This window comes from Actinoplanes sp. TBRC 11911 (assembly GCF_012933445.1).
Taxonomy (GTDB): domain Bacteria; phylum Actinomycetota; class Actinomycetes; order Mycobacteriales; family Micromonosporaceae; genus Actinoplanes.
The window spans coordinates 1-44411 of the sequence record NZ_JABBNC010000057.1 but is presented as its reverse complement, the minus strand read 5'-3'; the positions used below and the strand labels follow the sequence as shown (position 1 = coordinate 44411).

General features: G+C 65.1%; 35 protein-coding genes and 5 pseudogenes. 18 read left to right on the top strand and 22 right to left on the bottom strand.

What is annotated here, in order from left to right:
• Positions 1 to 126: 126 nt before the first annotated feature.
• The 3 genes and pseudogenes from istA to istB all read left to right on the top strand — a co-directional run.
• Positions 127 to 1659, top strand: a pseudogene (gene istA / locus HH310_RS41940) (IS21 family transposase); the annotation flags it as partial.
• 101 nt (positions 1660 to 1760) lie between these two features.
• Complete coding sequence (locus tag HH310_RS41935) at positions 1761 to 1973, top strand: hypothetical protein (protein ID WP_169181316.1); 213 nt, start codon at positions 1761 to 1763, stop codon at positions 1971 to 1973.
• Entirely contained in the window at positions 1970 to 2746 is a 777-nt protein-coding gene (istB, locus tag HH310_RS41930; protein WP_169181345.1) for an IS21-like element helper ATPase IstB, read from the top strand. The genes HH310_RS41935 and istB overlap by 4 nt, the downstream gene beginning before the upstream one ends.
• A 1084-nt stretch (positions 2747 to 3830) precedes the next feature.
• On the opposite strand, the gene HH310_RS41925 is transcribed toward istB, so the two are convergent.
• Positions 3831 to 4418 carry a hypothetical protein gene (locus tag HH310_RS41925; RefSeq protein WP_169181344.1) on the bottom strand — a complete coding sequence of 196 codons (588 nt, stop codon included), beginning with the start codon at positions 4416 to 4418 and terminating at the stop codon, positions 3831 to 3833.
• Between the two features lie 83 nt (positions 4419 to 4501).
• Here HH310_RS41925 and HH310_RS41920 point away from each other — a divergent pair, with 83 nt between their 5' ends.
• On the top strand, positions 4502 to 4684 hold the full coding sequence (locus tag HH310_RS41920) for a hypothetical protein (RefSeq protein WP_169181343.1): 183 nt from the start codon (positions 4502 to 4504) through the stop codon (positions 4682 to 4684).
• Here HH310_RS41920 and HH310_RS41915 read toward each other — a convergent pair.
• Both HH310_RS41915 and HH310_RS45695 read right to left on the bottom strand, forming a co-directional pair.
• A complete protein-coding gene (locus HH310_RS41915) occupies positions 4666 to 5052 on the bottom strand; it encodes a helix-turn-helix domain-containing protein (RefSeq protein WP_169181342.1) in 387 nt (128 codons plus the stop codon). The two genes, HH310_RS41920 and HH310_RS41915, sit on opposite strands and share 19 nt — an antisense overlap.
• Before the next feature lie 433 nt (positions 5053 to 5485).
• A complete protein-coding gene (locus HH310_RS45695; RefSeq protein ID WP_169181341.1) occupies positions 5486 to 7795 on the bottom strand; it encodes a LuxR C-terminal-related transcriptional regulator in 2310 nt (769 codons plus the stop codon).
• 130 nt (positions 7796 to 7925) lie between these two features.
• Here HH310_RS45695 and HH310_RS41905 point away from each other — a divergent pair, with 130 nt between their 5' ends.
• The 9 genes from HH310_RS41905 (at position 7926) to HH310_RS41865 (ending at position 17811) form a co-directional block, all read left to right on the top strand.
• Positions 7926 to 9173 carry a styrene monooxygenase/indole monooxygenase family protein gene (locus HH310_RS41905; protein ID WP_169181340.1) on the top strand — a complete coding sequence of 416 codons (1248 nt, stop codon included), beginning with the start codon at positions 7926 to 7928 and terminating at the stop codon, positions 9171 to 9173.
• The gene (locus HH310_RS41900; protein WP_169181339.1) at positions 9170 to 9751 is read left to right on the top strand and encodes an NAD(P)H-dependent oxidoreductase; all 582 of its coding nucleotides are present in this window, start codon (positions 9170 to 9172) and stop codon (positions 9749 to 9751) included. The genes HH310_RS41905 and HH310_RS41900 overlap by 4 nt, the downstream gene beginning before the upstream one ends.
• 506 nt (positions 9752 to 10257) lie before the next feature.
• Positions 10258 to 10767: a hypothetical protein gene (locus HH310_RS41895; RefSeq protein WP_169181338.1), complete on the top strand. Its 510-nt coding sequence runs from the start codon at positions 10258 to 10260 to the stop codon at positions 10765 to 10767.
• Between the two features lie 80 nt (positions 10768 to 10847).
• Positions 10848 to 11399: a hypothetical protein gene (locus HH310_RS41890; RefSeq protein WP_169181337.1), complete on the top strand. Its 552-nt coding sequence runs from the start codon at positions 10848 to 10850 to the stop codon at positions 11397 to 11399.
• Positions 11396 to 11782 carry an S-adenosylmethionine decarboxylase gene (locus tag HH310_RS41885; RefSeq protein WP_169181336.1) on the top strand — a complete coding sequence of 129 codons (387 nt, stop codon included), beginning with the start codon at positions 11396 to 11398 and terminating at the stop codon, positions 11780 to 11782. The genes HH310_RS41890 and HH310_RS41885 overlap by 4 nt, the downstream gene beginning before the upstream one ends.
• A gap of 138 nt (positions 11783 to 11920) precedes the next feature.
• Positions 11921 to 12145, top strand: a complete 225-nt coding sequence (locus HH310_RS41880; RefSeq protein WP_169181335.1) for a DUF397 domain-containing protein — start codon at positions 11921 to 11923, stop codon at positions 12143 to 12145.
• 864 nt (positions 12146 to 13009) lie between these two features.
• Positions 13010 to 15238: a BTAD domain-containing putative transcriptional regulator gene (locus HH310_RS41875; protein ID WP_169181334.1), complete on the top strand. Its 2229-nt coding sequence runs from the start codon at positions 13010 to 13012 to the stop codon at positions 15236 to 15238.
• Positions 15239 to 15401: 163 nt separating this feature from the next.
• Complete coding sequence (locus HH310_RS41870; protein WP_169181333.1) at positions 15402 to 16457, top strand: ATP-dependent DNA ligase; 1056 nt, start codon at positions 15402 to 15404, stop codon at positions 16455 to 16457.
• A 193-nt stretch (positions 16458 to 16650) separates the two neighbouring features.
• Positions 16651 to 17811, top strand: coding sequence for a helix-turn-helix transcriptional regulator (locus HH310_RS41865; RefSeq protein ID WP_248294942.1), 1161 nt, complete (start codon positions 16651 to 16653; stop codon positions 17809 to 17811).
• A 279-nt stretch (positions 17812 to 18090) separates the two neighbouring features.
• Here HH310_RS41865 and HH310_RS41860 read toward each other — a convergent pair whose 3' ends face one another.
• The 4 genes and pseudogenes from HH310_RS41860 to HH310_RS41845 all read right to left on the bottom strand — a co-directional run bounded on the left by HH310_RS41860 (position 18091) and on the right by HH310_RS41845 (position 23063).
• Positions 18091 to 20163 carry a P-loop NTPase fold protein gene (locus HH310_RS41860; RefSeq protein ID WP_169181331.1) on the bottom strand — a complete coding sequence of 691 codons (2073 nt, stop codon included), beginning with the start codon at positions 20161 to 20163 and terminating at the stop codon, positions 18091 to 18093.
• Between the two features lie 123 nt (positions 20164 to 20286).
• Positions 20287 to 21537 (bottom strand): annotated as a pseudogene (locus HH310_RS41855) (NAD(P)-binding domain-containing protein).
• 23 nt (positions 21538 to 21560) lie between these two features.
• Positions 21561 to 21999, bottom strand: a pseudogene (locus HH310_RS41850) (GNAT family N-acetyltransferase).
• A 530-nt stretch (positions 22000 to 22529) separates the two neighbouring features.
• Positions 22530 to 23063, bottom strand: a complete 534-nt coding sequence (locus tag HH310_RS41845) for a DUF6518 family protein (protein WP_169181330.1) — start codon at positions 23061 to 23063, stop codon at positions 22530 to 22532.
• Positions 23064 to 23813: 750 nt separating this feature from the next.
• Between HH310_RS41845 and HH310_RS41840 the strand changes: the two genes are divergently transcribed.
• Positions 23814 to 24281 carry a peptidase inhibitor family I36 protein gene (locus HH310_RS41840; protein WP_169181329.1) on the top strand — a complete coding sequence of 156 codons (468 nt, stop codon included), beginning with the start codon at positions 23814 to 23816 and terminating at the stop codon, positions 24279 to 24281.
• A gap of 605 nt (positions 24282 to 24886) precedes the next feature.
• Here the strand turns inward: HH310_RS41840 and HH310_RS41830 are convergent.
• The 7 genes from HH310_RS41830 to HH310_RS41800 form a co-directional block, all read right to left on the bottom strand.
• Entirely contained in the window at positions 24887 to 25813 is a 927-nt protein-coding gene (locus HH310_RS41830) for a TIGR03620 family F420-dependent LLM class oxidoreductase (protein WP_248294941.1), read from the bottom strand.
• Between the two features lie 76 nt (positions 25814 to 25889).
• Positions 25890 to 26360: a nuclear transport factor 2 family protein gene (locus HH310_RS41825; protein ID WP_169181328.1), complete on the bottom strand. Its 471-nt coding sequence runs from the start codon at positions 26358 to 26360 to the stop codon at positions 25890 to 25892.
• Positions 26361 to 26476: 116 nt separating this feature from the next.
• On the bottom strand, positions 26477 to 27082 hold the full coding sequence (locus HH310_RS41820; protein WP_248294940.1) for a TetR/AcrR family transcriptional regulator: 606 nt from the start codon (positions 27080 to 27082) through the stop codon (positions 26477 to 26479).
• A gap of 74 nt (positions 27083 to 27156) precedes the next feature.
• The gene (locus HH310_RS41815) at positions 27157 to 27978 is read right to left on the bottom strand and encodes an SDR family NAD(P)-dependent oxidoreductase (protein WP_211193311.1); all 822 of its coding nucleotides are present in this window, start codon (positions 27976 to 27978) and stop codon (positions 27157 to 27159) included.
• Positions 27979 to 28037: 59 nt separating this feature from the next.
• Positions 28038 to 28874: an alpha/beta fold hydrolase gene (locus HH310_RS41810; RefSeq protein WP_169181327.1), complete on the bottom strand. Its 837-nt coding sequence runs from the start codon at positions 28872 to 28874 to the stop codon at positions 28038 to 28040.
• 641 nt (positions 28875 to 29515) lie between these two features.
• Positions 29516 to 29962: a helix-turn-helix domain-containing protein gene (locus HH310_RS41805; protein ID WP_211193310.1), complete on the bottom strand. Its 447-nt coding sequence runs from the start codon at positions 29960 to 29962 to the stop codon at positions 29516 to 29518.
• Between the two features lie 383 nt (positions 29963 to 30345).
• Positions 30346 to 30537 (bottom strand): hypothetical protein, encoded by a 192-nt coding sequence (locus HH310_RS41800; protein ID WP_169181315.1) that lies wholly within the window; start codon positions 30535 to 30537, stop codon positions 30346 to 30348.
• A 175-nt stretch (positions 30538 to 30712) separates the two neighbouring features.
• Between HH310_RS41800 and HH310_RS41795 the strand changes: the two are divergent.
• A pseudogene (locus tag HH310_RS41795) lies at positions 30713 to 30928 on the top strand (IS256 family transposase); the annotation flags it as partial.
• Between the two features lie 167 nt (positions 30929 to 31095).
• Here HH310_RS41795 and HH310_RS41790 read toward each other — a convergent pair.
• The 4 genes from HH310_RS41790 to HH310_RS41775 are packed head-to-tail and all read right to left on the bottom strand — an operon-like array spanning position 31096 to position 37853.
• Positions 31096 to 32349 (bottom strand): Wadjet anti-phage system protein JetD domain-containing protein, encoded by a 1254-nt coding sequence (locus HH310_RS41790; RefSeq protein WP_169181325.1) that lies wholly within the window; start codon positions 32347 to 32349, stop codon positions 31096 to 31098.
• On the bottom strand, positions 32346 to 35684 hold the full coding sequence (locus HH310_RS41785; RefSeq protein ID WP_211193312.1) for an ATP-binding protein: 3339 nt from the start codon (positions 35682 to 35684) through the stop codon (positions 32346 to 32348). Before HH310_RS41785 ends, HH310_RS41790 begins: the two co-directional genes overlap by 4 nt.
• A gap of 2 nt (positions 35685 to 35686) precedes the next feature.
• The gene (locus HH310_RS41780) at positions 35687 to 36358 is read right to left on the bottom strand and encodes a DUF4194 domain-containing protein (protein WP_169181323.1); all 672 of its coding nucleotides are present in this window, start codon (positions 36356 to 36358) and stop codon (positions 35687 to 35689) included.
• Positions 36351 to 37853, bottom strand: coding sequence for a DUF3375 domain-containing protein (locus tag HH310_RS41775; RefSeq protein WP_169181322.1), 1503 nt, complete (start codon positions 37851 to 37853; stop codon positions 36351 to 36353). The genes HH310_RS41780 and HH310_RS41775 overlap by 8 nt, the downstream gene beginning before the upstream one ends.
• Positions 37854 to 38126: 273 nt before the next feature.
• Between HH310_RS41775 and HH310_RS41770 the strand changes: the two genes are divergently transcribed.
• On the top strand, positions 38127 to 38771 hold the full coding sequence (locus HH310_RS41770) for a hypothetical protein (protein ID WP_169181321.1): 645 nt from the start codon (positions 38127 to 38129) through the stop codon (positions 38769 to 38771).
• A gap of 207 nt (positions 38772 to 38978) precedes the next feature.
• On the opposite strand, the gene HH310_RS41765 is transcribed toward HH310_RS41770, so the two are convergent.
• A complete protein-coding gene (locus tag HH310_RS41765) occupies positions 38979 to 39410 on the bottom strand; it encodes a hypothetical protein (RefSeq protein ID WP_169181320.1) in 432 nt (143 codons plus the stop codon).
• 299 nt (positions 39411 to 39709) lie between these two features.
• Complete coding sequence (locus tag HH310_RS41760; protein WP_169181319.1) at positions 39710 to 40051, bottom strand: Lsr2 family protein; 342 nt, start codon at positions 40049 to 40051, stop codon at positions 39710 to 39712.
• Positions 40052 to 40789: 738 nt separating this feature from the next.
• Between HH310_RS41760 and HH310_RS45690 the strand changes: the two are divergent.
• Positions 40790 to 40920: pseudogene (locus HH310_RS45690) on the top strand (DNA-binding response regulator); the annotation flags it as partial.
• 490 nt (positions 40921 to 41410) lie between these two features.
• Here the strand turns inward: HH310_RS45690 and HH310_RS41750 are convergent.
• The gene (locus HH310_RS41750) at positions 41411 to 42580 is read right to left on the bottom strand and encodes an acetyl-CoA C-acyltransferase (RefSeq protein ID WP_169181318.1); all 1170 of its coding nucleotides are present in this window, start codon (positions 42578 to 42580) and stop codon (positions 41411 to 41413) included.
• Positions 42581 to 42686: 106 nt separating this feature from the next.
• Between HH310_RS41750 and HH310_RS41745 the strand changes: the two genes are divergently transcribed.
• Positions 42687 to 43226 (top strand): TetR/AcrR family transcriptional regulator, encoded by a 540-nt coding sequence (locus HH310_RS41745; RefSeq protein WP_169181317.1) that lies wholly within the window; start codon positions 42687 to 42689, stop codon positions 43224 to 43226.
• Positions 43227 to 43243: 17 nt separating this feature from the next.
• Here the strand turns inward: HH310_RS41745 and HH310_RS41740 are convergent, their stop codons facing one another.
• A complete protein-coding gene (locus HH310_RS41740) occupies positions 43244 to 44281 on the bottom strand; it encodes an IS630 family transposase (RefSeq protein WP_169181347.1) in 1038 nt (345 codons plus the stop codon).
• Between the last annotated feature and the right edge of the window lie 130 nt (positions 44282 to 44411).

Below are 44411 nucleotides of genomic sequence, written 5' to 3'. Positions count from 1 at the left end.
TCGCTCACGTAATTCCCCAGGTCACTTGGGGTGTGCGCGGCGGTGGGTGGTCCTCGCGATCAGGGCAGAGTGCTTCCTCGTCTGTGACGACGGGTGAGGGAGCCGATGGCGAGGAGAACGTTCGACGTGGTCGATGTGACCGAAATCTTCATCCATTGGTATGCGGGACGCTCGATCAGCGAGCTGTCGGTGTCGCTGGGTGTGGATCGTAAGACGATCCGTAAGTATTTGGCCCCGGCGGTCGCGGCCGGGATGGCGCCGGGCGGCGCTGTCATGAGCCAGCAGGACTGGGCGGATTTGGTGACCCGCTGGTTCCCGCAGCTGGCCGATACCCGCTTGCGGCAGGTGACGTGGCCGCAGATCGCGGTGTTCCACGACTACATCGCCGAGCATCTCAAGGCCGGGGTGACGCAGGCAACGATTCATCAGCGGCTGCGCGACGAGCACGGCCTGACCGCGAGTCTGGCGTCGTTGAAACGCTATGTCGCGGCGAACATGGCCGAACAGGTGCGCCGCGACCGGGTAGTCGTGTTGCGTGACGAGGCCGACGTGGTGCCGGGCGAGGAAGCCCAGATCGACTACGGGCACCTGGGTTCCTGGACCGACCCGCAGACCGGCAAACAGCGGCGGGTGTGGGCGTTCGCGATGGTCCTGGCCGCGTCGCGGCACATGTTCGTGCGGCCGGTGCTGATCATGGACCAGCGGGCCTGGACCGAAGCCCACGTCCAAGCGTTCGCGTTCTTCGGCGGGGTCCCGCGCCGGCTGATCCCAGACAATCTGCGCACCGGCGTCGACAAACCCGACCTTTACGACCCGAAGATCAACCGCTCGTATGCGGAGCTGGCCGAGCATTACGGCCTGCTGGTGGATCCGGCCCGCGCCCGCAAGCCGCGCGACAAGGCCCGTGTCGAGCGGCCGATGCCCTACATTCGTGACTCGTTCTGGCGTGGCCGGCAGTTCAGCTCCCTCGCCCAGATGCAGAGAGCCGCGCTCGACTGGTGCGTGCAGGTCGCCGGCGCCCGGGCCAGCCGGCCACTGTCGGGAGCCGCACCCGCCGCGGTGTTCGCCGCCGCCGAGCAGGCAGCGTTGCAGCCGCTACCGGCCCGCCCGTTCACCCTGGCGACGTGGTCGACGGCAACAGTCGGCCCAGACATCCACGCCAAGGTCGGCAAAACGATCTACTCGGTGCCGTGGCGGCTGATCGGCCAGCGCATCGACGCCCGCGAAACCCCGCTGGTGGTGCAGATCTTCCACCACGGGACGCTGGTGGCCACCCACGGACGCAAACCGTCGGGGAAACAGACCGACCTGGGGCACTACCCGCCGGAGAAGATCGCGTTCCGGATGCGCACGCCGACCTGGTGCCGCACCCGCGCCGCCGAGATCGGCCCCGCCTGCGAACAGGTCATCGCCGCTCTGCTCGAGGTCAACGCCCTGTTCCGGCTGCGGGCTGCGCAAGGCGTACTCGGGCTGGCCGGCAAACACAGCCCCGCCCGTCTCGAAGCCGCCTGCGCCAAAGCCCTCACTGCCGGTGACCCGTCCTACCGGACGATCAAAGGGATCCTGGTCATCGGCGCCGAAACCGACCCGGCCCGGCCGCAGCGCGGCGACGGCGGCGCCGCAGCCCACCTGCGCGGCCCCTCGCAGCTGTTCGCGGACGTCATCCCCCTGCCCACCACGAACGACACGCCCGGACCGGACCCGGCCACCACGAGCGAACACCACCACCAACAAGGCGGCGGCGATCAGGAACTACCGGCATGACCGACGTCTCTGAGCAGCACCACAGCCCGCAGCCGTCCTACCCGCTGCCCGCACCCGCCGACGGTGACCCCCGGTTCACCTACGGGCTCCTGCATGACATCGCGGATGTGTTGCAGCGCAACGGTTTCCCCCGCCTCGAAGGCACCGACTGGGCTGACCTGATGACCGCCCTGGGCCGTTTCCTCTACCAAAGCCAGGAGATTTCGTGACCATCATCGATAACGCCCTGCGCGAGAGCCTGCGCACGCTGAAACTGTCCGGCATGCTGCACACCCTCGACGCCCGACTGGCCCAGGCCCAAGCCGGGGAACTCGGCCACCTCGAATTCCTGCAAGTCCTCTGCCACGACGAAATCAGCCGCCGCGACACCATGAGCATCCAACGCCGGCTGCACCGAGCCCGCTTCGAACAAGCCGCCACCCTGGAAGAGTTCGACTTCACCGCCAGCCCGAAACTGCCCGCCGCGCAAATCCGTGACCTCGCCGCACTGCGCTGGCTGCACGCCGGGGAATCGGTCATCCTGCACGGCCCCGTCGGCGTCGGGAAAACCCACATCGCTCAAGCCCTCGGGCACCTCGCCGTCCGCCACGGCGCCGACGTCCGCTACCTCAAAACCAGCCGCGCTCTGGCCGACCTCGCCGGCGGCCACGCCGACCGCACCTGGCCCCGCCGCCTCGCCGAGCTCACCCGGCCCGCCCTGCTCATCCTCGACGACTTCGCCATGCGCGAACTCACCGCCCAACAAGCCGACGACCTCTACGAACTCATCAGCGAACGCGCCCAGAACGGCCGATCACTAATCGCCACCTCCAACCGCTCACCCGCCGACTGGTATCCCCTGTTCCCCAACCCCGTCGTCGCGGAATCCCTGCTCGACCGGCTCATCAACACCAGCCACCAGATCTTCATGAACGGACCCAGCTACCGACCCAACAAACGACCCGGCTCCGCCGGGTCGACAACCACCACAACCACCAAGTAGAACTACAACCCGAGGACCACCACCTGGGCAATTACCTGAGCCAAACCCCGGGGAATTACGCGAGCGCCGACACTTGATTATACGCAGATTCGCCAGGGCCCCTATGCGGATAGGTCGTGTCCGAGGCCCGATTCGAACCCCGCACGGGAGCGCAGGGCAGCGACACGTAACGCTCGTTTGGCCGGCGACGCCGCTTCACGGGTGTAGGTGCCTTGGGGCTACGTGTGGCTCCGTACGACCGGCCGGGGATCGCACGATCCGTGTCACCCCATACTCGGGGCATGACGGATTACTCCGACGGTCGTGCGCTTCGCGGTGACGTTCGCCTCCGGCAATCTTCGGGTAGCCGACTCCCCGGCGAGGAGGGGCCACCGCGCGATCGACGCAAACCACCCTGTGGTAGCGAGAAGCGCCCCGCGAGGTCCGGCGACCTAGGGAGCTTTAGAGGCGCGGGCAACACGGTGATCTACGCGGCAGCGATCCGTGCTTTAGGGTGACCTGGCGCCCGTTCGGCAAGGCGGTCATCGTTACCGTGGTTGGCGAGGTCGACATGGTTAACGCCGATCACTTGACGGAAGTCGAGCTTCCGTTGGTCCCGATCCAAGAGCCGAGGAGTCATAGCAGATAGGGTTGCCGGCCGCTTCCGTGAACGAATTGGCGACCAACGCTCACCGTGCTGAACCACTAGCAATATGATATGCGCCTGAAAACGCAAGCAAGAGTTGGTCAGAGCTGGATCTTCCGCGGGCCTTGTAGCGAGCGAGAAGCCGAAAGCCCGGTTGCTCTGGACATCGGACTTTCGGCTACGGCTTCAGAATAGTACATTCGGAATCTCCGCACCTTCAGAGCCGTACTGAAGGTGCAGCGGACGCGAATGGGCACGCCACCCGTGCGCCGACGTCGCCGCGCTGTGGCTGGAGCCGCTGCGTGTGGACAATCCGGCGGCGTCGATCCGAACGCTGGACGCCCGACTGGTCGGAAGGGCAATCCTGGACCGAACCCCCGAACCCGAGCGATCGGAGTGACTCGGGCTCGGGACTGGTCCAGGCGCAGCGCTGAGATCCGCCGGAGCTGATCGCGGGGGCTAGCAGCCCGAGATGCAGATGATGCGGTAGGTCTCCCACCCTCCGGTCGCACCACTGGTACGAGCGCGAAGCATTCCGTCCCGGTTCCCCGGATAGTTCACTTCGGTGGCGACGTACCTGCTGTTGGCGTTGGAGTAAAGGTTGACATCGGCGGTGGAGACCTCCGGCCAGTCCCCGAAGACGGTGAACGTCTCCCAGCCCCCGATGGTTGTCGACCGCGCCCTCAGCATGCCGTAGTTGGTGTCCGTCTTGGTTATCTCGGCGGTCACGTAAAGGTCGTTCGCCAGTGAACGGAATGCCCCGATGTTGACGACACTTCCGGTGCGGCAGAACCTGAACAACTGGTTCAGGCCTCCGGTCCATGTGTGAGCCGCCCGGAGCATTCCGTTGTCGCTTCCGCCGTACGTGGTCTCGGTCGTCACGTATTTTCCGGTGCCGTTCGAATAGAAGGCGTACACCGGCGACAGGCAGGTGGCGGCGTCGGCTGCGCCAGGCTGTAGAGCCACACCTCCGGTCAGTGACCCGATCAGCAAGGCAAGCGCGAGTGCCAGACGTCTACGCATCGTGTGCTCCATCCCGTTTCGCATGCGAGCAACCGTGTGCGCCAACCGCATCCCATCTCGGAACTGAAGTAGCACATCAGACCCCCGCCGTGACTCAGACCCTCGTAATGTATGCGCATGTATCGATCAACGACAAGATGGGGACGTATCCGCCCAAGCCGAAGTTGGTGCAGATCAACTTCCCCGAGACGAAGTCCGGCTGCGTGTGCGAGTATCACTGCGCGGTCGCCGCCGTCGGCGCTCTGGTCTCGATGGAGCGGCGCTCCGCGGCCTACCTCATGCGCCAGTAGGGCTTCTGCGTCATGCCGAGGTGCTCGACCGTAACGCCGAGTGCTTTGGCGATGAGGCGCCTTGTGTTTTCGTTGGGTACTGCGTGGTTGTGTTCATAGCGACTCAACATCGATGTCAGCGATGAAAGCGCCGCGGTTACGATGAGATCCTCCTTGGCAACTATCTGTATCTGTGCTGCTAGCCGCAGCAAGGTCCACCCATGCATGTCCCGCTCGGCTTGGATCCGCTCGCCAACCGAGAGGTTTTCCCAAAGCGTGTCGTCGGGTTCGGCTCCGCTATCGGGCGTGTGGGCTTGGTTTGCGCTGCCGTTAGTGTTGGATTCCGTCGTAGGCAGTTCCGGTCGATCATCCGTGACGCCAGGCTTCACCGTCGCTCCTCCGTGCATGAATCGCAATTCACCACGGCGGGCCAATCCTGGAACTCGTTGTGGTCTGCCGGTGGGTTGTGGCGTGGTGCCGTCATACGAGGTAGCCGGCCGACGCTCGGGGTCGCCGAGGCATCGTCTGATGTGTGCCTACCGTCCCGCGGGCGTTCGCACCGTCGATGCGGTGGCAACAAGGCGTATCGCGTCCTCGGGCGCCCGCAGTCTTCCCCATCCTCAGCTAAGCCACATCGGGTCATCTACGTAGATCGATTATCGGGGTCTACGTAGTCCCTGAGGCGGTCTACGCAATGGCGATATCGACGGCGACCAACGCACTGGTGCACGCAGGTCGGCGCTGCCATCTCCCACAGCAGGCCATCGGTCGGTGGTACCCAGTGCCAGCAGCTCCGTTCTTAGGCTGAACAGGTCATTACGTTCACATCCGTTTCGCCATCCAAGCCGCGACCTCGGCTCGGTTGCCTAGGTCCAGCTTCTCGAGGATGTGGTTGACGTGGGTGTCGACTGTTCGGTGACTGATCCGAAGCGTACGTGCGATCTCGTGGCTCTTGGTGTTGCCTCTGGCGATTAGCTCGGCGACCTGGCGCTCTCGCGCAGTGAGCCCGTCGAGACCATCGGCAGCGGTCGGTCGGCGGGGTGTCTGCTCGTCAAGAGCGATCTTGATAGCTTCGCCATGGCCGTTGACCCCTGCGGCAAACTCTTCCGCAAGTGTCACCTCGTCCAGGTACTCGGAGATGCGAAGGTTCGCGTTCCTATGGCCCAGGGCCAGCGGGCGGAGGCCGGATAGGACGACTCCGAGTCGCTGCTGGCGCGCATGAGCGGCGCCGAGGAGCCACGCCGCGCGTCTCGCCTGGCCGACCGAGTCTTTGGCGTTGTCGAGACCTGCCGCGATGACCCAAGCGCACAGCTCGATGCTCCAGGTTTGCCCCCACTGGTCGTCCATGTCGCGTTGCAGGGCGAGGCAGCGATGTATGAACGCAGTGGCCCGATCGTGGTCGTTCCGGTGTAGGGCTGCAAGCGCGGAGGCCCACGTTGCCCACGAGATGTCCCATGGTGCTTCGCTGCTCTCGGCTTCGGCCAGGTATTTCTCACACGCCTGAACGGCCAATGCTGGTTCGTTGGCGAAGCCGTTGGCGATAGCCCACATCATGACGGCCATGCGACGGTCGCCGGCGGAGTCGGGCCCGGCGAAAAGGTCGCGCGCTGCCGCGAGCAGGCCGATGGCCTCGCGGCTGCCGGTCAGGAGCGCCTCGCTACCGCCGCGCGCGAAAAGGACGGGCGCGATGGTGCTCAACTGGTGCTGCCGCAGCACCGAATCGGCCCGCCCGAGAAGGGATTGCGCGTCATGCTCGCGGCCTTGGGTTGCCGCGATCCACGCTGCGGCGGCCGCGGTTGCCGCGATGTCGTTGGCTGCTGCGGGCGTATTGGCCACGGAGGCATTGAGTACGCGGTCGAGTTGCTGGGCGCTGACGCCAAGAAAGCCCCAAAAGAACGGAGTTCGTGTCCGTACGAAGTCGCGGGACAAGGCTCGAGCGGTCTCATGGTCATTGACGGCGCAAGCGTGGTCGATGGCGTTGAGAATGTCGGGTAGCTCCCCGCGTACCTGTGCCATCGTCTCCAGCTCCTGCCGACTCGGCCACGCCGCGGCGGCTCGCCTCAGGTAACGCCGGTAGTAGGCGCTGTGGCGGTCCTGGACACGCAACGTGTCGCCGGACTCGTCGAGCTTTGCCTTGCCGTACTCGCGCAGGGTGTTGAGCATCGCGTACCGAGCGAGGCTCGAGTTGGTGTCGACGGTGATCACAGACTTGTCGACAAGCCCAGCAATAATATTGACGACTTGACTCATCTCGATTCCGGCTCCGCTAGTAACCTCCTCGGCTGCGGCGAGGTTCCAAGAGCCGGCGAATACGGATGCCCGGGCCCAGACGAGCTGTTCTTCGGCAGTGCACATGTCGTAGCTCAGGTCGACGACGCGGGCGAGGGCGGAATGGCGTTCATCGACCTGACGGACCGTATCCGTCAACAGGCTGAACCTGTCGGATAGACGTTCCATGAGGTCCTGCGGCGATAGCGTCCGAGCGCGGCCGGCTGCCAGGATGATGGCTGCCGGCAGACCGTCAAGCTGTTTGCCGAGGGCCTCCAAGGTGCTGAGGTGGGCGACAGCCGGGACGTTGGCGCCGTTCGCCTCCGCCGTTTGCAGGAACAGCTGTACCGAGGCGGCGATTGACAACGGGGGAACAACAAGGATCCGCTCACCGTCGACGCCAAGCGGTTGACGCGAGGTCGCAACGATCCGCATCTCTCGGCACGCCCGTAGTAGCTTGGCGACCAGTGTGCGGATCTCTGAGATTTGATACTCGCAGCTGTCGATGATCAACAGCACTCGCCGATTCCGAAGCCGGTTGACTACAGCGTCCCAGTCGGACGTGCCATGGTTGCGGATGCCGAGCGCAAGGGCCACGTGTGCGGAGAGCCGATCGAGTGAGTGATCGACTCGCCCGTCCAGCTTTGCGATCTCGACGATCCATGCCCCGTCGCGGGCGGCAGAGCCGCGCAGCTCGTTAGCGATTCGCAGCGCGAGTCGTGTCTTGCCGACTCCACCGGGACCCGTGAGGGTGATCAACGGCAAGGACTTGAGCACCCCAACCGCAGTCTTCAGCTCGTCGTCACGGCCGATGAACGGCACCATGTCATCCCGCGGCAGATTTCCATGGATGTCGATGATCACGAGCGCAGGCTACAGGGAATCGCGTAGACGGTGGGGGCACCGTACGTGGTTGCGCCGATGCGGACTGTCGCGCAAGTCGGCGAGACTCCTCACAGCCGATCCCGCCGCCCGTAAGGCTTTAGGAGCCACCATGCGCAGCATCCTTATCGTCGGAGCCGGCCAATCCGGACTTCAGCTCGGCCTCGGCCTGCTCGCCGAAGGCTACGACGTCACCATCATGTCGGCCCGAACCGCAGACGAAATCCGACACGGGTGGCCCACCTCGACGCAGGTGATGTTCGAGCCGGCGCTGTCCACCGAGCGCCGATATGGACTTGAGCTCTGGGAGAGTCAGACGCCGGCCATCGCAGGACTCCGAATCGGGCTCCACTCACAGGCCGGGGGGCCGTCGCTGAGCATGACAGGCTCTCTGAGTCATCCGGCGCGCTCCACCGACCAAAGGCTGAAGCTGGCGCGGTGGCTTGAGCTCGCTGAGCAGCGCGGCGCGCATGTCGTTTACAGCCCGGCGACTGCACAAGATCTTGACCAACTGGCTAGTCGTGGAAACTACGACCTGACAGTCGTTGCTGCCGGGAGGGGCGACCTGACCGCGATCTTTGAACGTGATGCCAGCCGGTCGCCGTATCAGGTCCCGCAGCGAGGTCTCGCCGCAGCGTACGTGCACGGTTTGCAACCCAGCTCAGACCGCCCAGAAGTCGAACTGCACGCGATCCCAGGGCTCGGCGAGCTGTTTGTCATCCCGGCACTCGGCATCAATGGCCCGTGCCACATCCTCTTCTGGGAAGCGGTGCCTGACTCCCCGCTCGACAGGTGGCATGCCGGCCCCAGCCGGATTTCCCCTACCGAGCATCTGGGGCTGAGTCTTGATGCGATCAAGGCACACTTGCCTTCGGTCTACGAGCGCTGTCGCTACGTCGAGCTTGCCGATGGCAAAGCCACCCTGCGCGGCCGCTTCGCGCCCACGGTTCGTCGTGCCGTTGCCGCGCTGCCCGGTGGCGGTCATGTGCTCGGTATGGCCGACGTCGTCATCACGAATGATCCGTTGACCGGCCAAGGCGCCAACAACGCGGCCAAGTGCGCTGACCACTATCTGCGAGCCATCGTGGCCCATGGTGACCAGCAATTTGACGAGCCGTGGATGCGACAGACCTCCGACGACTTTTGGACCTCACACGGGCGAACGGTCACCGAATGGACCAACCTGATGCTTCAGCCGCCCCCGCATGTCCAGCAAGTCCTGTACGCGGCTACCCAGTATCCCGCGATCGCAGACCGGCTCGCGAACGGCTTCACCGATCCGAACGACTTCGTCGAGTGGTTCATGACCCCCGAGAAAGCAGCCGCTTACCTCCACAGCATGGAAGTGGTGGCCGGGTGAGTCGCGTCGGCGTGCCCGAAGAGCTTTCGCCAACGGGGTACGCCAGCGTCGTCGAGCTGGTTGGCAGCCCCCATTCGTCCTCCCGAACATGGGCACTCGCCGAAGCCGTTCGTAGTGCTCTGACGACGATGGGGATCGTGTCGGGGCACAACCACGAGGTGCTGGAGCTGAGCCAAATAGTCGGGGTCAGCTTCACCGCGCAACCGATAGCCGCGTCTGTTCCTCACGCTGACCCGTTTACCACTGTGCGCCGGGCACGCCTGCTGATCGTCGCGAGTCCCGCGTACAAGGGAACGTACACCGGGCTGCTCAAGGTCTTTCTCGACCAACTTCCTCGCGACGCCTTGGCTGGCACAGTCGCGATTCCGGTTGTTTTAGCGGCCTCTCGGATCCATGAGCAAACCGCGTCCGAGGCGCTAAGTGCATTGTTACGCGAGTTGGGCGCGTCGGTCCCTGCCGTGGCACTGACGGCGAACGCGGCCAAAACGTCACTGACCGCCGCCGCCATCGCCTGGGCCAGGCATTACGCCACGGCGGTCGCCGAGTCGCTCAATCAACGGTCATCAACTGCAGCATAAGCTCGGGCTAGCGCAAATCGAGCAGGTAGGGCGCCATCTGGTCTCGCCACGATGGCGCCTTCGACTGCGTCTAGATCCATAGCGCTGACCGGTGATCGCGCCGTTGCCCGCCCGGCTAGCGCCAGCCGATTCGTGGCACCTGGGCCAAGCTCCATTAGAACAGCTCGTCAATCAACGTCGGTCAAGGTCGTCATTAAGCGGCAATGCTAGTCAAATGTCGTCATCGCGAGTCATTAGCTCGTATCTAGCGCACGTTCGTCCCAATCCGTAAGGATCTTGCCTAGTGAGCGCATTGCTGGGATGCGCCCGAACAAGAACCGCACCACAGGTCAAATGAACACAGCTGGCTTGCAGCGACCGGTGGCGAGAACGCGGCATCAACTGACCGGGTTCAGTTCGGGCAATTAAGCAGAGGTGGTCACAACAAATCCGGTGGTCCAGGCCGACCGGACGACAGGAGGCCGGCGAAAAGGGCCAGCACGGCCTCGCCTCACGGGGAGGGATGCATGCTGAAAAGGATTCTCCAAGCAGGGACGGCTCTGTTCGTCTTGCTCGGAACCGGTTTGCCGCTTGTAACACCGGCCGAGGCTGCCAGTTACCGGGACCTGAAGTCTGCCGAATACGGCACGTGCGTCTACGCGTACAACGACCCGCTCGAAGACTTATATCTGAAGAGCTGTGCCACCACGCCAACGCAGTACGGCAACTGGACAGTTACCACGGAGGGCTACTACAACGACCACACGCTGTGGGTCCTGAAGAGGCAGAGCGGTACGTGCCTCGGCGTCAGCGGGTCCGCCAGCAACTCGTACCTCTACAGCTCTTGCACCACAACGGGGTCGCGAAACGTGTGGGAGATCTTCCCCACGAGCGGCAGGTACGTGCTGAAGAGTTTCGGCGCGTTCCAAAGCTGGGGTAAGCACGCGTGCCTCACATTCTCGGGTGCGACGGGCCGCGGGCGGCCGCAGCTCGGAACGTGCAGCCTCACGACCGCGGTGAACCAGATCTACAGGTAACGCCAGGCCCGCTTCTGTGCTGGACGGGCGTACAGGAGCCGGGTCGCCCCCATCACCTACACATTCGACGAGGTACTCGAATGACCATCGTTCAGCAAGTGGCACCGAAAATCCCCGACGTGACGGAGGCGTGGGATTTGTATTCCACCCTTTTCGCTGACATCAACGTCATGGCCGCACAGCGTCATTTGATGACGGCCGACGAGTTCGCGGCGGTGTATTACGACCAGCGCGTGCTCAAGTTCTACGTCCACGACAAGAACAACGCTCTCGCCGGGATGTCCGTCCTGACACAGAATCTCGGAGCGTGGCCACTGATCTCGCCGCCCTACTTCGCGCGACGCTGGCCGGAGCATTTCGCTCGGCGAGCGATCTGGTATGTCGGCTTTGTCGGTGTGGCAGGCCGGCATGTGCATGGCTTCCGCGAACTGATTCGGAACATGTATGCGCACGTCATCCCCGACTCCGGGATCGCCGTCATGGACTTCTGCACCTACAACGTGACGCAGCGCAGACTTCCCGACGTCACCCTCAAACTGTTGTCCTGGATGAATCCCGCGGCGGACATGGAGCTGGCCGACGCCCAGACCTTCGTCGTCTATCGCTTCGATCGGTCAGGTGAGGTCACGTGACTCGCCGCGGCCATCAACCTTCCGACGGTGAGTTCATCTTCGGCCTCGAGCTCGTGATGGACATCGACGGATGCGCTCCGGACGTGATCAGTGACCCAGGGGCGCTACGACGTTACATCGCGGGCCTGGTCGAGCACATCAAGATGAAACCCTTCGGCGAGACGTGGCTTCACCACTTCGGCCACGCGAGCGCCGTGGCCGCCGGCTTCACCGCGTTCCAGGCCATCGAGACGAGCTCGATCATCGTGCACGTCAGCGAGGGTCTCGATCGCGTACACATCAACGTCTTCTCATGTATGCCGTTCGACACCGGCCTCGCCATGGACTACAGCGAGACGTTCTTCGGCGGTAGTGACACGACCTTCTCGATCCTTGCCCGCTGAATAGCTACGGGCAGGTGCGAGTACGAGGCGACAACGATCGGTCGGCGCCGGGATCCACGCGGCGCCGGCCGTGAGAGCTAGGAGACATCGGTCCCAACGCACGCCACCTTCAGCCGCAGTAACGAATCGGAGACTCCCATGTTGTACGCCCATCACCTGGTCGATGCAGTTTGGCGGAAGAGCCAGCGCAGTAATGGCAACGGTGGCAACAATTGCGTGGAAGTCGCCTTCCTCGCCGGCGCCGTGGCCGTCCGGGACAGCAAAGAGCCTGACGGGCCGGCGCTGTTGTTCACCGACGCTGAATGGACGAGTTTCGTCGGCGGCGTTCACGACGGCGAGTTCGATCGCGAAGCGCTGCCATGAGTCGGCTGCGGGCGGAGGACATGCCGTGGCTGCCACCGCTAGGCGGCCTGGTCACGTTGCTTCTGCCCGGTCTGACGTCGCTGCTGCTGTACCTGCATTTCCTACTCACGGCGCCTTACCGCAGCGGCAGTCAAGCCCGTCCACACGGGTACGACGACGTCCTGGTCGGCTGGGGCGAACTAGCCACGGCAGGAGTCCTCGCCGTACTTGCGGTCGTGCAGGCCTTCGCCTTGCTGGATCAGCGGCCGTATCAAGAGTCGGAACCGCCTCCGCCTCGCCGTGCCGCAAGCGGGATTGGTCCAGCGTTGGGGGCAGGGTTAGCCGCCGCGAGCGTGTACGCCATCACCACCATGGTCTTCTTTACACAGCCCGTGAACGGCCTACAGCGCTGGGCCGTTTTGCCAATTCTGCCCACGGCCCTCTGGTCATGCGCGGTCGCCGGTTTTGTCTGGCATCACCGCTGGCCACGTACTTTGGAGTGCGGGACCCTTCCTGCCTTCCCGATCGGCTCGATGCTTATCGCTACGGTCGGTGTCATTGCGGCCACGATCGCGTGGCAGAGAGCTCTGTGGTCGTGGCCGACCGGCTTATCCCAATGCGTGACGTCCGGCGGCGGGTTCCTCGTCGGTGTCGGGATAGCCCGGGCACTCGCGGATCGTCCCGGTAGCCGACTCGCGCTCGGCGGCTTCCTAGGGTTCTTAACGTTCCTCATTTCTCGATCTGGGCCGGCCACACTCGCCATCACCTACGCGGCCGCGGCAACTCTTTGGTGGGCCCATCGCGCGTGGAGGTTGATCCGGGCCCCTCGTATGGCAAACCAGGACTCCTGACCGACTCCACGCCGTCGCCGAGGAGGGATCCACGATGCTCAAAAAGCCACGAGTGGTGCTGACGGTCACATCTGTGTTCGTTGGCATTCCGGTCCTGCTCGCGTTAGTTGGCGGCAGCCCGCTCCCGGGGCAGAAACCATCAGTGGCACAGGTGAAGGCGTGGCTGGATGATCCATTGGGCTACCAATACGTGACAGCGATCCTCCGCACCATGGTCTGGCTGCTCTGGCTGTCGGCCGCAGTCATGCTGATGTTCCTGCTGACGTCGCAGGTCGGCAGGCGCGGTTCAGTATGGACAGCCCACCGCGTGCCCCGCCGTCTGCGACGCATCGCGACCAGCGCGCTGGGCCCCAAAGCGGCACACGACCCCCGCCTTGCGAACCTCGCCTCGGTGACTGACCGGCCGACTCATCCGTCGCGCGTGGATGAGGATTACTTACTGCGACGGACCACCGTTCGCCAGACGGTTGGCGATCCGCCCACCTGGCATGCCATTTTGGTGCACAATCAGCGGCGCAATCCGCCCTACCATCGCTCGTTCTCTCATCAAGGCTCCGTCGGTACCGAGCGAGCCGTCGATACTTCCGAAGACGTTGTGCCTGGCACTGCAATAACTAGCCCGGAGAACGACGGAATCTTGGAGCTTCTGCCCGGAGGTTTGCTATCCATCGACGTCGCGTCAGGCTTGCTCGTCACCGAGACCGACTGGCGACTAGGGGACAAGCCAACGCCGTTCGAGGCAATTCCCGTCGATGTCACGCTGGGCGGCATCGGCCACTTCGCATTCTCCTCGGGTGCCGGCCTCACCGGACCTGGCGCCCACGACGCTGTCCGAAGCCTTCTCGTCGCCAGCTTGACTGGCCGAGACGCAGACGATTCTGATGGCATTCAGATACTCGCCACCGTGTCCGCAATGTCGACGCTACTCGGCCTGGGCGTTGCCGACTTACCCTCGCTGAGCCAGCTCACCATTCCTCAAGGCTTGATGAGCGCGATGACGATCCTGGATGAGGAAATCATCCGCCGGGCCCGCCTTCTCGAAGACCAGGACGCCGAAAACCTCCATACACTCGAACGGCCTCACTTGCGTCCTCTGCTACTGATCAGCCACGCCCCAGGCCCTGAGCACGAGCAGCGCCTTGCCAACCTCATTCGACTCGGAGCCGCAACCGTCATCGGCGCGCTCCTAATCGGTAACTGGCCGTACGGCACCACACTGGTTGTCAACTCCGATGGCACTGCAGACGCCGGAGGCAGTACGGGTCGCATCGGCATGCTCGACATCAACTCCGCCATTACCGCACTGGAGACGATGGCCGTTCGCCTTCCGACCACAGGTGAGCATTCAACCGTCGGGGCCATCGCCAGCGCCGACCCGCCGTCGCCGATCGCGTCCGCGGAGCCTCTCGCGCCGGATGGGCCACCGAACGTCCGCGTCGACCAGGATTCCGAGCGAGTCCGCGTACATGTGCTGGGGAGCCCGGCCGTTCTTGACCCTCGTGGAGAACCGATGACGGGATTGCGCGCAAAGGCGCTCGAACTACTCGTCTACCTCGCAGTCCACCGCGGAGGAGCCGCGCTGTCGGACATTATGGAAGCGCTCTGGCCCGACGCCAAGGTCGGGAGGGCCAGTGAACGTCTCTCCACGACCGTGGCGAACCTACGAGGGGTTCTTCGCGCCGCACAACCCACTACTGAGCCGTCCGACCTTGGGGCGAGCGACCACCAGACAACTGGCGGCAAGCCAGGCCGCCGGCGCAAGGAGCCGATCCCGAACACCGGCAGCCGATATCACCTCGATCCGGCGTACGTGCATGTGGATTGGTGGACTGTTCTCGACGCGTACGGGCAGCTGGCCAACGCTTTTGACGACCGCACTCAGCTCGATCACCTGCAAACGGCGATCAGCGCTGCACCAGCTGGCCGAGGCCTCGCCGACGACTGTGACTACGAATGGATCGATATCGATCGCGAGCATGTTCGGCGGCAGCTCGTCAAGATCTACGCTCGTGCCGCTGACCTTCTATCGGAAACTGATCCCGCCGCAGCCCACCGGCTCTACGCCGATGCTTGCCAACTCGACCCGCTATCCGAGAAGCTCGCCCACCGAGCCATGCGTACGGCCGCCCGGCTTAAAAACGCCGCAGGCATCCAAACTCGGCTCGAAACTCTGCGTCGCAGTCTCAACGAGGCAGGTGTCGACATCGATCCCGAAATCGAGCAACTGGCCGAACGCCTCCTTCGCGATCTGACCGATTCGTGACGAGCCTGAGGGCGGCCTTACCGCGCCGTTCGTCCTATGCTGCGCCGTCTGCGTACTCTTGGCTCGACAGGGCGTAGTCGCCCGTCCCGCACAACTACCCATTCGTCCAGGTCAGCGGCCGATTTTGCTGGCTAGCGTCGGAGCCTCGTCGGGAGGAGGCTCCGTGTCGCTGGGCTGGCCGGTCGAGCCGATGAAGGCTGTCAGTGCGCTCGACATACCAGCAGCGTCGCAGGCGCGCGAGGTCGTTTACGAGCCGAAATGGGATGGATTCCGTGCTTTGCTGTGGGTTACTGCGGATGGCGTACGGCTGCAGTCACGGCATGGCAAGGACCTGAGCCGATACTTCCCCGATCTGTGCCAGGCGCTTGCCGGTCATCTAGCAGCCGGCCTGGTCCTGGACGGCGAGATCATTATCTGGGATCAGCAGACCGGCCGGACCTCCTTCACGTCGCTGCAGCGGCGTTTCACCGTCGGCCGCCGCGTCTCTGAGGTGGCCACGGAGAATCCCGCCCACTTCGTCGCCTTCGACGTGCTGCGCGACGCCCGGCGTCGGGACCTGCTCGACCACCCCCTTCACGTACGGCGCAACCGCTTGCGGCGACTGGCTAACTCAGCGCCACCGCAGTTGGTGATCTGTCCGCAGACCAGCAACGAGCGCACCGCGCGGGAATGGATCGCGGACTGGACGACCGCTGGTATCGAGGGGCTTGTCGTCAAGCCCCGCGACGGTATCTACCGGCCGGGAGGCGGTGACTGGATCAAGATCAGGACACGGCAGACCACTGACTATGTCATCGGTGGCCTGACCGGCACCTTCGAACAGCCATACTCGCTGCTACTTGGCCGATACGACGAGCGAGGAATGCTGCGCTTTTCAGGTCAGACCCACCGGATACCCGCCGCGCAGCGAAAGGAGTTGGCCAGGCTACGCACCATGCCGTTTTCCGGGGATGCGAACGGTCATCCGTGGCCGTGTCCCCTGCCGGCGAGCTGGGCCGGCCAGCTCGCCGATCGCCTGGCGCTGCCCTATCTGCAGGTCGAGCCCACCCTGGTCGCCGAGGTAGAGACCGACACCGCCCACGACGGGCCGTATGAACGACTACGTCATCGCGCCAGGCTGGTGCGTATACGCCCCGACCTTCAAACCCGCGACGTACATCTGCTGAGTACCCAGCGTGCTCCCGGCGTGCGAACAGTGGCCATCACAACACAACCGTAGGGCGCGAACAGTCCGCCTGAGCTGGGGGTCAAGCGCCATCGGGTCTAATATGGGGGAAGACCGGGCGTTACAGGCTGCAAAGAGGGCTGATCTTTGCCACCGCGCCCGGCCTTCCCCAGATGGCGCCAGCCAGTCCGGGCTCTGACGCGTTCCGGCTGGGCCTGCATCCAGCATCGACGGTCAAGGGATGGGCATGGAAGACGAAGCGCGTCTGCTGTCGTCTACAACCGGCAGCGACCTGGGCGCACAGCTGCGTTCCGCCCGCCAGAATGCCGGGCACAGCTTGGCAGCCATGGCGTCGATGACGCACTTCAGCAAGTCGTACCTGGGTCACATCGAAACCGGCCTCCGGGTGCCGACCCCCGATGTGATAGAGCGATACGAGCAGGTGCTCGGCGTCGCGATCGGCACGCCGTTCGACCCCGTCCGTCTCACTCACGAATGGCTCTTGGATAGACCACCACTGGCTCCACAGTTGAACCCCGGGCGACGCATCGGCGGGGCGACCCTGCAGAGCCTCGAAGCTCGCGTGATCGAGCTCCGGCATCTCGACGACACGGTCGGCAGTCGAACCCTGCTGCCACTCGTGCGCGACGCACTCGATGATGCCGTCGTGCTGACTCGCGAGGGGGTCTATCCGGACCGGCTCGGCGTCCGGCTGTTCACCGTCGTCGGCGAGTTATCCCAACTCGCAGGGTGGATCGCCAGTGACGCTGGCAAATACCAACGAGCTCAGCAGCTATACCTCACTGGCGTACGCGCGGCGGAAGATGCCGGCGATCGCGTGCTGGGCGCACAATTGCTGTCCAGTCTCGCCTACCAGATGAGCAACGTCGGTAACCGCGACGACGGCTTCTTGATCGCTCGTTCCACGGTCAGCGGTGCGCACGACGCCACTCCTGCCGTGCGGGCTCTGTTGACGGAACGACTCGCCTGGGCCGCTGCCCGCTGCCATGACGTCGAGACGACGCGCCGCGCCCTCGACGCGGTCGATGACGCCTACGAACGGCGGTCGGACGGGGCAGCTGAGCCGGAGTGGGTTTACTGGCTGAATCGCAACGAGATAGACGTTATGGCCGCCCGTTGCCACATCCAACTCGGCATTCCAGGCGAGGCTGAACCGCTGCTGCGGCGCGCGTTGGCCGGCTACGACCACAGCCACATCCGCGAGACCGCTCTCTACCAAACCTGGCTGGCCGAAAGTCACGCCCGGACCGGCGATCTTGATGCCGCCCGTGCCCTCCTGGACCAGATCGATACCGCATCGGTAGATGAGGGATCAGTGCGGCTGAAACGACGGATCCTTGCCGTCAATCAACTCGTCCACCGCCGCCGCGGCAAGGTTGAAAGATGATCAGGCTCGATCCGTACGTGGCCCTCGCTGGCCGAGGCGCGTCGGTCAACGAGTGACGGCGTGATTCGTGAGCCTCTGAGCGGCTGCCGGCCGAGAGACTCATCGGCCAGGCGGCTGGTCCTAGAGTTCCAGCACTGTATCGCTGAGTTTTCGGCGCCAGCGAGGATGACGCGCGTTGTCTTCGGTCGAAAACAGTGCCTAAGCGCCAAGACCCGCGCCGCACCCGACAATACGTCCTCTGTCAAACAGTTTACATTTGCCGACATGACGACGCAGCGACTATCCGAGGCCATCAGCCTCGTTAAACTCCTCCAGCAGAATCGCCGCAGCGTCCGGATGTACGTTTAAGGCCGACCTAATGGAGGCCAGTTGCTCTACGGCATCGCCCAGACGTTCATCCTTCCAATCCTCGGCCGATCTAATCACAGCGAATTTTTCAGTGACGCGCGCAGCGAACTCAAGTAGCTGCGGAAGCGCGTGAACGACCGCCCCCGCCTCGGTGTCCGGCTTGCCGATCTCAACTTGTTTAATAGCTTCGAGGGCTTTAGCGATGCTTTCATCCAGCGGTCCGGTTCCGGCGCGGAACCTGTGATACGCGGAATACAGTCCACGCGACGTGGCCAGATCATTTGCGGCTCGCAGCCTAGCAACAGCCGCGTTCAAAACCTCGATCAAGTCGGCACGCACGACGGTCTCGATGAGCTCGTTTATCGGAATCGCTTTGTCTTTCCGCTTGCGGAGATCGACGCACGCTCGGGCACTACGTATAAGATCACGTGCAACCCCGCCCGACCAGGCATGGCAGAACATTACGGCGGGCATGGAGAAATTGGTCGTACGACGCCGAAGTATTTGCCGAGCCTCGTCTAGGGTCAGTCGGCGCGCCTCGACCACGACGTCGAACGTAGAATCGAAAACATCGCGGAGTGGAACACCTCGGACTGCGAATTGATGCATTGCGTCAGTGGAAACAGAGACAACGAAATGCACGCCGGGTACGTGCATCAGGTCTTTGATCCCGTTCACAGTAGCAATTGCATCGTCGGGCTTCGCCATTTTATCCAGCTCGTCGATGCAAATCAAAACCGGTTCGTTTGAGAGGTACGCAAGGCGCTCGCAAAAGCTGCGAAGGTTTGCGACGTTTTCTGCATGCGAGAGGGTGCTCATCGTGGTCTTCAGTTGTTGCTGTTGGTTAATCTCGAACTTCCCGAACGCAGCCTTCGCCCCCTGCGTCGTTTGGACCTCCGTGACCTTGCGGAGAATCTCCAACTGCCGAAGACCCATACCTCGCGCGTCCGTAGGCCGAGATTCGACAAGGATGCGTCGACGAACCCGTGGCAGAAGACGCGACCCTGCGTAGGCGATCAAGGCCCCGACAACCGCCACCGAGATGAGCGTTACTGTGCCGACGTGCCAGCCCTTTTTGCTGTCAAAGCTGAGCGCGTCCAGCTCCACAAATAGCATAACTGTGAGAAGTGCGGCGACGAGAATGGCTCCCACGCCTTTGGCGACTTGCTTGAGTATTTCTATGTTCCATCGCAGAATATTAGGCTTAGCGTTGCGAATGCTGGCGGCTTCGGCGAGCCGAACATGGATGAGTCGGATCAGGCCCGGAGGATCGTAGAGTACGGGTGCCTGAACGCGGGCCGTCGTTCCACCGAGTGTTCGGTCGAGTATGTCCATGATAGTGGACTTACCGATGCCCCGATTTCCAGCAATTCCGATGGCAGAAGAATCGTGCGAGTCGATGAAATCAAAGATTTGCTCGAAGGTGCTTGACGGTATCGTCGCCTCTGTGGCCAACTCGACCAAAGCAGGACCATCAGTCGCATCAAAATCGTTCTCATAGGCTCGGCTTGATTCGAAGTCGTTGATAATCGAACGAAGAAGTGGCGGAAGTTGCTGTGCCAAGGCGCGGTCGAGGTCAGCCTTGCGGTCTCCAACCCGCTGAAAGCGCTGCCATATGGTTAACCCAATAACAACGCCGGCTGCCAATGCTGCGCCCCCGATGAGCAGGTTGGCTAAGAGAATCGAACCATCCTCTATCTTCTTGAGCTGAGTAATGCGCCCATGAAGCGAGCTTAGGAGTATGATTGCGGTAATGGCAACGACCACCAGTACAGCAATCTGGACAGCGCTGGACCGATTGCGTCGCAGTCGGTCGGTCGCCGCGCGGAACTTGCTTAGTTCGTCCGTCAGAGATTCGGCCAGTTGACCGCGGCGATTGACGACTTCCTTGGCAAGCTGATCAGACGAAAATCCATTGTCACGCAGCCCGCTGTCGCGTAGTAGGTTCCGGGTTCGCTCATCAAGCTCGAGCGGAGTGGGATAGGAAAGATCTTGGTCAGACACCCGACCGCCCCCAGTTTGTTGAAGTTAGCGGGCCTACGCTACCGGCTCGGCCGCCGTGAGCGATTGATTCCGTCGTGAACAGACAGTTCAGCAAGGTACCTAATGATCACTGTCCGGATTGAGTCACCTGTGCGATTTGCTGAATTCGGACAGGTTTGTAGATTTGAGGCCATCGGCGCGCGGGAAGGCCACGTCGCGGGCGGCCTGCCAATCTCCGGCGAGGGCCGCGACCACCGAGCGGGCCTGCTCGTAGCCGGTGGCCATCAGGAAGGTCGGAGCACGCCCGTAGGACGTGGCGCCGATGGCGTAGTAGCCGGGCTCGGGTTGGGTGAGCTCGTCGACGCCGTGCGGTGGCACGGTGCCGCAGGAGTGCAGGTTCGGGTCGATCAGCGGGGCCAAGGCTCGGGTGGAGCCGAGGATCGGGTCGAGGTCGAGGCGCAGCTCAGAGACGATGTTGTGGTCGGGGCGGAGGCCGGTGGCCGATACGATTCGCTCCACCACGACGGTGCGGGTGCCGTCGGAGACCGCCACGCCGTCCGACCCAGGCGTCAGCCGCTGGACGCTGAATCCGGTGAGCAGGGTGATTGCGCCGGATTCGACGTGTTCACGCAGCCGGCTACCGAGCGCGCCGCGGGCGGGCAGCGCGTCGGCGCTTTCCCCGCCGTAGGTCCGCGCCGGGGACGCGGCGCGGATCGCCCAGGTCGCGGTCGTTTCTGGCGCCTGCCTGGCGAGTTCGGCCAGGGCGAGCAGGGTGGTGGCGGCCGAGTGGCCGGCGCCGACGACCAGGGTGTGGCGTCCAGCGAACCGGTCGCGGTCGCGGCCCAAGACGTCCGGGAGAGAGCTTTCCACGTACGCCGCCGCGGCCGTCTCGCCGTGTGCGGGGACCCGGAAGCGCCGAGCACGTTCGGTGTTTCCCAGGTGCCGGACGCGTCGATCACGGCGCGGGCCAGCACGTCCTCGCCGCTCGCGAGGCGGCCCAGAAGAGGGGTTTCTTCACGGCCGGTGCTGCGGACCCGGTCGAGGCCGAGCCTGGTCACGGCGTCCACGCGTACGCCGTACCGGATGTGTGGTTTGAAAGCGGGCAGATCCGCGAGCGGCTGAAGGTAGTCGTCGGCGAGCTGTCGGCCGGTCGGCAGGATGCCGTCGTCCGGGCGGACGCGTCGGTGAGCAAACTTGGCCGCCGCGGTGTCGATGTTGTATCGCCAGGGCGAGAAGAGCAGCACGCGTCCACGCGTGGACGGCCGCGGCCGGTGAGTCCCCGGCCTCGAGAATCGTGAAGGGAAGCCCGCGTCCGGCGAAGTGGGCGGCGGCGGCCAGGCCAACCGGCCCGGCGCCGATGACGACGATCGGCAACTGGTCAATATGGGTGGTCATACGAGAGCTCCTGTCTGAGCGCGTCAGGTGATCAGGGGGCTGCGGCGTTGGATGAAGACGACGTCGCGCCACCGGTTGCCTTGGCTGGCGTGGCGGCCGACGCGCTCGCGTACGCCGACGGTGCGGAATCCGGCGGCGTGGTGCAGGGCGAGGCTGGCGGCGTTCTCGGGGAAGATGCGGGATTGGAGGTCCAGATCCCAGCCTTTTCGGTGGAGGGATCAGCGCGTCGAGCAAGGCCCGGCCAACGTCGCGTCCTCGAGCGGCCGGGTCGACATAGACGGAATGCTCGACCACTCCGGCGTAGATGGCGCGGCCCGAAACGGCGGAGATCGCCACCCAGCCGATCACCGTTTCCTGGTCGTCGACGGCGACGAGGCGGTGCGCGGCGAGCTTGCTCGCGTCGAACGCCGCCCATGCCGGTGCGTGGTCCGGGGTGTCGGCGGGGCTGTGGTAGCCACCCATCCCGGCGCCGAGCCCTAACGCCGAGAGCCCGGCGGCCGCGTAGCGCCGATTGTCCGAGGCGACCGGCCCTGCGGCCAGCGGGAGGCCGGTGTGCCGTCCTGGATGCAGCTGACGACGGTGGAGGAACTGGTGCACGCCGGCGGATTCAATATTGTCCGGTCTGGACAATTGGCCCGGGCGTGAGCGCCCGCGTGGGACAGGCAGATGACTTGTCTTTCCCTCGCGCCCGGCGTTAGCGTTGCGGGCCGATCCCAACGGTGGGTTGTTGTTCCTGACTGACGAGCAGATGGACGGCCGGATAGCCCGGTGCTTCGGGGGTTATCGCGATGGGGTGCCAACTGGCTGACTCTTGCGACGGACTCGACGACATCGTTCGTAGTCAGGTAATGGACCTTCTGCCCGATGGGCGGGGTTGCTGACGAACGTCCCGACAGGTCTCGAAACTTCACCCTTCGGGCACTACGTCGACCGGTGTACCTCGGGAAGGTCTGCCGCGCCCTTCGACAACGGCCCGCTGCCAAAAGATTCCACTATCTCCGTGCGACCACCACGGTGATCAAGACAGCAAGAACGGACAGAACGAGCGCGTACGAGACGACTTCCGTTGTCCGGTAGTTGGGGTCACCGACTCGGTCTAGATCCAGCAGCAGCTCGGCAAGTAGCACCGCGGCAGGCAGACCGCGCGCCGGAAGGCGAAGCGGTCCGGGCCGGCGGGCCACGACGCCGCCGAGGCCGAACGCGATTCCGGTGATGACGGCGAGTGTCATCCATAGCAGCGACGTTGAGTTTCCTGCGTTCGACCAACTGTCATACTGGATCAGGGCCGCTGCTACGTAGTAGCTGGGTACGGCTACCACCAGCATGAGCGCCGCGCCCGGGAGAGCGCGGCCCAGCGACCAGCAGTGATAAAACGTCAGCAGAAACGCGGCAATCGCCCAGACCGCGCCGGAGTTGCCGAGTCCGGCCACGAGCGATGGCATGAACTTGATCCAGACGAAGTCAAGAAATCCGAGCAGGAAACCAGCAATCGGGGCCGTGACGGAAACCCGCGAGTTGACGATCACGGCGCCAAGTGTAGAGAGACTCCCAACCTGCACTGTAGCCACTGAGGCACGTTGCGGGCGCCGCGTTGATGGGCCGGCCCAAGCCATTTATGCCGGTGCCACCAAGGCGCATGTCCGACACAGTCACCGTCGCGTATAACAGCCTGAAGAACACAGGCCTCACACCGTCGCCAAGTACGAAGCACAAGCGGCGACGCGCGATCGGCGAACGCGCGAGCTCCTACGCAAGATGACCTTTCGAGCCTTGGGCGACATCAGCCACAATCCGTGACGGATCGAAAACATCGTCGCAGCCGCTCGTCATTCTCCACATCGAACGCGACTGCACGCGTGACGACCGTCAGTCATCAGTCCGTTGCTCGGGATGGTTCAGCGTGTCCTCCGTTACAACCTTTCTGACTTGACCTTCTACTAGCTAGGTCCCTACATTGGAGTTCGTATACGCGTAACTCCGCATGCAAACGTGTAACGACGCATCTGTAGACGAGGACCGTGAGGGAGGACTCGTGAACAGAAAGTTTACGCCAATTCCTACGTCAGGCTGACCTCTTCGGAATAGAGCTCGAACTCCCGACATCGTTCCGCCAAATAAACCCAGTCAAGACCATTGCCAGCCCTCAGGATTGACGGAGGCAGAGCGCAACCGGGTATCTGGATGCGTGCCCCAATGGGTGATGTGGCTCTCCGTCTTGTATCAAATTACTGCGTCAGAAAATCGGTTCTACCAGGTGAAGTGGTAAGGGGTTTGTGATGAAGAAGAGTAGCGTGATCAAGGCGCTCACTGCGTTCGGTGTGCTTGCCGCCGGTACTACCATGTTTGCGCCAGCCGCGAATGCCGCCTATTCGTGCGGCGCAGGGCAGGTTTGTTTCTTCGCCAATTCGGACCAGACCGGTAGCGTTTTCGTTGCCGGTGCGTTGAAGAAGAACGGTGATGTTGTTTGGAACTTCGGTAACGAACGCTTCACCAATGGCGCAAGCGCAAATGATGCGGTCTCCTCGATCGTTAATAACACGGGGTCCGCGGTCTTCGTATTCACGGACAGTAACAAGAGTGGCACCCTTTTCGTGGTCAAGCCGTATGAGACCGTTCATGGCATCACTGCGGTCACGGTGTACCAGCGGAGTGCCGGTGGTCATATCACACGAATCGGTTCCATCAACGACATGATTTCGTCAGCGACTCTCGAGCCCTATAACTGGTGGCCGGCCGGATTCTGAGCCCGAGCTCGGGGTCTTACAGAGTTTGGCACCGCTGGTGGATTCAAGTCATCGGCAAAGGAAGATGTCTGATTGGTGCATGTCCGCTCCCGCTGGTCACAGTGGAGCGGGCATGGCCGACCACCGGGTGATCGTCACGGCTTCAGCTCCGAACCAACTGCGGGTGTCGCCCGGTCGCGGTGGCCGAGCCGAGGCTCACGGTCGCCCCGCTGATTGCGGCGGCCGCGAGATCGGCAATAAGTCGGTCGCGGCGAGTGCCGCCTCCGGGGTCGGCGCGGTTTAGACCGGCGTCGCCGCGCTGTGGCTGGAGTCGCTGCGTGCGGGCATTCGATGCCGCCGGAAACCCGACGGCCGTGCTCGGGCACGTCCTGGTCGACGACTGCGTGCAGTTCGTGGCGGCACGTTGCCGACCGACACTCTGCTGGCCACCGCGTACGACCTGAAGTGATCTTCTCGGTGGTGCCCCAGGAACCGGCCGATGTCGTTACCGGGGACATCTTCACGTTCGTCACTACGTAGAAGAAGCCGCACCACGCGGTCCGCGCACTGAAACGGGCGGTCCACGGCGTCCCCTCTGAATCCGAGGGGGATGCCGTGGACATCGATCACGAGGCCGTGGGCAGGCCTTCCTGAACCGCATTCCCTGGCACGGGCCGGGCTTGGGCGGCGAGTGGGGCTAGTTCGCGCCACTGGCGCAGCGGCATGCCCGAGCCGGCGCCGATGACATGCAGGCTGACATGGTCGGCGCCGGCCTGGTGGTGGGCGTCGACGCGGGCGCCGACGGCCTCGACGTCTCCCCAGGCCACGATGCTGTCGATGAGCCGGTCGCTACCGCCCGCGGCGAGGTCCTCCGCCGCGAAGCCTTGGCGGAGCAGGCTTCGGGCATAGTGGCCCATGCGAACAAACGCGCCGAGGAAGCTCCGGGCCGCAGCGCGGGCCTTGCCGGGATCGCGTTCGAGGACGACGGCTTGGTAGGGCGCGATGAGCGGGCCGTCGCCGAGCTGTGCGCGTGCCATAGCCGAGTATTCCGGCGTGACCATGAACGGGTGCACGCCAGTGGTTCGATGCCCGGCCAGTTCGGTCATCCTCGGGCCGAGCGCCGCCATCACCCTTTCTGCGGCGGGTAATGGATCCGGGGCGTGGTCGAGCCGGTCGAGGTAGGCGGCCATGTCCGCCACGGGCCGGTAGGGGTGTCCGGCGTTGTGCGCGGCGGCGGCGTCGCTGACGCCGAGGCCGAAAAGGTGGCGGCGGCCGTACACGTCCCGAAGTCGCGCGTGTCCCGCCGCCACGTCGGTGGCGTGGTGCCGCCAGATGCTCGCGACCCCGACAGCGACGGTGACCGTGCGCGTCGCCCGCAGCAGTCGTTCCGAGTCGCCGAGGATGTCGCCGCCGCCCAGACCCGGTATCCACAGCGTTCCCCAGCCCAGCTCGTCGAGCTCGGCTGCGGCGTCGGTGATCGCCGCTGGGTCGGCCGTGCGCAACTCGACGCTCCAGAGCCCCGTCGGCCCCAGGTCCATTGCCGTATGCCTCATCGGTGTTCCACCTTCGTGTGTGGGCGGACGTTCGGGTCCCTGCCCGAACGTCCGCGGTAACTGGTCGCGTCGTGCCTCAGCGGGCGACGGCGGCTTCGAGGTTGTTAAGGATGCCGAGCTGGGCGAAGGTGACGATCACCTCGGGGTAGCAGTTGAAGACGTCAACTTTGCCGTCGCTGATGTAGAAGACGTCGCAGCACGGCGTCTCGGTCTTGATGCCGGTCGGGGCGAGGACGCCTGCGGGTGTTGGCAGTGGACCGTTGTGGGTGGCGACGAGCGTGCATTCGACGATGACGGTGTCGGTGGCGACGTGCACGGCGGTTATCTCGCGGTGCATGTCGGGGAAGGGGCCGGTGATCGGGTCGAGGCTCCGGGACAGTTCGTCGTGGCCGCGGGCGGTGAGCCCGAACGCGGTGTTGGTGAAGACGCCGTCAGGAGCGAAGCAGTCCGCGAATGCCTGGCCGTCCTGGTCTTCGGCGACCTGGTAGAGGTGGCGGATGAGCTGTTCATTGTCGTGCGACACGGTGATCTCCCTGAAGGAACTCATTTTTACTGATCACTAAAAAACTAGCCCGGATGAGGGCCAGGCGTCAAGATCCGATGGAGTCGGCCGCAAACGGTGCGGCCGCGATTCGTGGCAGGCCGGGCGACCGGCCTACGAGGTCAGGCGCCTGTCTGCTGAGGCCAGGCCGCCATGGCGGTGTCCACGATCTGGTGAAGCTGCCGCCGGGTCGCTCCGCCGGCAGCCTGAACCGCGATGCCCTGGTAGATGGTGGTGAAGAACCGTGCCAGGCCGTCGGGGTCGGCCGCCGCGGGAATCTCCCCGTCCTTACGGGCTCGCTGCAGCCGATCACGCAGGGCGGCCTCGCCGGCCGCCCGGCGTGCCGTCAGTTCGTCGTGTGCCGCCCGTGCACCAGGCGAAAGCGGCAAAGCGCCATGCACCGTGATGCACCCGCGAGGGTGGTCCGGGTCGGTCGTCGCGTCGGCGGCGCCGTGCAGGAGTGCCTCGACCGCCTCACGTGCCGTGGGACGGGCCATCGCCTCACGGATGTAGCGGGCGGGGCCCTCGGCGTAGCGGTCCAGCACCTGGTGGAAAAGTTCTTCTTTGTTCCCGAAGGTGTGGTAGAGGCTTGGCGCGTTGTTGATGCCCATCGCCTTGGTGAGGTCGGCGATGCCGGTGCCCTCGTAGCCCTGGCGCCAGAACACCTCCAGGGCTCGATCGAGAGCCTCATCGTGGTCGAAGGAACGCGGCCGGCCTCCAGCCATCATCGCCTCCAGTCCACCGAACCTCGTGGCAACTAAACTACCGCGCTCGGGCGAGCAGCTGCCGATGCCTGCCCCGGTCAGGCGTTGTATCCACCGTTCGCGTCCAGTTTCACCCCGGTGATGTAGGACGCGGCCGGACTGGCCAGGAACACGACCGCCGCGGCGATCTCGTCGGGATCGGCGACGCGTTTCAGCGAGAGCGAGCTGACCATGGCCTCGAGGACCTCGGGCGGAGGCTTCATGGTCGGGCTCTCCATCAGCCCGGCCTGCACCACGTTAGCGGTGATCCCACGAGGTCCGAGGTCGCGTGCTGCGCCGGCGGTGTATCGCTCGATCCCAGACTTGGTCGCCGAGTAGTCGGCCAGACCGGGCAGTCCGACCAGGGTGCCGAGCCCGGAGCTGATCGAGATGATGCGTCCGTTGTTGCGCATCACCTTGGCGGCTGCCCGGGTGAGGGCGATCACGCCGAGGTAGTTCGTAGCGTGCATCCGGTCCTGTGCGGCGGTGTCCGCATCCGGATCGTCGACCGTGCGTCCCTGCTCCACCGAGATAGCCGCGTTGTTCACCAAGATGTCCAGGCCACCCAAGTACGCGACCACCTCGTCGATCAACACGGTCGCGCCGCCGGTGTCGGCCTGATCGGACCGTAACGCGACGGCCTTGGAGCCCTTGGTGCGGACGTCCTCGACGACGGTGTCCGCCAAACCCCGTGAGCTGTGGTAGGTGAAGGCGACATCGGCGCCTTGCTTGGCCAGCATCCTGACGGTTGCTGCGCCCAACCCGCGCGAGCCTCCGGTCACCAGGGCGACTTTCCCCGTGAACGGCTTCTTCTGTTGCTTCCTCATCGAGTATTTTATATCGATAACTAAAAAACTATCGCGGGTGAAGTCACGTGTCAACGCTCACCTCGGCTGCGGGACGGGGCCGTGCGGCCGCCGTATGGGCGTACGGCACACCACTAGCGCTGCCGGGCGGCGTCGCTGATCACTGCGGTGACGGCGGTGGGGCTGGAGACCATCGACAGGTGCGGCGCGGGGCCCCGGACGACGTGTGCGTGTGCCCGGCCGGCCATGACCTGCTGCTCGTTCGGCGGCAGGACCCGATCGGCGGACCCGATAAAAGCCCAGGACGGAATGGTCGTCCAGGCCGGTACGGCCGTGAACGGCTCGGTCAGCGAGGACAGTGTCAATGGCCGCTGGCTTGCGGCGAGCGCTGCCGCCGTGCCGGCCGGAATCCCGGCGGCGAACAGCCGGGCGAACTCCGCGCGCTTGACGTAGACGTCGACGTCGATGTCCTTGCCCGAGGCATCGCGGATCGGGACGGCGTCGATCGACTTCTTGGGGTCGAGAGCGGATCCGGGCTGTGCTGCGGTGAGCTTCTCGATGGTGTCGCCTTGCTGCGGAATATAGGCGTTCACGTAGACGAGCGCCTTCACGTTGGCGTTGCCGGTGGCCGCGGCGGTGATGACCATTCCGCCGTACGAATGCCCGACCAGCACCACCGGCCCTGCGACGCTGGCGAGGTAATCCTTCAGATAACGGACGTCGGAGGCCAGACCGCGCAATGGGTTTGGTTCGATGTCCACCGTGAAGCCGGCGCCCTGGAGCCGGTCAGCGACGGGCGCCCAACTCGACCCGTCGGCCCACGCGCCGTGCACTAGCACGACCGTCGGCTTCGCGGTGGCCTCGGCCCGGGACGGACGTGCCTCGGACGCGGTGCCACCGCAGGCAGCCAGTGTCACGGCCGCGAGGCCGGCGACCGCGGTCGTTCGCAGGATATTTCGAGAGATTCGCATGTGTTGTGTTTCCCTAAGTCGGAGGTGGGCTTTTAGACCAGCCTCATCGGGGTAGCGCGCCGATGCTTGGGTCAATCGACTGAGCGGGATGTGATTCGCACCTCGAGGCCGCCACCACTTCTGCCTGACTCGATGAATAGATAGTCAGTGGTTGGAGCTGAGGGAGGCTATGGGAGCCTCGTTCACATTGGATAGGGGGTTCTCATGACCGCTATCAGGCAGTTCACTAGCCGGGTCTAGGACACGTGGGAACAAAGTTCCTTCCCGATCGAGCCAGGCTACGCCGGCCGCTGTGCCATGTCAGGCCGGGCGTTTACGCGTACGGGATGGGGAAGCGCGCCTTTTCGCTTGGCGGCACCAGCCTGCCGTTCGCCACGACGGCGAGGTCGTCTAGGCCCAGGTCGTTCGCCGACGCGGCGCGCGCGACGACGGTGATCGGTTCTCCAGTGCACAAGCCGCAACGGCTCGCCACCGGTCTAGGATGCAGATATTTTTCTCCCAACTGCTTCAGTGCGAACAGCGCGGTCAGCAGGTCCTTGCCCTTGTCGGTCAGCAGGTATTCGTAGCGGGTGCGCTTGTCCCGACCTGAGTCAGCGAGGTGGGTATGATTTGTCCGGATGAATTCGCCGACGCGCTTCCCGCTACTCGCCGCTCACCGCGATTGTGATGTCTCCGACACCCAGATCGGCGCCGGAACTGCCACGCGCGACGATCCGGACCGGATCTCCGGTTGTGCGCTCCGTCACCCGCACGGGCGTGCCACCCTCCTGGAGGTACTTGTCGCCCCACTGCATCAGGGCCAGCAGCACGGGCATGAGGTCCTTGCCCTTGTCGGTCAGCATATATTCGTCGCGGGTGCGCTTACCGTGCTCCCGATAGGGGTGCTTCGTGAACAACCCCAGCGTGGTGAGGTGCTTGAGCCGGGCAGCGACGTTGGCCTCGGCGCCCTGGGTGAATCGCACGAAGTCGTCGAAGCGGGTGACCCCGTAAAAGGCCTCGCGAAGGATGAGGACCGACGACCGCAGGCCGATGGCGTCCATCGTCATCGCGATCGAGCAGTGCTCGAGTGCCCAGGGGCTTCGATCCATGGCTGACATGAGTCTCCTAACCGTTCGGCCGGCGATCGGAATTCTAGGATCTGACTATAAAAGCATCAAGTCATCTGTCAGCTCCTGACTTTACAAGCTGATAGTCAGTGGTTACAGTTGCTGGGAGCAACGATCTATCCAGGAAAGACGAGATCAACGAATGGCCAGACGTGACTCGGAGCGAACAAGACACATCAATGAGATACAGGCCGACCACGCCGGCCCGGTGCTCTTCCTGCCGGGTGTCTTGACGAGCGACCAGACGGGGCGGGTACGCCCGGCATAGTTGCCGGCGGGATGTAGTCGACGTTTCCACGATGCGGAGATCCGCCGACGGTTACATGTTGTCCCAGCCAGCGTAGATACCCAAAGAGTACGGATCGTCATCCACGGCTGGTACGGCGAATGGCGATCCGCAAGACGACGAGCGCGTCTATCGGCATGCTCACAGCGAGGGTGGCGCGAACGTTCGAAAGGCCGGCGATCGCTGGAGTGCCCAACCAGATCGCGATGACGACGAGCGCGATGATCACGGCCGCCAGTCGCAGCCACACCAGCGTGCGTGCCAGCCTCACGGTGCCGTGCCCTCGGCAGCGACCACCTCGAATGCCGGCGACGCCGGCCTCGCATCCCGGCGTCCAACACCAGCAACCGCCGCGCGGTAACTCCGACCGGACCGTCCACGGTTTCGGCGAAGGTCACGAGGTATCCGCCGGTGGCCTTCGAGCCGTGCCCCTGGCCGGCCACCTTTATCGGCGAGCTGTCCGGGCCCGCGGGCGTTTCCCGAGTGCGCAGGCTGCTCTGAATTGTCTGTACCTTGTGAACCGCAGCCTGAACACGACTGGCACTGGCCACGCCCGATGGCGGATGCGCTGGAATCCGGTGCTGAATGCCTCCGCCATCACCTCCGGTGACGCTGGCCGGCCGCCGAACCCACTTACCGAACAGCAGGAAAGACTCTCCTGATCGGACCCGGAGGATCGCGACGTGTCTGTGGCCCGCGTGGCAGCCGCTCGACCCCTCCCTGCGTGGTCGAGGGACTGGCCAGTGATGCTGGTAGGGCGTCCAACTTCGGTATCCGGCTTCGGGTATGCGCTGATGATGACGATCTGGACGATCGACGGCCGTGTCTATTACGACGACGGATGTGGGCGACGACTCGGATCTGGCCCCTGCGCTTTCGAGATCCGTAGCAGTTGAGTTACGGCGTGAGCGAGAGGGATGGCTTCTTGTTCGATTCGGCGAAATGGGGTAGGGCCCGCGGTAGCGATGGTGTTGTACGCAATGGTCTCGTCCTCGGTCAGATGCGGCAAGAGCTCCTGTGACGGCTTGATCGGCCGTCCGGCCTTGTCGTGGTTTACACCATGCGGGGCGTAGCGGTATAGGTCAGTGGCTTCCATGAGGATCGAGGCGACATGTTTAGCTGGTGCCCCGTCTGGGGCGGGTAGGGCGAGTGTGGCGCGAAAGTGGTCGAGGATCGCGTAGCCGTCCGCGTCGATGTCACCCCAGTAGACGACGTGATTTGCGCCGCGGATCCAGGGCACGTTTGCGAGGAGGGCGGCTGCGGCCTTGCCGCCGCCCTCGACCACGATCGCGTCACTGACCGACGGGAACCAGAGCCGGGAGTCGCGGTTCTCGACGACGAGGACGACGCGCGGCTGGTAGGCGATGTCGTGCACGTCCCCCATGGTCCAGGCGTCGTGCCTGCGCCGGCCCGACGCAGCGTGGCCGGGGTCGACATAGGTCAGGTGCATGACGGTCAGCCGCGGCCGGACTTCGTCGCGGACATCACGTCCGGCGACGTCGCGCAGCAGCGCACCGTGGGTGTCGAGCCATTTGGTGTGCATCCCGGGCACCGGAAGTTGCCGCAGCGTCCAGTGCCCGGCGTCGGGGTGCTGGCGTAGCCAGGTCACTGCGTTGATGAGCACGTCCACGTCGTGAGGCGGAAGGCCATAGACGGCCCGCAGCATGGCCGGGGTGAGGGTGGCGCCCGCGGATCGCAGGGCTGATGCCAACTCACGGGCCCGGCTGAGGTCTACGGTCGGTGGTTCAGCGTCGCCGGGTAGCGCGGCGGCACCGTCGAGGTCTGCGTTCAGTGCGGCCGGAAATTCCCCGCTGACTCCTCGGATGGTCACGGCGGTGCGGTCGACTTCCACGCCGGCGGGGAGCCGGTCGCAGAAGTCGCGCCACTGCATGTGCCACCCGTGCCAGGTGGTGTACCCGAGCTTCTCGACCGCCTTGCCTGTCCCGACCCGGGGGCGTAACCGGACGGAGAAGACGGTGCGGTCGCCGATACCGAACTCGGCGCACACCGCCTCCGCCCACTTCTGTCCGAGCTTGCTGCGGACAGCCGCGACGGCGTCTTGCGGGGTGACCAGGCCACTCATGCGTCCGGAATCCCGACTAGCAGCTTCGCCCGGGATCGGCCGTGGGCGTTCTTGAGGATCACGTACTCCGCGTCCACGTGTGGTTCGATCGCACTGTGCTTGTCATTTGGCGCTCCGATGACCAGCTGGAAGCCCAGTCCCCGCCACGCTCCGATGGCGCGGCCGGTGAAATGCGCATCCGCCTTGATTAACGCCTCGTCGAGGAAGACCGGGGCATAGCGGGGACGGGCGGCGCCCGCATCGCCTAGTTGGTACCGCAGTGCGGCGCCGACGATGAAGGCGACGAGTTCCTGGGACTCGCCGCCGGACTTCTCACCGATGTGGTCGTAGACGGCGACGTGTCTGCCGTCGAGGTCGATCTTCTCGGCGCTGATCCGGACGTGGTTACGCACGTCGACGAGATCGGCGAAATCCGGGGCGATGCGGCGGATACGGTCGATCACCTTGGCCATCCGGTGATAGGCGCGTTCCCGGTCATCCTCTGTTGCGGCCCTGTCGATGAAGGCGCGCACGTCGCGCAGTTCTTTGCGGAAGCGAGCGCGGCCCGTGGAGTGGCTCTCCTGCGGGTCGATGCGCAGCCGGTGTTCGTCGTCGGCGAACGGCAGTTCGGCGAGGATGCGGTTGACCGGGTCGATTCGGTCGCGGATCTCCCGGACAGCGGCGGCGAGCTCGCTGTCCAGACCGGTCAGGTCGTTGCCGGACAGGTTGAGCAGACTGTCGCGCCAATCGGTCTCCAGCTCGTGCAGGCCACTGGTCTCCAGGTCGGTGAGCAGGTGGTCGAAGTCGCGGTAGGACGCGTCCGGGTCGATGCCGAGGTTGGGGTTCGGCCAGCGTTCGAGGAAGGTCGAAAAGGTGTCGTGCAGAGCCTTCCTCGATCGGCCGATCGACTCCGTGGCGGATCGCCGGTCGGTGTCGACGCGTTCGGCAGCGCGTTTCACTCCTGCGTCGAACTGTGCGAGCACTTCCGTTGGGCTGGTGCTGTCTGTGTCACTGTCGAAGAGGGTCTCCAGGTAGTCCCGGTGGTCATGGCTGAGGTCGATGCCTGTCTCTTCGGCCCTGTCGAGCGCCAGTTGGGCGCTATCCACCTCGTCGACAGTCGACGCCCATGACTCACCGACCGCCTTCACGATCTCCTTCTGCCGGCCGACACGCTCGGTCAATTCCCTGACCTGCTGCTTGAGGCCGTCCAGTCGGCGCTGCAGCTGATCGATCTCCGGATTGCCGGCACGGATCTCTTCAAGGACGCGGCTCCAACGTTCTCGCTCCGCCCGAACCGCGTCAACGTCCACCTGCTTCCACGACAGGTCGGTCAAGGTCTGGTACACCGTACGTCGGACTTCCATCGAGTTGAGGTTCTCCTCCTCCCGCTCTAGCCCCGCGGCAGCGACGTCAAGGCGCTCGCGTGCGCGGCTGATCCGGGTCTCGATGTCGGCAAGCGTCCTGCTATTCGTGAAGCCGAGCACATTGCGTCGGCCGTGGCCGCCGTGCGCGCCCCGACCACCCTCCGACGTCTGCCCGGTGATCGTGAGTGCCTTGGAGTACTGCGGCAACAGCCGCGGTGTGTCGACGCAGACGAAGGCGAACCGGCGCGCGAGTTCGCTCTTGAGCCAGGCCGTAAACGGCGACGGCCGGTAGTCGAGCCGGCCGGCCAGCGTGTTGCCGTCCAGTCCAACCTCGTCATGCAGCCCGGTACGGACGCCCTCGAACTGGATGCGTCGTGCGATCGGCACCGCGTTGATCGCCTCGCGGAACGAGTTCAACCGGCCGATGTCGATCAGCATTCGGGTAGCGAATCCGCCGAGCGCGAGGTTGAACGCCTCGCGCCACGGCTCGAACTCCGTGCGCACCTCGATCAGCTCGCCGACGAACGGAAGGTCCTCGAGGCTGAGGCTGGCAGCCTCGGCCAACGCTGCGCGAGCCGCGTGCAGGTCGGTCGGGATGTTGCCTCGGCGGGACTTAGCCGCGTCGCGCTCGGCGCGCAGCCCTTCCAGTTCTCGCACGGCCTCCTTCTTCTCCGCCAACGCCTCGGCGTACGCGTTGTGAACAGTCCGCCGGGCGTCGACATCAGCCAAAGAGCGATGCGCCGTCTCGACCACTCCGGCGAAGTCCTCAGCGGTCGACACCGAGGCCCCAATCGTGTCCAGCGCCCGGTCTAGTCGCTCCCGCGCGAGTCCGACGTCGCCCAGCTGCTGCTCCACGACGCCGAACTCCCGCTGGGCGGTCTCCATGGGGTCGCCACCGGACGCGCGAATGGTGTCGGCGACCCCGTCACGCTGCGCCTCGACTGCGGTGACCAGGGTATTCGTCTCCGCCAGTTCGTCCTGGGCTCGGCGGTGCAGCTGACCTAGGTCCCCTTCCACCGAGCGCAACAGGTCGAGCCGGCGCTGATGACGCCACAACGCGGCGGGGGACGCCGCATCGGTGAAGGATCCGATCTCGTCGATTGACCTCAACCGGTCAACCGCTTCGTCGATGGTACGCCGGTGTTCGCGGATCGTGGTCAACGCCTTCACCTGCTGGCGGGCTGTGATCATCCTGGCCCGGGTTCCGGACAACTCGTCGAACTGCTGCACCACCGCGTCCGCGGTGGTGAGTGTGGCCGGCTCCTCCAGAACCATCGTCTTATACAGAGCGTCGACCGTGGTGATCTGCTGGCCGGCCTGGATCCGTCCCAGCAAAGCGACCGCCTTGTTCCCGTCGCCCGCGGCGCCGATCCCGAGCGTGGTGTGCAAACGCGCGGTGAAGTCCCGGTCGGTGTCACTCCAGGTCAAACCGGTTGCTACGACGTCGGCACGGGCGAACTTCTTGCCCGCCGGGCCTTCCAACATCCGCAGCTGATATCCGTGATCACAGGTGGCGCGTACTGGCACGACGTCGTCCAGATTGCGGGCCGACGACGGAACGTACCAGGCCCGCAACGCGGTGAACTCGGCGCCGATGTGGTCCACCCATGTCATCGCGATGGCCGACCAGGTGTCGCGGCCGTCGCCGCGCAGCACCCGCAGCTTTGTCTCACCCTCGCTGCGGGACTCGTCGAGTTTGCCGCGCGCGTAGGAGAGGACGTTGCGCTGGTCCTTGCCACGAGGCCGGCCGACCACTCCGCCGTTGGACGCCCCGTTGAAGGGCGTCGTGTGCGGCATCAGCAACGCGATGTACGAGTCCATCAGCGTCGACTTACCCGATCCGGACCCTCCGCTCAGCAGGGTCGCACCCGGCGCCAGCCGCAGGTGGTGGTATCCGTCGTAGCCGCCCCAGTTGACCAGTTGCAGGTCCCGCGCCACCCATTGCTGGCCTCGTGATGCTGCGGGGACCAGCCCGAACAGTGTGTCGATCATGCTCACGCTGTGGCCTCGTTCTGTTCGCGCAGCCACTGGTCCAGCTCGGCGAGCTTCTCCGTGCTCAGCACTACCTCCACCAACGGAGTGATCCGATACCGGCCCGCGGACTCCTCTGCCAGCAGACCTTCGGTGACCAGCCTCTGCACTGCGTTGCGCACCTCCTGCTGGTGTTTGGCCAGGTTGTGGTCGTGCGGGTCAAAGTAGGTCAGCACGGTCTGCTCCAGTTCCTCGATGTCCACCCGCGCGGACGTCTCACCCGTACCGCGTTCCCTCTGGAAAACGGTGCGAAGGTGAACCAGGACCAGAGTCTCGGCCCGGTTGTAGGGGTCGTCTTTGAGAAGGATCGGCACGTCCAGCTCCCCTGAGCGCACCTGCTGCTTGTACGCGACGCCGCGGTCGTGGTCGACCACCAGGCGGACGAACAGGTCGTGCATCCGCGACTCGATGATCTGCTGGTTCTCCAGCAACGTCCGCCATTGCCCCGGATTCTTCTCGGCGAGCAGGAACTTGCGCCGTAACAACTGGACCAGCACACGGCGTACCTCAGCTTCCAGCGTGCCCGCGTCACCGGCAAACAGCTCGGCGGGATCCTCCTCCATCGAGACAGGGTCGATGAACCCGGCCGCCTCGCCTGCCGACCAGCCGTCGTCGGCCCCATCCGGCTCACTCATCGTCACCACTCCTATCCACGACCGCCGGATTCGCCGCCACCGCACCGCCCAGAGCGAACCGTCGCCGAGTCCGATCCGGTCGCACCGTCTCGACGACCACGACCTCGGTCGTCTCGGTCATCCCGGCGCCGTGGGCGACCTCCAGCAGACCGAGCAGATCAACCGGCCGCTGGATCTCCTCGTCCGCCACACGGAACGCAGCCACCACGTCGACGCTCGCCGCCCCGCCCGCGAAGGCTTGCAGGTGTGCCCGCAACTCGGCATACCGAGGGCCGCCCCACGCCCGGGTGTCCGCAGTCGGCATGTCGTCGGACTCATCCCAGTCCCGCAACGGCGCGGGAGGCTGCGGTAGCCGTGGATCGTTCGTCCGCTGACGCAGGTGTCCGATGTCGGCGACCGGCAGGCGGCGCAACGGCTCGATGGCCTCGCCACGGCGAGATCCGGGAACCCACCTGTGCAGGCCCGACATCACGTCCCTCAACAGCTCGTCCACCTGGCGGTCCCGCATCGGATCGTGGTTGCGAACCTGGGTGGTGATGACATGCGACGCCTGCCGCTGGGCGGCCAGCACCTCCCTGACTCCGTGCTCGATCCGCCGCGAAATCTCGGTCAGCTCGCGCCGCTGCTGCAGGGGCAACAGCTCGGTGAACCGGTGCCGCAGCACCGTACGGAGCTGGCCCCACAGGCTGTCGATCTGCAGCGGGTCACCTATTAGGCGCAGTGCCCCGGCGAAGGCGCGGCCTTCCGGTGTCGCGTCGAGGATCCGCTGGCCTCGTGCGAGATACTCACGCAATACCTCACCCGTAGGCCGCACGTCGTGCCGCAATTCTGCGACGACGTCGCGCTGAATGGCTTTGATCGACTCTGCCACGCGGGCGAAATCCGCGGGCAGCTCCCGCGCCAGGTGCAGCACGTTCTCGGCCGCCTCGAGCAGCTGCTCGTCGTCGACCGTTTCGACGGCGCCACCCTTTTCGAGCCGGGTCAGCTCCTTCTGCCGCTGCTGGATCTCCTCGTGCAGGCGCACCATCCTCGACATTAGGTCCGGATCAGCATCCTGCGCCAGGCGCTCGATCGCCTCCAGCAACGTCCTGACCCGCGACTCCGACACCCGCGTCCGGGCTGCGCCGACCCGCCCAGCGACCTCGAGTGCACCGACGCCGTACGCCGAAAGCCGATAGACCTCTGTATCGTCGTCGGACACCTGCCGCACCAGCCATCCCGCCTGCACCCACTGCCGGCAAAGATCACGGGCGTTTCCCACGGGCAGCGGCTGGCTGTCCTCGTCGCCGTAGCCGACATTCCGTAACTGTTCGAGGGCGTCGTTGATCTCCGCATGCGCGTCCGCCACCGCGACCGTCGGGCGCTTCGCGGTGAAGACCATCGCCAGCACCGTCACCACGAATGGTGCGTGCGTCTGGTGAAGCAAGGCGAGCATCGGATTCTGGAACGCCCGAAGCGCTCCCTGGTAAGCGCCTTCAACACCTCGTGTAGCCATCAGAACGAAAGCCTACGACGCGGGTACGACACGGAAGACCCGCCATTGTCGCCGGTACTCTTGCCTGCGGCGATCGCCGATGTTCTCGCGCCTGAATTGGGTAGTCCCATGCGACGGGACTCGGCAAGACGTTTGCCGATGGCACGAGGGAGGTGGCGCGCGGCGCGTCGGGGTCGTCGAGTGACGGCTCCTCGGCCGCCGCCTACGCTTCAAACGCGGCCGCTTCCGTGTCACCGTACGAGCCGTGCGCGTCAGCACGAAAGCACTCAGCACATGCTCAACCTCACGATCGCCAACATCCAACGCGTTGCGCTCACCAGCACTGGCGGCCCGGAGGAACCGTATTGCCCCAACAGCGAGCCGATCGTGAACCGGTTACTGCCAGGCGGTGGTTCGGGAACGATCTGCGGTTGGCTGCTCGCTGTGGTGTGGATGATCTATCCGGCTTCGCTGGTCCCGACGCAACTGAGCGCCCGGCGTGCGGGTGTCGGGCGTCAACGCCCGACGGGCGGTTCCGTGTCCGCGTCGGACTGCTGCCACCAATCGGCGGCCCGGTGGCCGGTTACGGGGCTGATGGCAGCTGGCAGTGGTGTCATGGTGATCGCGGCGGGCCCGACGATGCTGGCTGTTCCACTCACCGAGCAGTTGCATGGGCGCCGGTGGATAGCCGCCGCTGCGGTGACGTTCAGTCTTGGCACCTTGCTCTCAACCGCAGTATTGGGCGCGGTGGGCAGGAGGCGGATGCCGGTCATGGCGCGCTGGCCGTTGTGGGGGCTCGGCATGTTGGCCGGTTGGACGCTGGCACCGGAGTTCGCACCGATGGTGCTGGCCGCTCAGTTCCTGGCGGGGGTCGGCCAAGGCGCGCTAGAAGGGGACATGGACACCCAGATCGCTGCTGACGCCCCGCCTGGTCGGTGACCCGCAATCTTGGCTACGCAGCCTCCGCTCACGCTCTTGGCGGTGCCGTCAGTGTCCGTGTGCTGCCGCTTCTGGTCGTAGCGCCGGCGGTCGGCATGTTTGCCGGTGTTGCAGCTGGCTTGTTGCTGGCCGCCGCGGTATTGGCGTGGTTGATGGTTGCAATCACTGCCCAGTGCTGGCGATGCCTCGCACGCCAGCCGGCCCAGATCAGCCGACGGGAGGCTTCGTGTGCGCGAGATAGGGCGCTGACTGGAATCTCGCTTGGGCTGGGTCGCCGAGTCCTGACGTAATCGCTGTAGCCTTCGCCGACTGCCGCGTAGTTGACCCAGCGGTCCGGGCGAGCGCCGGTGAGGTGTTCGGCGAGCGATATCGGTTCTGCTTCGTCTTCGCGGAGGCCTTGCCGCCGGCATAAGCCTCGTCGACAGGGTCGAGCGAGAGGAGTTTGGACAGGTCGGCAACCCGGTCGTCATCAGGATCTTGCACGGTGTGAAGCGTGACGCGGTATTGCTTGTTCATGGGGCTGATCGCTACCCATCGGATGGCGGGTTCGTCGTCAATCTCGGCACCGCCGAGGAACTGTTCGATGCCGTTGCTACGACGCGAGGCGCCAATAGCGAACTGCCGGGTGAGGTAACGCATCCGGAAAGCGTAGTACTGAGCGGGCTGAAGAGGCGTTGCGCGAGACGGGCTTTGTGGTGCCGGTGGGTCCGGCCCGCCGCGGTGCCGCGCAACGGTCGCAGCAATTGAACGCGTGGTGCCCGCCGAGGCGATGATTCTGCCGCTGGAGACAGGGCGGCACCATACTGCTGCGTGGCAGCGACTGGGTCGCTACAGCCGCCGATAGCGTGCGCTTGCCGTCGGCGGCCGGAGACTATTCGCAAGTCTCCGGCTGCCGTGCCTAGTCTGGGCAGGACTGCTCTGTGCTGGAGGTGAGCTGGTCAGCGCTGAGCGTGGAACGCTTCGACGACCGAGGCCGGGATGCGCCCACGTTCCGAAACGTCGTACCCGTTCTTGCCAGCCCACTCCCGGATCGCCTGATTCTGCTCTCGGCTTGTCCGGCTGGACACAGCAGCCGAAGGGCGTGACCCGATACGTCCGTTCGTACGGCCGACTCGGGAGGCGGCCGTGAGATAGGGGTCGAGCGCCTTGCGGAGCTTGCCCGCGTTCTTTTCGGAGAGGTCGATGGTGTAATTCACGCCGTCGAGCCCGAACTCGAGGGTGCGGTCGGCGTCTCCACCGTCAAGGTCGTCAGTGAGTAGCGTGATAACTTGCTTGGCCATAGTTTTCGGCTCCCCGAATTGGGCAAGGCTGCGGAGTCAATGCGCTGCCACGGTCCACCATAGCCGCTGCTTTTGTCGCGGTGCGCGCGGCATTGACGAAATCGTGACATCGGCGGCGTCGATAGGGCGGTTGTCGACGGCGAAGAGGTGTTGCAGATCGTGCTCGGTGGCATGAGCTGAGTGATTGCGGCTCGGACGGCCTCGTTCGCGGCTGTGTGTCGGCGGCGGCACCGTAGCGCTCTGCCGCAAGCCCGCGCTTACGCGTCAAGGCCTGGTCGTCCGTCGCGCTGCACCCGTCGATGGTCAGGCTGACCGAGCTCGGTCACACCTCTGCCGGCGATCGCACGGCTGGCTGACAGGGTGGCTCTGGCCGGTCGTCGGCCAGTGCGGCCGCCGCGGCTTGGGCCGTACAGCACTGCGGGTTTGCCCGGCAAGGCCCCTTCAGGGAGTGGTCCAAGTCGAGGCGGGTACGGCTTTCGGCCATCGCCGCTCGTACCGAGCGACTTCCGTGCGGGCTGGCGTAGACGAACAGATGTGAGGAGTGCAGGTTGACGCGGCCCTGCCTGCCGACTAGACGGACCGGCACCGAGTGCCCGGGCTGAACTACTCCGGCACACGGGCTCAGCGAAATCTATCTGGCGTCAGCTCACGCAGCCAGCCGGTGAACAGGGCAAGCTCCCAGACACATCTCAGATGTCGTTCAGTTGATCTGTAGTGCACTGTTAAGCAATTGGCCGCTTGGCCGCTCAGACCCAGCCCAAGCAGAGCGAGGCAAGCTGCCCGTCGTCGAGGACGACGCGAACATCCTCGAGCTGCTCTCTGCCAGCCTGCGCCTCGCCGGGTTTGACGTCAGCACCGCCACCACCGGCAGACCGACCGCCCGTCCACCAGCACCGGGGCTTGGCCTGGTGTGGCCGCAATAGTACGTTCACGTCACGGCTCGGTCGAAGTGGTCAGCGAGCCGGGCCAAGGGGCGACCTTCCGGGTTGCGTTGCCCCGGTGAATGCGATGAGGGTGCTGGATGGCTCCACGGAAGGAATCCAGGACGTTTATCGGCGAACGTGAGGGTGACCGATGCGGCGGCGGCGACCGAGCGAAGTGTCGTAAGCAGTATTAGAAGCGTGGGACGTGCCGTTGGGATGACCAGGTCGGCGCTGATGGCTGTGGCCTCGGACATGGCAGATCAGAAGTGGTTGATCAGTCCTATTTGTGCGGGAGCCGTCGCGGGGTCGCTCGCTTTTCGTCGGGAGCCAACCCTCGTTCGCTGACCCGAGGATCCGGCTGGGTGAGAGTGCGGCCAATCCCCGTCAGCAAGCTAACCGCCCTGGAGGCGTTCGTGATGTGAGGTTCGCGTCAGCATCAGAGCCGCTCGATGACGGTGGCGTTGGCGGTGCCGCCCGCCTCACACATCACCTGCAGACCGTAACGACCGCCGGTGCGCTCAAGCACGGACAGTAGCGTCGTGGCCAGCCGGGCTCCGCTCGCGCCGAGCGGGTGCCCAATCGCCAGCGCGCCACCGTCGATATTGACCTTCGCCGGGTCGGCGCCGGTCTCCGCCTGCCAGGCCAGCACGACCGGGGCGAAGGCCTCGTTCACCTCGAACGCGTCGATGTCGGCGAGGTCCAGGCCGGCCCGGTCGAGGACCTTCGCGGTGGCCGGGATGATGCCGGTCAGCATGAAGATCGGGTCGTCACCGACGGCGGTGGCGGTGTGGATGCGGGCCCGGGGCCGCCAGCCGTGCCCCTTGGCGGTCTCGCTTGTCGTTATCAGCACGGCGGCGGCACCGTCGTTGACCGGGCTGGAGTTCCCCGCCGTGATCTTCCAGTCGATCATGCCGAAGCGCTGCTCCCACCGTGGATCCTGGAAGGCCGTCCGTAACCCCGCTAGGCGCTCGACGCTGGTTTCCGGCCGGATCGACTCGTCCGTCGTCGCCAACTCGTTGACGCGGGTGATCTGCGCGTCGAAGAACCCCTGCCGCCACGCGTCGGCTGCCTTTTCGTGGCTGCGCGCCGAGAATTCGTCGAGCTGGGTGCGGCTCAGTCCCCACTTGCGCGCGATCAGCTCGGCCGCGACGCCCTGTGGGATCAGGCCGCCCGGATACCTCTTCTCCAGCCCCGGGCCGCCGACGAAGCCGTTCTGCCGGGCGCTGCCGATCGGCACCCGCGACATCGACTCGGCGCCGGAGGCGATCACCAGGTCGTACGCCCCGGCCACGACACCCTGCGCGGCAAAGCTGATCGCCTGCTGGCTGCTGCCGCACTGCCGGTCCACGGTAGTGCCCGGCACCGCCTCCGGGAAGCCGGCCGCCAGGGAGGCGAGCCGTGTGGCGTTGGTGCTCTGCTCGCCGATCGCGGTGACCGTCCCGCCGATGACGTCGTCGAGTTCGGCCGAGTCCAGCCTGGTGCGCTCGGCTATCGCCCTCAGGACGTGCGCGTGCAGGTCGATGGGGTGGATCGCGTGGTAGGCGCCGTCCGGCTTGCCTTTGGCGACCGGCGTGCGCACGGCGTCGACGATGACCGCGTCCCGCATTTTCTCGTGTCTCCTTTCACTTTCGGACCGTTCGGTCCGATACTGCGCGCCGCAAGGCATCCCGGTCAATGACTCGCGGACCGTTCGGTCCGTTAAACTTCTCACCATGGCACGCCCGCCCGACGCCTCCGGCCGCGACCGCATCCTGCGCACCGCGACCCGGCTCTTCTATCTGAACGGCGTCCGCGCGGTCGGGATGGCCCAGGTCATCGAGGCGGCGGGCTGCGGCAAGAACATGCTGTACCGGCATTTCCCCAGCAAGGCCGACCTGGCCGCCGCGTATTTGACCGCCACCCGGGCCGCCCGCGACCGCGAGGTGGCATCGGCGCTGGCCGGCGCCCCGGACGACCCGCGCGAACGCCTGGTCGCGCTGGTGGCCGAGGTGGCCGCGAGGGTGAGCGAGCGGGATTACCGGGGCTGCGCGTTCCGCAACTACCTGACCGAGTTCCCGGCCGGCGACGACGCCCCGGCGCGGGTGGCGCGGGCCTACATCATGGACACCCGGGCACAGGTGGACGCGCTGGCCGCCCCCGCCACGGCCGACCGGATCTGGCTGCTGATCGACGGCCTCTACGGCGGCACCGCCACCGACCCGCAGGTCGCAGTCGACTGGGCCCGCGAACTAGTGTCGGCGTACGGCCACTAAAGCGAGTACCCCGACAACTAAGCGCCTGGCCAGAGATCTTTCCCGTAACCCTCGGGTAGCCAGGGTGAGGTCCAGGGTGCTGCGGTGGTCAGGTTCTGGGCGTCGGAGCGGTGCTGGAAGAACGCGTGGGCTTGCTGGACCCGATCGATGATCGTGGCGGTCGCGGTGTTGGCGATCTGTCTTTTCATCGCGGCCCAGACCCGTTCGACGGGGTTGTCCTGCGGACTGTATTTCGCGCCTTCGATGACCTGGATACGGGGATGCTCAGCCAGCCAGCGCTGGGTGATTTTGGAGTGGTGGGTGCTGCCGTTGTCGCAGATCACGGCGATGAGCGGGGCGTGGGGGTAGACGTCGAGCAGGTGCTGCAGAAAGTAGCAGAACACCACGGAGACGTTGCGGACGCTGACATGGTGGTGCCAGGCGCCGGTGGCCAGGTTGACCGCGCCGTGCACGGTGCGGCGCTTGGTGCCGGGAGTCAGGATGCGGTGGCGCAGGCCGGTGGGCATCCAGCAGGACCGGACTCGGGCGAGCAGGTCGAGGTGGGTTTCGTCCTCGGCCAGCACGACCGAGCCTTCGGGCAGGGCGGCGATGCGGTCGCGGATGCCGGCGCAGATGCTGTCGCGGTTCGGATCGCTTTTGGCGATCAGCCGTGGGCGGGCCCAGCGGGCTTGTTCGCGGATACGCCGGCGCATCGTGGACAGGCTGATCTGCGGGCGGCCCAAGGCTTTCCAGATACGGGTGGTGGTCCAAGCTTTCGGCGTGCACAGCAGGGCGTGGATGCGTGCGCCGAGCCGCGGGCTGCCTGTGCGGGGCCGCCCCGGACGCGGCCGGTCGGGTAGCCCCTCGAGTCCTTCAACCTGATGCCGGACGATCCACGCCCGGACTGTTTTGGGGTCGTAGTGCAGCAGGTCAGCGATCTCGGTAGCAGTCCAGCCCGCCGCGGACAGCACCACCATCATCGCTCGGGTGGCGGTGCGCCACGGGCCGTGCAGAGCGTTCATCAGTTCGGTGTGTTGTTGCTCGGACATGCTCGCGTACACGTGCGCGGGGCGCATACTGGCGGTGACCTCGTCATGGATCGCGTTCCGGTGTGGAAACTTGATCGCAATCCCTGACGAGGTCTTTCTGTTGGTCCGTCCCTCCAACCGAGTGAGTTACGGACAGAACCTTTGGCTACACGCTTAG

Bases quoted from the DNA above. Each gene is read 5' to 3' on its own strand.
- HH310_RS41935 (WP_169181316.1), top strand. From the start codon at position 1,761: ATGACCGACGTCTCTGAGCAGCACCACAGCCCGCAGCCGTCCTACCCG.
- HH310_RS41925 (WP_169181344.1), bottom strand. From the start codon at position 4,418: ATGCGAAACGGGATGGAGCACACGATGCGTAGACGTCTGGCACTCGCG.
- HH310_RS41920 (WP_169181343.1), top strand. From the start codon at position 4,502: ATGTATGCGCATGTATCGATCAACGACAAGATGGGGACGTATCCGCCC.
- HH310_RS41905 (WP_169181340.1), top strand. From the start codon at position 7,926: ATGCGCAGCATCCTTATCGTCGGAGCCGGCCAATCCGGACTTCAGCTC.
- HH310_RS41895 (WP_169181338.1), top strand. From the start codon at position 10,258: ATGCTGAAAAGGATTCTCCAAGCAGGGACGGCTCTGTTCGTCTTGCTC.
- HH310_RS41890 (WP_169181337.1), top strand. From the start codon at position 10,848: ATGACCATCGTTCAGCAAGTGGCACCGAAAATCCCCGACGTGACGGAG.
- HH310_RS41880 (WP_169181335.1), top strand. From the start codon at position 11,921: ATGTTGTACGCCCATCACCTGGTCGATGCAGTTTGGCGGAAGAGCCAG.
- HH310_RS41875 (WP_169181334.1), top strand. From the start codon at position 13,010: ATGCTCAAAAAGCCACGAGTGGTGCTGACGGTCACATCTGTGTTCGTT.
- HH310_RS41865 (WP_248294942.1), top strand. From the start codon at position 16,651: ATGGAAGACGAAGCGCGTCTGCTGTCGTCTACAACCGGCAGCGACCTG.
- HH310_RS41840 (WP_169181329.1), top strand. From the start codon at position 23,814: ATGAAGAAGAGTAGCGTGATCAAGGCGCTCACTGCGTTCGGTGTGCTT.
- HH310_RS41830 (WP_248294941.1), bottom strand. From the start codon at position 25,813: ATGAGGCATACGGCAATGGACCTGGGGCCGACGGGGCTCTGGAGCGTC.
- HH310_RS41825 (WP_169181328.1), bottom strand. From the start codon at position 26,360: ATGAGTTCCTTCAGGGAGATCACCGTGTCGCACGACAATGAACAGCTC.
- HH310_RS41820 (WP_248294940.1), bottom strand. From the start codon at position 27,082: ATGATGGCTGGAGGCCGGCCGCGTTCCTTCGACCACGATGAGGCTCTC.
- HH310_RS41810 (WP_169181327.1), bottom strand. From the start codon at position 28,874: ATGCGAATCTCTCGAAATATCCTGCGAACGACCGCGGTCGCCGGCCTC.
- HH310_RS41805 (WP_211193310.1), bottom strand. From the start codon at position 29,962: ATGGATCGAAGCCCCTGGGCACTCGAGCACTGCTCGATCGCGATGACG.
- HH310_RS41790 (WP_169181325.1), bottom strand. From the start codon at position 32,349: ATGAGTGGCCTGGTCACCCCGCAAGACGCCGTCGCGGCTGTCCGCAGC.
- HH310_RS41785 (WP_211193312.1), bottom strand. From the start codon at position 35,684: ATGATCGACACACTGTTCGGGCTGGTCCCCGCAGCATCACGAGGCCAG.
- HH310_RS41780 (WP_169181323.1), bottom strand. From the start codon at position 36,358: ATGAGTGAGCCGGATGGGGCCGACGACGGCTGGTCGGCAGGCGAGGCG.
- HH310_RS41775 (WP_169181322.1), bottom strand. From the start codon at position 37,853: ATGGCTACACGAGGTGTTGAAGGCGCTTACCAGGGAGCGCTTCGGGCG.
- HH310_RS41770 (WP_169181321.1), top strand. From the start codon at position 38,127: ATGCTCAACCTCACGATCGCCAACATCCAACGCGTTGCGCTCACCAGC.
- HH310_RS41765 (WP_169181320.1), bottom strand. From the start codon at position 39,410: ATGCGTTACCTCACCCGGCAGTTCGCTATTGGCGCCTCGCGTCGTAGC.
- HH310_RS41760 (WP_169181319.1), bottom strand. From the start codon at position 40,051: ATGGCCAAGCAAGTTATCACGCTACTCACTGACGACCTTGACGGTGGA.
- HH310_RS41750 (WP_169181318.1), bottom strand. From the start codon at position 42,580: ATGCGGGACGCGGTCATCGTCGACGCCGTGCGCACGCCGGTCGCCAAA.
- HH310_RS41745 (WP_169181317.1), top strand. From the start codon at position 42,687: ATGGCACGCCCGCCCGACGCCTCCGGCCGCGACCGCATCCTGCGCACC.
- HH310_RS41740 (WP_169181347.1), bottom strand. From the start codon at position 44,281: ATGCGCCCCGCGCACGTGTACGCGAGCATGTCCGAGCAACAACACACC.